General features: G+C 45.8%; 61 protein-coding genes, 3 tRNA genes, 2 other RNA genes and 1 pseudogene (2 of these 67 running past the window's edge). 13 read left to right on the top strand and 54 right to left on the bottom strand.

Translation table 11 applies throughout. The features are described 5' to 3' along the window. From V4210_RS00610 to ssrA, 3 genes are all read right to left on the bottom strand, one after another. Positions 1-294: the 5' portion of a hypothetical protein gene (locus tag V4210_RS00610; protein ID WP_338520928.1), read on the bottom strand. It extends 135 nt beyond the left edge of the window; only the first 294 of its 429 coding nucleotides appear in the window; its start codon is at positions 292-294; the stop codon falls past the left edge of the window. 37 nt (positions 295-331) lie between these two features. Further along, positions 332-703, bottom strand: coding sequence for a hypothetical protein (locus tag V4210_RS00605; RefSeq protein WP_338520927.1), 372 nt, complete (start codon positions 701-703; stop codon positions 332-334). Positions 704-2034: 1331 nt separating this feature from the next. Continuing rightward, positions 2035-2419: a transfer-messenger RNA gene (gene ssrA, locus V4210_RS00600) on the bottom strand. A gap of 65 nt (positions 2420-2484) precedes the next feature. Here ssrA and V4210_RS00595 point away from each other — a divergent pair. The 4 genes from V4210_RS00595 to rplT all read left to right on the top strand — a co-directional run bounded on the left by V4210_RS00595 (position 2485) and on the right by rplT (position 5136). Continuing rightward, positions 2485-4005: a YifB family Mg chelatase-like AAA ATPase gene (locus V4210_RS00595; RefSeq protein WP_338520926.1), complete on the top strand. Its 1521-nt coding sequence runs from the start codon at positions 2485-2487 to the stop codon at positions 4003-4005. 81 nt (positions 4006-4086) lie between these two features. After that, positions 4087-4593: a translation initiation factor IF-3 gene (gene infC / locus V4210_RS00590; protein WP_338521237.1), complete on the top strand. Its 507-nt coding sequence runs from the start codon at positions 4087-4089 to the stop codon at positions 4591-4593. Then, positions 4593-4787, top strand: a complete 195-nt coding sequence (rpmI, locus tag V4210_RS00585) for a 50S ribosomal protein L35 (protein WP_138078474.1) — start codon at positions 4593-4595, stop codon at positions 4785-4787. The genes infC and rpmI overlap by 1 nt, the downstream gene beginning before the upstream one ends. Before the next feature lie 4 nt (positions 4788-4791). After that, entirely contained in the window at positions 4792-5136 is a 345-nt protein-coding gene (rplT, locus tag V4210_RS00580) for a 50S ribosomal protein L20 (protein ID WP_338520925.1), read from the top strand. A gap of 54 nt (positions 5137-5190) precedes the next feature. On the opposite strand, the gene rnpB is transcribed toward rplT, so the two are convergent. Continuing rightward, positions 5191-5521: RNase P RNA component class A (gene rnpB, locus V4210_RS00575), an RNA gene on the bottom strand. Between the two features lie 220 nt (positions 5522-5741). Next, positions 5742-6386, bottom strand: a complete 645-nt coding sequence (locus tag V4210_RS00570; protein WP_338520924.1) for a site-2 protease family protein — start codon at positions 6384-6386, stop codon at positions 5742-5744. 82 nt (positions 6387-6468) lie between these two features. Between V4210_RS00570 and rpmB the strand changes: the two genes are divergently transcribed. After that, a complete protein-coding gene (gene rpmB, locus V4210_RS00565) occupies positions 6469-6681 on the top strand; it encodes a 50S ribosomal protein L28 (RefSeq protein WP_338520923.1) in 213 nt (70 codons plus the stop codon). A 37-nt stretch (positions 6682-6718) separates the two neighbouring features. Here the strand turns inward: rpmB and V4210_RS00560 are convergent, their stop codons facing one another. Genes V4210_RS00560 through thrS form a run of 5 tightly spaced genes read right to left on the bottom strand, consistent with a single transcriptional unit; the run spans position 6719 to position 11014 of the window. Further along, positions 6719-7351 (bottom strand): MBL fold metallo-hydrolase, encoded by a 633-nt coding sequence (locus V4210_RS00560; RefSeq protein WP_338520922.1) that lies wholly within the window; start codon positions 7349-7351, stop codon positions 6719-6721. A gap of 9 nt (positions 7352-7360) precedes the next feature. Continuing rightward, complete coding sequence (locus tag V4210_RS00555; RefSeq protein WP_338520921.1) at positions 7361-7951, bottom strand: hypothetical protein; 591 nt, start codon at positions 7949-7951, stop codon at positions 7361-7363. A 15-nt stretch (positions 7952-7966) separates the two neighbouring features. Next, positions 7967-8860: a tRNA (adenosine(37)-N6)-dimethylallyltransferase MiaA gene (gene miaA / locus V4210_RS00550; RefSeq protein WP_338520920.1), complete on the bottom strand. Its 894-nt coding sequence runs from the start codon at positions 8858-8860 to the stop codon at positions 7967-7969. Beyond that, a complete protein-coding gene (locus tag V4210_RS00545) occupies positions 8842-9147 on the bottom strand; it encodes an MGMT family protein (protein ID WP_338520919.1) in 306 nt (101 codons plus the stop codon). Before V4210_RS00545 ends, miaA begins: the two co-directional genes overlap by 19 nt. 52 nt (positions 9148-9199) lie before the next feature. Continuing rightward, on the bottom strand, positions 9200-11014 hold the full coding sequence (gene thrS, locus V4210_RS00540; protein ID WP_338520918.1) for a threonine--tRNA ligase: 1815 nt from the start codon (positions 11012-11014) through the stop codon (positions 9200-9202). 309 nt (positions 11015-11323) lie between these two features. On the opposite strand from thrS, the gene V4210_RS00535 reads away from it, so the two are divergent. The 3 genes from V4210_RS00535 (at position 11324) to V4210_RS04345 (ending at position 12245) form a co-directional block, all read left to right on the top strand. Continuing rightward, positions 11324-11400 (top strand) — tRNA-Val (locus V4210_RS00535). A 113-nt stretch (positions 11401-11513) separates the two neighbouring features. Next, on the top strand, positions 11514-11663 hold the full coding sequence (locus V4210_RS00530; RefSeq protein WP_338520917.1) for a hypothetical protein: 150 nt from the start codon (positions 11514-11516) through the stop codon (positions 11661-11663). A 117-nt stretch (positions 11664-11780) separates the two neighbouring features. Then, the gene (locus V4210_RS04345; RefSeq protein ID WP_411912121.1) at positions 11781-12245 is read left to right on the top strand and encodes a hypothetical protein; all 465 of its coding nucleotides are present in this window, start codon (positions 11781-11783) and stop codon (positions 12243-12245) included. Here V4210_RS04345 and V4210_RS00525 read toward each other — a convergent pair. The 7 genes from V4210_RS00525 to V4210_RS00495 form a co-directional block, all read right to left on the bottom strand. Next, positions 12181-13860, bottom strand: a complete 1680-nt coding sequence (locus V4210_RS00525) for a glycosyltransferase (protein WP_338520916.1) — start codon at positions 13858-13860, stop codon at positions 12181-12183. The two genes, V4210_RS04345 and V4210_RS00525, sit on opposite strands and share 65 nt — an antisense overlap. 5 nt (positions 13861-13865) lie before the next feature. Next, positions 13866-14243, bottom strand: coding sequence for a hypothetical protein (locus V4210_RS00520; RefSeq protein WP_338520915.1), 378 nt, complete (start codon positions 14241-14243; stop codon positions 13866-13868). Positions 14244-14251: 8 nt separating this feature from the next. Continuing rightward, positions 14252-14327: transfer RNA gene (locus tag V4210_RS00515), tRNA-Thr, on the bottom strand. A 40-nt stretch (positions 14328-14367) separates the two neighbouring features. Next, positions 14368-15369 (bottom strand): SurA N-terminal domain-containing protein, encoded by a 1002-nt coding sequence (locus V4210_RS00510; protein ID WP_338520914.1) that lies wholly within the window; start codon positions 15367-15369, stop codon positions 14368-14370. Continuing rightward, on the bottom strand, positions 15329-15862 hold the full coding sequence (locus V4210_RS00505; RefSeq protein WP_338520913.1) for a PH domain-containing protein: 534 nt from the start codon (positions 15860-15862) through the stop codon (positions 15329-15331). The genes V4210_RS00510 and V4210_RS00505 overlap by 41 nt, the downstream gene beginning before the upstream one ends. A gap of 6 nt (positions 15863-15868) precedes the next feature. Then, a tRNA-Arg gene (locus V4210_RS00500) sits at positions 15869-15945 on the bottom strand. A 42-nt stretch (positions 15946-15987) separates the two neighbouring features. Further along, the gene (locus V4210_RS00495) at positions 15988-16515 is read right to left on the bottom strand and encodes a nucleoside-diphosphate kinase (protein WP_338520912.1); all 528 of its coding nucleotides are present in this window, start codon (positions 16513-16515) and stop codon (positions 15988-15990) included. 84 nt (positions 16516-16599) lie between these two features. On the opposite strand from V4210_RS00495, the gene xerA reads away from it, so the two are divergent. Then, on the top strand, positions 16600-17523 hold the full coding sequence (gene xerA / locus V4210_RS00490) for a site-specific tyrosine recombinase/integron integrase (RefSeq protein ID WP_338520911.1): 924 nt from the start codon (positions 16600-16602) through the stop codon (positions 17521-17523). Positions 17524-17526: 3 nt separating this feature from the next. Here xerA and V4210_RS00485 read toward each other — a convergent pair whose 3' ends face one another. The 15 genes from V4210_RS00485 to V4210_RS00415 all read right to left on the bottom strand — a co-directional run bounded on the left by V4210_RS00485 (position 17527) and on the right by V4210_RS00415 (position 31709). Then, positions 17527-18654: a hypothetical protein gene (locus V4210_RS00485; protein ID WP_338520910.1), complete on the bottom strand. Its 1128-nt coding sequence runs from the start codon at positions 18652-18654 to the stop codon at positions 17527-17529. Next, positions 18647-19357 (bottom strand): PilW family protein, encoded by a 711-nt coding sequence (locus tag V4210_RS00480; protein ID WP_338520909.1) that lies wholly within the window; start codon positions 19355-19357, stop codon positions 18647-18649. The genes V4210_RS00485 and V4210_RS00480 overlap by 8 nt, the downstream gene beginning before the upstream one ends. Further along, a complete protein-coding gene (locus tag V4210_RS00475) occupies positions 19338-19889 on the bottom strand; it encodes a type IV pilus modification PilV family protein (RefSeq protein ID WP_338520908.1) in 552 nt (183 codons plus the stop codon). Before V4210_RS00475 ends, V4210_RS00480 begins: the two co-directional genes overlap by 20 nt. After that, positions 19870-20556 (bottom strand): type II secretion system protein, encoded by a 687-nt coding sequence (locus V4210_RS00470; protein WP_338520907.1) that lies wholly within the window; start codon positions 20554-20556, stop codon positions 19870-19872. Before V4210_RS00470 ends, V4210_RS00475 begins: the two co-directional genes overlap by 20 nt. Positions 20557-20590: 34 nt before the next feature. Next, the gene (locus V4210_RS00465; protein WP_338520906.1) at positions 20591-21472 is read right to left on the bottom strand and encodes a prepilin peptidase; all 882 of its coding nucleotides are present in this window, start codon (positions 21470-21472) and stop codon (positions 20591-20593) included. A 75-nt stretch (positions 21473-21547) separates the two neighbouring features. Then, positions 21548-22003 carry a type II secretion system protein gene (locus V4210_RS00460; protein ID WP_338520905.1) on the bottom strand — a complete coding sequence of 152 codons (456 nt, stop codon included), beginning with the start codon at positions 22001-22003 and terminating at the stop codon, positions 21548-21550. An 81-nt stretch (positions 22004-22084) separates the two neighbouring features. Further along, a complete protein-coding gene (locus V4210_RS00455) occupies positions 22085-23296 on the bottom strand; it encodes a type II secretion system F family protein (RefSeq protein ID WP_338520904.1) in 1212 nt (403 codons plus the stop codon). Between the two features lie 3 nt (positions 23297-23299). Next, the gene (locus tag V4210_RS00450) at positions 23300-24370 is read right to left on the bottom strand and encodes a type IV pilus twitching motility protein PilT (RefSeq protein ID WP_138078429.1); all 1071 of its coding nucleotides are present in this window, start codon (positions 24368-24370) and stop codon (positions 23300-23302) included. A 14-nt stretch (positions 24371-24384) separates the two neighbouring features. Next, positions 24385-26148 carry a GspE/PulE family protein gene (locus V4210_RS00445; RefSeq protein WP_338520903.1) on the bottom strand — a complete coding sequence of 588 codons (1764 nt, stop codon included), beginning with the start codon at positions 26146-26148 and terminating at the stop codon, positions 24385-24387. 12 nt (positions 26149-26160) lie between these two features. Further along, a complete protein-coding gene (locus tag V4210_RS00440) occupies positions 26161-26388 on the bottom strand; it encodes a hypothetical protein (RefSeq protein WP_338520902.1) in 228 nt (75 codons plus the stop codon). Next, positions 26385-27047 carry a hypothetical protein gene (locus V4210_RS00435; protein ID WP_338520901.1) on the bottom strand — a complete coding sequence of 221 codons (663 nt, stop codon included), beginning with the start codon at positions 27045-27047 and terminating at the stop codon, positions 26385-26387. The genes V4210_RS00440 and V4210_RS00435 overlap by 4 nt, the downstream gene beginning before the upstream one ends. Continuing rightward, positions 27047-27775, bottom strand: coding sequence for a PilN domain-containing protein (locus V4210_RS00430; RefSeq protein WP_338520900.1), 729 nt, complete (start codon positions 27773-27775; stop codon positions 27047-27049). Before V4210_RS00430 ends, V4210_RS00435 begins: the two co-directional genes overlap by 1 nt. Then, the gene (pilM, locus tag V4210_RS00425) at positions 27772-28818 is read right to left on the bottom strand and encodes a type IV pilus assembly protein PilM (protein WP_138078420.1); all 1047 of its coding nucleotides are present in this window, start codon (positions 28816-28818) and stop codon (positions 27772-27774) included. The genes V4210_RS00430 and pilM overlap by 4 nt, the downstream gene beginning before the upstream one ends. A 47-nt stretch (positions 28819-28865) precedes the next feature. Further along, positions 28866-31220 carry a hypothetical protein gene (locus V4210_RS00420; protein WP_338520899.1) on the bottom strand — a complete coding sequence of 785 codons (2355 nt, stop codon included), beginning with the start codon at positions 31218-31220 and terminating at the stop codon, positions 28866-28868. Then, positions 31221-31709: a hypothetical protein gene (locus V4210_RS00415; RefSeq protein WP_338520898.1), complete on the bottom strand. Its 489-nt coding sequence runs from the start codon at positions 31707-31709 to the stop codon at positions 31221-31223. Between the two features lie 61 nt (positions 31710-31770). Here V4210_RS00415 and ychF point away from each other — a divergent pair, with 61 nt between their 5' ends. Beyond that, positions 31771-32850, top strand: a complete 1080-nt coding sequence (gene ychF / locus V4210_RS00410) for a redox-regulated ATPase YchF (protein ID WP_338520897.1) — start codon at positions 31771-31773, stop codon at positions 32848-32850. Here the strand turns inward: ychF and V4210_RS00405 are convergent. From V4210_RS00405 to rpsF, 6 genes are all read right to left on the bottom strand, one after another. Continuing rightward, positions 32840-33577, bottom strand: a complete 738-nt coding sequence (locus tag V4210_RS00405; protein WP_338520896.1) for a TlyA family RNA methyltransferase — start codon at positions 33575-33577, stop codon at positions 32840-32842. The two genes, ychF and V4210_RS00405, sit on opposite strands and share 11 nt — an antisense overlap. Further along, positions 33567-35141 (bottom strand): serine hydrolase, encoded by a 1575-nt coding sequence (locus V4210_RS00400; RefSeq protein WP_338520895.1) that lies wholly within the window; start codon positions 35139-35141, stop codon positions 33567-33569. Before V4210_RS00400 ends, V4210_RS00405 begins: the two co-directional genes overlap by 11 nt. A 193-nt stretch (positions 35142-35334) precedes the next feature. After that, a complete protein-coding gene (efp, locus tag V4210_RS00395; RefSeq protein WP_338520894.1) occupies positions 35335-35895 on the bottom strand; it encodes an elongation factor P in 561 nt (186 codons plus the stop codon). A 79-nt stretch (positions 35896-35974) separates the two neighbouring features. Next, positions 35975-36175, bottom strand: coding sequence for a 30S ribosomal protein S18 (gene rpsR / locus V4210_RS00390; protein WP_138078406.1), 201 nt, complete (start codon positions 36173-36175; stop codon positions 35975-35977). Between the two features lie 12 nt (positions 36176-36187). Beyond that, on the bottom strand, positions 36188-36607 hold the full coding sequence (locus tag V4210_RS00385; protein ID WP_338520893.1) for a single-stranded DNA-binding protein: 420 nt from the start codon (positions 36605-36607) through the stop codon (positions 36188-36190). A 49-nt stretch (positions 36608-36656) separates the two neighbouring features. Continuing rightward, entirely contained in the window at positions 36657-37016 is a 360-nt protein-coding gene (gene rpsF, locus V4210_RS00380) for a 30S ribosomal protein S6 (protein WP_338520892.1), read from the bottom strand. Between the two features lie 136 nt (positions 37017-37152). On the opposite strand from rpsF, the gene V4210_RS00375 reads away from it, so the two are divergent. Continuing rightward, positions 37153-37962, top strand: coding sequence for a prephenate dehydratase (locus tag V4210_RS00375; protein WP_338520891.1), 810 nt, complete (start codon positions 37153-37155; stop codon positions 37960-37962). Between the two features lie 15 nt (positions 37963-37977). Here the strand turns inward: V4210_RS00375 and V4210_RS00370 are convergent, their stop codons facing one another. From V4210_RS00370 to pnp, 7 genes are all read right to left on the bottom strand, one after another. Beyond that, positions 37978-40203 carry an FtsK/SpoIIIE family DNA translocase gene (locus V4210_RS00370; RefSeq protein WP_338520890.1) on the bottom strand — a complete coding sequence of 742 codons (2226 nt, stop codon included), beginning with the start codon at positions 40201-40203 and terminating at the stop codon, positions 37978-37980. Between the two features lie 72 nt (positions 40204-40275). Continuing rightward, positions 40276-42417, bottom strand: coding sequence for a ribonuclease J (locus V4210_RS00365; RefSeq protein WP_338520889.1), 2142 nt, complete (start codon positions 42415-42417; stop codon positions 40276-40278). 144 nt (positions 42418-42561) lie between these two features. Then, positions 42562-44148, bottom strand: a complete 1587-nt coding sequence (locus tag V4210_RS00360; RefSeq protein WP_338520888.1) for a YhgE/Pip domain-containing protein — start codon at positions 44146-44148, stop codon at positions 42562-42564. Next, positions 44117-44677: a YhgE/Pip domain-containing protein gene (locus V4210_RS00355; RefSeq protein ID WP_338520887.1), complete on the bottom strand. Its 561-nt coding sequence runs from the start codon at positions 44675-44677 to the stop codon at positions 44117-44119. Before V4210_RS00355 ends, V4210_RS00360 begins: the two co-directional genes overlap by 32 nt. A 137-nt stretch (positions 44678-44814) precedes the next feature. Beyond that, entirely contained in the window at positions 44815-45093 is a 279-nt protein-coding gene (locus tag V4210_RS00350) for an RrF2 family transcriptional regulator (protein WP_338520886.1), read from the bottom strand. Positions 45094-45226: 133 nt separating this feature from the next. Then, a complete protein-coding gene (locus V4210_RS00345; RefSeq protein WP_338520885.1) occupies positions 45227-46126 on the bottom strand; it encodes a hypothetical protein in 900 nt (299 codons plus the stop codon). A gap of 68 nt (positions 46127-46194) precedes the next feature. Then, positions 46195-48306 carry a polyribonucleotide nucleotidyltransferase gene (gene pnp / locus V4210_RS00340; RefSeq protein WP_338520884.1) on the bottom strand — a complete coding sequence of 704 codons (2112 nt, stop codon included), beginning with the start codon at positions 48304-48306 and terminating at the stop codon, positions 46195-46197. Between the two features lie 136 nt (positions 48307-48442). On the opposite strand from pnp, the gene V4210_RS00335 reads away from it, so the two are divergent. Continuing rightward, complete coding sequence (locus V4210_RS00335) at positions 48443-49042, top strand: sortase (protein ID WP_411912120.1); 600 nt, start codon at positions 48443-48445, stop codon at positions 49040-49042. Between the two features lie 57 nt (positions 49043-49099). Here V4210_RS00335 and rpsO read toward each other — a convergent pair whose 3' ends face one another. From rpsO to V4210_RS00315, 4 genes are read right to left on the bottom strand one after another with little or no spacing between them, the layout of a single operon-like run. Beyond that, a complete protein-coding gene (gene rpsO, locus V4210_RS00330) occupies positions 49100-49366 on the bottom strand; it encodes a 30S ribosomal protein S15 (protein WP_338520882.1) in 267 nt (88 codons plus the stop codon). A 47-nt stretch (positions 49367-49413) separates the two neighbouring features. Beyond that, complete coding sequence (locus tag V4210_RS00325; protein ID WP_338520881.1) at positions 49414-49893, bottom strand: type IV pilin protein; 480 nt, start codon at positions 49891-49893, stop codon at positions 49414-49416. 17 nt (positions 49894-49910) lie between these two features. Next, positions 49911-50576: a tRNA pseudouridine(55) synthase TruB gene (truB, locus tag V4210_RS00320; protein WP_338520880.1), complete on the bottom strand. Its 666-nt coding sequence runs from the start codon at positions 50574-50576 to the stop codon at positions 49911-49913. A gap of 1 nt (position 50577) precedes the next feature. Next, a complete protein-coding gene (locus V4210_RS00315; RefSeq protein ID WP_338520879.1) occupies positions 50578-52386 on the bottom strand; it encodes a DHH family phosphoesterase in 1809 nt (602 codons plus the stop codon). A 174-nt stretch (positions 52387-52560) separates the two neighbouring features. Between V4210_RS00315 and rpsT the strand changes: the two are divergent. Beyond that, positions 52561-52791: pseudogene (rpsT, locus tag V4210_RS04340) on the top strand (30S ribosomal protein S20); the annotation flags it as partial. A gap of 205 nt (positions 52792-52996) precedes the next feature. Here the strand turns inward: rpsT and holA are convergent. The 5 genes in view from holA to V4210_RS00285 are tightly spaced (at most 51 nt apart) and all read right to left on the bottom strand, a layout consistent with a single transcriptional unit that may run on beyond the window. Next, positions 52997-53893 carry a DNA polymerase III subunit delta gene (holA, locus tag V4210_RS00305; protein ID WP_338520877.1) on the bottom strand — a complete coding sequence of 299 codons (897 nt, stop codon included), beginning with the start codon at positions 53891-53893 and terminating at the stop codon, positions 52997-52999. Beyond that, positions 53890-54858, bottom strand: coding sequence for a bifunctional DNA-formamidopyrimidine glycosylase/DNA-(apurinic or apyrimidinic site) lyase (mutM, locus tag V4210_RS00300; protein WP_338520876.1), 969 nt, complete (start codon positions 54856-54858; stop codon positions 53890-53892). Before mutM ends, holA begins: the two co-directional genes overlap by 4 nt. A gap of 38 nt (positions 54859-54896) precedes the next feature. Beyond that, complete coding sequence (locus V4210_RS00295) at positions 54897-55541, bottom strand: hypothetical protein (protein WP_138078372.1); 645 nt, start codon at positions 55539-55541, stop codon at positions 54897-54899. A 51-nt stretch (positions 55542-55592) separates the two neighbouring features. Beyond that, on the bottom strand, positions 55593-56003 hold the full coding sequence (locus V4210_RS00290) for an NUDIX hydrolase (protein WP_338520875.1): 411 nt from the start codon (positions 56001-56003) through the stop codon (positions 55593-55595). 1 nt (position 56004) lies between these two features. Next, positions 56005-56568: the end of a DNA polymerase I gene (locus tag V4210_RS00285; RefSeq protein WP_338520874.1), read on the bottom strand. It continues 1971 nt past the right edge of the window; 564 of the gene's 2535 nt are visible here — the last part of the coding sequence; the start codon falls outside the window, past its right edge; its stop codon occupies positions 56005-56007.

Below are 56568 nucleotides of genomic sequence, written 5' to 3'. Positions count from 1 at the left end.
CTCTTTCTCAATCAAATCATCATCCCCTGCTATAGAAGGAACTCCTGCCATAACTGCATCATCATCCGTCTGCGGTGTCTGAACACTAGCAGGATCCTGAGGAGTAGGCTGTGCCAAGTTTGCTATGTCAACAACAGGCAACGCCGGCGTAGCAGGTAATTGCTTCCCCTGCTCAATGGACTGTGCCTCATACTGTTCAAAACTTTTTTCTTGATTATCATATTGACGCTCTACATCAGGAGCTACAGGCGCTGATTCTGTCCTCGGTATTACTGGCGTCGTCTCAGGATTCATACTCAAATTATATCATGGTGTACACGAAAAGACCATGTTAGAACCTCTTATATACGTACAAACAAGCAATCACTTCAAAGATGACAACGAGACAGATATCAAAAAGCTTTATGCCGCCAATAGATTGAATTCCTAGCAATATAACTGGAGCCAAAGCAAGCACGCTGGAGAAATAATACAATTTTATATCCTGTCGATTTTTACTACCATCTCTAGGCTTTGGCACATGTAATATAGAAAATAAAAATCTCAGCAAAATATATAAAGCGCTAGTTAGTGCCACATATAGGGAAAATAAAAACAAAAGAACCCCAAAAGGACCTATGCCAGATGGGGTAGTCATATTTATAATCAATAATACCGTTAGGGTTGCAACGCAGCCAATTGTAATAGCGATCTTCTGCTTCATATCACATATTATACACGAGCGCATAGCCCAAAAGAGCCCGAGCGATAACAGAAGTTGAACTACAAACGCTCCATCCGCCGCTTCAAAACAACTATTAGGGCGCGGGCATTGCGAGTTCGTCGTCATCGCTCAAGGCGACTGACCGCTCCTTATGTAAGGAGCATGTCCTTGCGTGAAGTTCCTTCCACACATCCAGTACTCTCATTACCAATACCTTGCAAAGATAAGGATAAACTGGATGTGTGTGTACTATCCACGCGCGCTCAACACCTATACTATTTGTAACTTGCGAATAATCACAAATAACTTTAGTGGAGCATCGGCGGCACCATGACTAAAATACAATAATCATATATAGACTATGTGCTTTTCAGCTTCATGTTGCAGCCGTTCCCTACACCAAAGTAATATTTAGCGCTAAGTGATATTCTAGAATTAATTATTTTAATGTACTTTTTTGCTTTGTTTGTTTTTCAAAAGCTTATGTACACATATTAGCATCTATTGCGAAATAAATCAAGTATATTTCCAAGAAATTTGTTGTAATAATCACATAAATTAATAATATTTACCATACAATCATCTGTAAAATCAATATTCTAAGGACAGTGACCATACAGTGAATATTACAACAATAATAATTCACCAGGCTTATATCTGCCAAGAAAATTCTTTGTCTATGCCAATTAGATCACAGCTCATACAGTAGCAATGGCTAGTAAATACGCTACGACTTATCTAATAATTTCTTTAGAATTACTTAAACAAAAGCATACTACTCAATATGTTACAAATATATAATTATTGTCCACTGGGTGCAGACATACGCGCATACAATATCAGTCACTATTAACAACATCCTTCATCTTTGTGGTAGATTTTTAAATCATGTTATTGCCACTACCAAAACCTCAGCAGTCCGTCTCTCGTTAAGGAGGGCGGCGTTATTACCTGTATTGCATGGTCTATCGCCCTCCTCCACATACCGTATAAATATAGCAAGCAGAAGGACTACGCGGTTGGTAGCAACCTAGCATCACTAAGGACTGCTTGAGAGTTAAAAATAGCTGTTCTTGCCCTACAATCAGGTGTAGTTTTTTTTACTCATTAAATCTTTAGTAAACATGTTGACATAACCGTTTTCATGGATTATTATAGGGGTAGCTTCTGAATAAAAAAGTTGTACAAACTAATAATGGAAGCCAAAAATAAACAGATCATCAAAAACTCCACTTTTTGAAAACGACCACTACTCGCAGGTGGTTGTTTTCTTATATGAAAGTTTTTCATAACAAAAAATCAGCCTAATGGCTGATGTTAGTTGAGCTGTTTGGTGGAGCTGCCGGGTACTGCCCCCGGGTCCAGTTGGTATCATAAATATTCGTCTACAAACATAGGATCATTTACATTTTTATAACACAGCTTGGATAATAAACGAACCCAAAAACCGAGCTTGTTACGTGGCAAAAGTCCCATGTATTTGCCACTTCCAAATACATAGCGAGCAACATAAATTCTGACACCTCAAATCGTATCATGTTGCCTATACGAAGAGACGGCTATAGATTAAGCTACAGCTGGCGCAAAGGTTGGAGCCTTGAATAGGCTAGCTACTTTGCTTGCAAAGTTTTTTGCATCTAACAATATGCGTATCGTGCATGTTCGGTTTGCAGAATATTTTGATAAAGTCCAACTGTCGAACGCTATTTCAGCCCCACAATCATATACAGTATACCACCCCACCTTTAAAAACCAAATAAATTATGGTTAACTGTACATATATGACGGTAAGTAAGATACTCTCTGCAACACCATGTGGGTTTCAAGGTCAATTAATTGAAATTGAGGGGGATCTATCAAAAGGACTACCGAGTATCCAAATTGTTGGCTTAGGGAATAAGGCGATCGACGAAGCAAAGGACCGAGTCCGAAGTGCTATCAAGAACTCTCTACTTGAGTTTCCAAAGGGCAAAATTGTCATCAACCTGGCGCCAGCTGAACTACCAAAAGATGGTACCCAGTTTGATCTGCCAATTGCATTGTCAATATTACAACTGAATAATCTCCTCTCGCAAGAATCCGTTAGCAACGCGCTCTTTGCTGGAGAGCTAGCTTTGGATGGTTCCATCAGACCCATCCAATCAGCAATTACCATTGCCGAAGCTGCTGAGAGAAACAACATTACGACTATTTACATTCCAGCTGAAAATACAGAACAGGCTCTCCTATTAAAGAACATCACCGTTATCCCTATCAAAAGCCTGCGCCAATTATTCCTACATCTGAAAAAAGAATGCCTGATACCACCTGCTGTTAAAAAAACTACATCTGATGTTACAGAGGTGACAGACACTCCAATAGACACGATCATCGGACAAGAGCAAGCTAAACGAGCCATTAGTATTGCAGTAGCAGGAAGACATAATTTACTATTTTCAGGACCCCCTGGGTCTGGCAAAAGTATGCTAGCAAAGGCTTTAGCGAGTCTATTGCCTCCTTTAAGGGGTCAAGAAATAATAGATGTCACTAAACTACACAGTATAAGCAATCCAGACTTAGCAGACAGCATAGTCTCATCTAGGCCATTCCGCGCACCGCACCATACAGCGAGTAGAGCTTCTATCATAGGAGGAGGCCCTAAAGCCCGACCAGGAGAAATAAGTTTAGCGCACAATGGAGTCCTATTCTTGGACGAAATCTTAGAGTATCCACGATCGGTCTTAGAAGCGTTACGCCAACCCATGGAAGACCATACCATAACCATCAGTCGTGCTAACCAAAAATACAAATACCCTGCCAGTTTTTTACTAGTTGCCACTATGAATCCTTGTCCTTGCGGATATTACGGAGATGCTGAGAAAAATTGTACTTGTACATCTTCTCAAATCCTTAACTACCAAAAACGATTGTCAGGGCCGCTCCTTGATCGCATAGATATGACAGTAACTGTCAATCGCGTGAACCATGAAATACTCCTACAGAATAAGCCGTTTAATAATTCACAACAGTTGAAAATAACAGAGAGCATACAACAGGCATTACATTTTCAGCAACAGCGTTTCAATAGTAGTAAAAAGCACAACGGATCATTAAAAAGCTCTGAGATCGACCGCTATGCTCGCCTATCTCCTGAGGCAAAAAACCTTCTCATTAAAGCAGCGAAAAGCTTGGATCTTAGCACGCGAAGCTACTTTAAAGTTATAAAGGTAGCTCGAACCATCGCCGATTTGGAAGCTTCCGACACAGTTGATACGCCCCACATCGCCGAAAGCTTGCAATACCGGCAAATTCAACATTCATAGATCCTTGAAATACACGCTCTCATCTGTTAGAATTGATTTTGGAATTAATCTAACGATTCACTTTATAAAGGAGAGCTAACGATTAATAAAACAATTCGTACCAACGGAGCTATCCGTGCTCGCGAACTACGCGTTATTGGTTCAGATGGTGAGCAGCTAGGAGTGATGTCACTCCGTGAGGCACTAGCAGCGGCAGAAGAAGCGGGACTAGATCTCGTGGAAATATCACCCAACGCTAATCCACCTGTGGCCAAAATCGTCAACTGGGGCAAATACCAGTACCAGAAGATGAAGGACCAGCAACGTAATCGCAAACTAGCTAAAGCCAGCGACCTGAAACAAATGCGTTTCGGTCTCAAGATAAGCCAAGGCGACTTGGAAGTAAAACTGCGTAAAGTCCGTAAATTCCTAGAGGAAGGACACAAAGTTCGTATCCAGGTGATGTACAAGGGCCGCGAAATGGCGCACAAAGAGATCGGTTACGAATTGATTGAAAAAATCACCACTCTACTTGAAGAAGTCGCAATCGTAGAACAAAAACCTCAGATGGCAGGTCGCAATCTGAGCGTAGTAATAAGGAGTAAGTAATGCCAAAACTAAAGACCCACAAGGGCACTGCTAAGCGCATCAAGCTAACCAGTACCGGCAAACTAACCCGCCAACGTGCATTTGGCGGTCACCTCTTAGCCAAGAAGTCTAAGAGCCGTAAACGTGCCATTAACACAACAGCAACCGTAAAGGGCTCTATGGCCAAGAACGCTCGTCGAGCAATGGGAGTGTAGGAGTATGCGAGTAAAACGAGGTGTTTCAGCACATGCAAAGCATAAAAAGATACTTAAAGCTGCTAAAGGAATGCAGCATAACCGTACGCGCAGTTTTCGTCTAGCAAAACAAGGTGTTATTCGCGCTCTGCAATATGCTTATCGCGATCGTCGCAATAAAAAACGCGATCTACGAGCGCTGTGGATTACACGTATTAATGCAGCTGCTCGCCAAGAAGGTACTACCTACGGCAAGTTGATCGCTGGCATGAAGGCTAATAATATTGAGGTAAACCGCAAAATATTAGCAGAGATAGCGGTAAATGATCCTGTAGCATTCAAAAAAATCGTTCAAGCAGCTACAAAATAGGTCACAACTTACAAATAATATAGTAAAAATCCTCCTATTGATGGAGGATTTTTACTATACAGTCCACCGATAAGCCGGGTTCTGTCGTGGGCAATCATCTATCTAGTTCATTTGTTGCCAAATGAATCAAGCGGTTCTCGATCTACAGGTGGACACCCGAAATGTGGATCTCCTTGCAACCGACAGGGTTTACCTCCTTGCTATGTCACCATAGCAAGCTGTAAGCTCTTACCTTACTCGTTTCACCTTTTCCCATAACTATGGGTAGTTTTGTTTCTGTGGCACTTTCCCTAGGGTCACCCCCGGTCGCCGTTAGCGACTGTCGTGTCCTTTGTTGCCCGGACTTTCCTCTTGACAGAAGTCAAGCGATTGCCTAGTGAACTGCTGCATCTGATTATATATGCTCTGTAATTATTCGTCTACCCACCAAGCCCAATTAAAAATATGCAAACAAAAAGCCCCCGAGCCATGAACGCTTGATATTCCCCGCATAACGCAAGGTGGGTGCTCGCAACATATCACCACGGTGATATATCATATAAAGCTCCCTATCATATGATGTTAGGAAAATCATATGCGCCCATAGACTCAAGGGACTACTTATATTATACACTAAAAATCAAAATAAATACCTGAAGTGTGTGTACAATCAACCAATTCATAAACAAAGATATAAATGACGAACCGACCATGACAAGAGCCATGATGATGACAAGCCCATATTGTTCGACCTGTCTCATAAAACCTCTCACAAAGTCCGGAGCCAATGCATAGAGCACTCTAGATCCGTCAAGCGGTGGTATAGGGATCATATTGAAAGCAAAAAAGCCCAGATTGACAAATACAAAAGTCTGAAGCGTGACGCCGATCAACGATGGCGAAAAACCAAATTTGTCTACAAAGCCTAAACTTACGCCAATACCAAAAAAAGTAAAAGCCAACACTAGGTTAGTTAGGGGTCCGACAATCGCCACCAAAGCGACACCCCATTCCCCAAATCGCACCTTATGTGGATTAAATGGTACTGGTTTGGCTCCACCAAACACCGGAGCACCTAACATCAACAATATTAATGGTAGCAGGATGGTGAGAAGAGGGTCGATATGTCTTATAGGATTGAGCGATAGTCTTCCCTCTGCCTTGGCGGTTTGATCACCCAAGAAATACCCCATAAAAGCATGCATCGCCTCATGAATAGTCATTGATACCAGAATCACTAACAATGTAATTATCACGGCTGTAAAGTTCATATATTTTATTATACCATCTTGACTATTTTGTGATATACCGTTACAATATTAGGGATTGTTTAATAAATGAGAGAGGTTGGAAATGGCATCACGATGCGAACTAACCGGCAAAGGCAAGCAGTACGGCCATAACGTGAGCTTCTCACTGCGACGTACAAAGCGAGTCTTTAAGCCGAATCTACAAAAAAAGACCTTTACGGTCGGTGGCCAAAAAATCACAATGGTACTTAGCACCAAAGCAATTCGTACTCTTCGCAAAAAAGGAATTTTACAGAGTACAGCAAAAGCTAAATAAAAAAATCCTCCATCATGGAGGATTTTCTTTAGCTGAACTAGCTACGATCTATCTTAACCACTGTTAATTGCTCAGGTAGAGCTTCCGTGGACTTAACTTTCCATTTAGTGCCAGCATCTATACCAGAAGCACCTACTTCTTTTAAGAATGTATCTAATACATCCTGTGGTACCTCATACGCTAATTCTGGATCTGAATAATGAACCGGTATAACAACTCGAGGATCAATTTGCTTAACAATTACTGCTGCTGCCGTAGCATCCAGAGTGTATCCTCCGCCACCGACAGGCAGTACAACGATATCAGTAACTCCAATTTGCTCCAATTGTTCCTCACTCAACTTTGGGTCAATGTTCCCCAGGACAGCTATTCTCACCCCGCCTATCAGAAGTTTATAGATCGTACTATTACTCCCTTCTGCATCGATGTGTCGTTGAGCAGGAAAACCAGCCAACCCGACGTCTGCCACCTCATATTCACCAGGGCCATCAAATTGTACGCGAGGATTACCTACTGTTGATGCGAATCGGTCTTCAGTGAGTACCTCGACCACATCCTCAACAGATAAATCCTTCTTGCCGACCAATGACAGTTTTGGATCAAACATAACTTTTACATTTTTTGTTGTAAAAATAACAGCATTAGCACCCTTATACTCTATGTCAAACATATTATCTCCTTATTTTAATATTCTATCTACATCAACTAACACTGAATGCTTACCACTCAAAATATCAGTCACAAACCTATCACGAACGCTCAACCGATAATAGAAGTCATCATATGATAACACGGCATAGTTAAGGCTCTTCTTTTCTAGTTTTTCGGCTTTATCCATCAATTTTTCCAACTGAGATTGTACGATCTCACCCACAACCAATAAATCTACTCTACTAGCAGAACCTCTAACCAACGTTCCTGCTGCTATGGCAAGCCGCAAACCAGAGAGTTGACCCACTTTAGCTAACCAAGTTGTGTCTTTTGCGACGGCTTTTGGCTCTTTTGCTTTAGGTGAGCTGTCAGCAAATATCATAGATAAAGCCTCAAAATATTGATACTGTTGATTGACTGCATAGTACAGCTTATTGTCAGCATTATCAGACACAATAATACCGACATTCATCATATTGGCTAATTCACGCCTCACGGAATTAATCTGCTCATCAATAAGACGCGTAATCTCTCGCACGTAGAATGATTTTCCGGGATTATTTAAGAATAAATGCAACAGCTTTACTCTTGTTTTTGAACCAAATAATGAATCAATCATTGCACAATAATTGTATCACGGATTGCCTAGGTGAGCCAGTATCTGTGATAAATAGTGTTCAGCTGAATATAGGTCACACCACACAATATAGGGGTTGCGTCTCAACCAAGTCATTTGGCGTTTAGCTAATTGCCGATCACTAACAACCATCCTCTGTATCATTTCAGCGTAGTCAATTTTACTACATATATATTGACGTATTATAGGATAGACATTGCCCGTCATCGCCTCACTACACCAGTCATACTTACTGCCCAAGTATGTTGCCTCATCTACAACATTATTGGTCAATAGTTGTTCAACCCTTTGAGCAACCCTGTTAGCCAGTTTATTTTTTTCTGTTGCTATTCCTACAACAATAGTATTCTCTTGTATTGATGCATTTTTTACTACAGTTTGAGCACTTCGTTCGATGGCCCGAACGACATAGCGTTTATTATATTTATTCTCCGGCAAAGACATGTTGTTATCAACACAATACTTATGTAGGTCTTCTATGCTCATATATTCTAGCCTCTGACGATACCTTTCATCGCTCCTATTCGCAAAACTAAAATTAAAAATAACCCCATCTATATATAATCCGGTGCCCCCAACCAGAAATGGTATGTTGCCACGGTCGCGAATTTCTGCAATCTTTTTTGTTGCATACTCCTTAAAATCAGCAGCCGAGAAAAGCTGCCCTGGTTCCACTAAATCAAGCCCCCAATGAGCTACGCCTTGCATCTCCATGGGGGTTGGCTTGGCAGTTCCTATGTCCATGTCGCGGTACACTGTCCTGCTGTCTGCACATATAATCTCGCCGCCAAACTTTTTTGCTAATTTTATAGCCAGGGACGTTTTGCCGCTCGCCGTCGGACCGGTAATAACAATCAGAGGCGCTGTTTGCTCTAGCTTATTGGCTTCCATCGCCGCTCCTCAAAATCAATTATTCGCCACCGTGCATCACAAAAAATCCCATCTTGTTCAAGCAATTGTTTTTGTGCCCCTTGACCACCAGGAAAACCGACAGCTAATCCACCCTTAGCATTAACCAAGCGATGCCATGGTAAATCCAAAACCCCATTATGGGCGATACCTCCAACGATACGCGCTGCATATGGATGCCCAGCCATGGCGGCTAAGTCTCCATAGGTAGTGACTTTGTCATTTGGTAATTGCGCCATCAATTCATAAACTTTATTGCGCAAGCTCATCGCTGATAGTTTGTTCAATATATTACTCCAAGTTACTTGGCTATTTCATTGGTTATTGTATGTTCTGGATATAGCTAGCCAATTGATCAATCGAAATTTGTTCTTCGCCCTTACGAGTACGCACACTAACGGCACGTGCCGCTTTATCTCTTGGGCCAACAATAATCTGTATTGGTATTTTTACAACAGTTGCTTCACGAACCTTCTTGCCAATTGATTCATTTCGAATGTCTGTTGTAAATCTGACTTCATTATATTTTACTGGTTGCATCAAAGTAACCCCTGATAAAATCGTTGTTATTTCATCAACATAGTCCATAACAGTGTCATTGATCGTCAAAATACGCACCTGTTCTGGTGCCGCCCAAAATGGAAACCAACCACCTGTGTGCTCGATAAATACGCTCAAGAATCGTTCGATTGAACCCAGCAATGCGCAGTGAATCATCACAGGTGTTGTAAAATTACCATCACTCTCTGTATACTCCAAGCCAAACCGTTGCGGCTGCACAAAGTCTAATTGTACTGTCGCAACTTGGTGTTCACGACCGATAGCATCGGTTGCCATGAAGTCAATTTTTGGTCCGTAAAAAGCAGCCTCACCTTCCTGTTCAAAATAGTCCAGACCAACTTTTTCAACTGCTGATTTCAACTGGTTTTGTGCAGAAGCCCATAGCTCACGCTCGCCCAAATATGCATCAGAATCATCACGATAACTCAGTCGAACTCGCAGCTTCATATCAATGGTATCGTACAGTTCTCGTGCAGCAGACAATAAATTATTGATCTCTTGCTCAATCTGGTCTGGACGACAAAAGACATGACTGTCATCCTGGGTCAACGAACGCACACGATTCAAACCACCCAGTTCACCAGTTTTTTCGTCACGATAGTCAGTGGTTGTCTCCAAATAGCGTACCGGCATATCACGGTAACTACGCGGCTGTGAAGCAAAAATTTGCGTATGGTGTGGGCAATTCATCGGCTTTAGCGCCATTTCATCACTAGTTTCCTGACTTTTAACCAAAAACAGCTCTTCACCAAATTTGGCCCAATGGCCTGATGTTTCATATAGATCCTTTTTGGTGATATGTGGCGTCCAGACTTTTTCAAAACCAAATCTCTGGCGTAATTGATTTGAATACTGCGCCACGATATCGCGCAGAATAGTTCCACGAGGCGTAAATAACGGCAAACCAACCCCCACGAGCGGCGAGGTGGTGTACAAATCAAGCTCCTTGCCTAACTTGCGGTGATCACGCTGTTTGGCCAGTTCTAATTTCTTCAAATATTCATCCAGCTCTTCCTGCGTAGCAAATGCCACGCCGTATAGTCGCTGCATTTGAGGATTTTTTTCATTACCGCGCCAGTAAGCGCCTGCAACCCGCATTAATTTAAACGCACCAACTTCACTGGTATTTGCAACATGCGGTCCGCGACATAGGTCCCTAAACGATCCGTTTGTATAGAATGAGACCTCATCAAGCGCACTATCGCCTTCGGTAATTGTGCCCATTTCTGCGGCATCCAGATCTTTTGCCACTGTCGTTCCGGCACGTTTCAGGTCGTTAAGAAGCTCTTCTTTGTATGGCTGATGATTATCCTTGGCCCATTGAATCGCTTCGTCAATTGGACATTTTGTGCAAACAAAGTCCTGCTTCTCGGCAATAATTCGGCGCATTACCTTTTCAATTTTATTGAATTGTTGCTCACTAATCTTTGTTTCGCCAAGATCAATATCATAATAAAACCCGTGTTCAACAACCGGACCAACCCCAAACTTAGCATCTGGCCATAACTGCTGCACGGCTGTTGCCATGATGTGTGCTAGACTGTGTCGCATTGCATAGAGTTTATCTTCGCCCATAGAACCTCCTTTAATGTCCTGGATACATTTGGCTTAAATAATAAATAGATATTTATATGCCTCGGGCCAGAAAAACTGGCGGTTCCACCTTGGCGATTCTCTTGCTCCGACTGTTATCGTTCATTCAAAACGCATGCGTCGCAACCGCTTCCATGAGGTTCCGAAGATGGTTAGTCTTCATCACTACCTTGCGGTTATTATACCAGCTAATGACAACTCTCTCAATAAAAGCTATTTTGCTATCCCTAAACACTCTACAATCACTATATCTTGTAGGATTGGAGCATTTCTGATACTATCAGTAAGCGGGGGCGATTAGCTCATTTGGCTAGAGCGCAGCATTGACGTTGCTGAGGTGATAGGTTCGAATCCTATATCGCCCACCATGCTAAGCACCTTTATGGGTGTTTTTTTATTTATTTACATATTCACGCCATGATATATCGATTGTGAAATTGTTCTATTGACTTTTTAAACCGTTTATGCTAATATGTAAGATATGAGTAATCGTGCCACTACTAACGTGATCGCGTCATCAAAAAAACAAGACACGTCACTTCTCAGCAAAATCACTATCCATTTTGAATATGACAAGCAGATCAAGGAAGTTCGTGCTAACTACTGCAGGATGAACGAGAAAGTAAAATAACCATCAGAGACCATTTCACCCCTATCCCCAGTAATAACTCTGGGGATATTTCTTTATCCACTACACACTTATGGTTTTCCACTAGATTTTTTAATAGCGTTATGTCAATATATATACATGATATGTATAAATTGTTTTCACAACAAAACTCGTGTGATAAACTCACGAAAGCATAAAAAGTACCCTCAGCTGTGGCGGCGAAGATCTTGCGACAACTGTCACACTACTTTTACTACGTATGAATATCCCTCAATTGATAACACACCAGTCGTCAAAAAAACAACCGAGGAACCATTCAATATCGGTAGATTGACGCTCAGCATCGCAAAGAGCCTTCAGCACGATGACCATTCAGCGAAATATGATAGCTTTCACTTGGCACAGACTGTTCAGAGAAATCTCCTCATTAAGAATATGGCAACAATACCAGTAGATAGTATCACCAAAGAAGTTCACACTGTACTCACTAGATACGACCCTGTGGCAGCCATACAGTACGCCGCCCAGCACAAATTGCTTATTTCGAAGCGCCGTCCTGGTCGCCCTTCAACCGGTTACGTTCTGCCTTCAATCGATCATTGATATCAACGGTTAGCTTCTCGGTAACATCAAACTTATCTAGATATCGTCCCGTCATTAGCTTCGTTTGAGCAGCATACGCTGCCATGGAGCTATACAGAATGGACGTAACTGGCATCAAGATCCACTGTATCAACATCAAGAAAGTACGTCGCTTCTTATAGCGTGCTGGGCGCGGAGGTAAAATCTTAAATGAAGAAAAAATAGCGATTACCATACCAAGCAGCGCAATAGTTTGCAATAAACTAATCGTACCTGGTAATTGGTGAGCATCTATGTTTCGTACTGCCTCTGGGTTTAATAGAAGCGGTAACCACGCTCCAAAGGCCGTTACAAGCGCTACGTACGCTAATGTGACATGACCGTCCAATAACCTCAAAAAACGCGTCAGACTTGGCCAGAACGGTGCTCGGCGCTTAGAACTGAACACCCGAGACCCTACATATGCAACGTCAGAGGCGCCATATGCCCAACGACGAAGTTGAACAAACTGTGCCTTTAGTGTCTTTTTGTACGTTTCGGACAAAACCGCATCTTGGTAAATTGGTGCATATATTGGCACTACCCCGTATTTACCATCGAAATGGAAATAACTACGCCAATATTGGTGCCCGTCCTCAACGATTGTCCTGACGCTCCAAAAATCCATTTCCACTAGCGCATCCATCGGTTGCGCATGTGATGCAAAATTCCTTAAAGCATATGGGCGCATTGAACTAACAATATTCCAAAATGAGTTGCCCGTTGCGATCACGCGCATAGGTGCTGGCACATCCCATATGTTATTAGTAAACAATGCAATCGGCTGATACGATAAGTTCTTGCGATCTTTATAGACAATGTATTCATAGGTGATGTAATCAAAATAGGTGGGGTGTGGTTTGTTATCACAGTCCATCGTGGTAACCAGCACCTGGGAGAAAGCTATCCCAAGGTCGCCCAGGTAACTTTTTAGCCAACGCCCTGCATGCGTGATATTACCACCCTTACCTATCACCTCGTGCTCTATCCCCTTTGGATGCTCAACGATATGGAACGAATGGAACGCATCGTTATATTTCTTTTGTAGTGTCTCGGCGGTTTTTTTAATTTCAGCACCTCCGCGCTCTTCATAGGCAAACACAACGATGAGGTGCGACAGATCATACGTGGTATCAAGCAGCGACTGAACTGCGGGCTCAATAATTTCGATGCTCTCATTGTATGCCGGCATAATGATTGCATTATAAATTTGTGAGGGCTTAGGATATTCCGACGGTTCATCAATGATACTTTGTAGGTTTTTCAGATGGATAGTATGTTCAAACTTCTCACTTTTTGTAGAGAGTAATCGGGCATGAGCAGCCGCTGGATCTTCAAGGTCATGCAACCTTCGAGACCAGTCCACCCGACAGGCTTTCTCCATGTTTGTACGACCAACCAACATATGATAGCTGATACCAAAAATCTTTATGAGAGCCATGGATATCAAGACCAATAGATACACAGAAGCTAGCAATGGATTAAAGATTGATAGCAAAATTAATAGAATGATGACGCCATAGCTCAACATTCCGGGTAGCATCTCCAAAAAACGGTAGAATGGTTTTCGTTTGCCTACAGGTATTTCTAGATCCATATCATTTATCCAAATGAAGCAATTCGTAATATTGGTAATGCAAACAATAAGAGGATGGCTGAAAAGCCAATAGTTCCCCAGGCTAGAGCTAAGCCAAGATGACGACGCTCCAGCTTCACTAGTTTAACTGCAAGAATACTGTGCCCCAGAATAGCAACAACTTCCAGCAAAGCATAAAACCACAGTGTGTACCAATAGTCTCTATATAGACTTGTAATACCAAAGGCACTATATTGGGTGATAACCTGTGTTTCACGCGGTTTTATGTGAGCCGCCAAAACGATCACGACGATGACGGCAAAAATGATGTTAAAAATTATCAAACCTGCCAACCAGCGGTCGCTCATAATAGTCTTAATACTCGTCGTTATTTCTTGTTTCATACTACTAATGGAGCCGCTGACCGGATTCGAACCGGTGACCTACGCTTTACGAAAGCGCCGCTCTACCAACTGAGCTACAGCGGCAAGACTCCTCCGCATAATTATATCAGATGTGAATTATTTTTCAATCAAGAGAAATGTAGTAGGTAGCCTTCTTTTCAGTCTTGAATGCATCAACTTTAGCCTTAAATGCCGTTAGTGGCACGTGAATATAGCTATACTTCACAGAACTATCAGTTCGCTCATCAACACGAATAAAGTAGTAGCCGTCACCAGAAACCGTCTGCTTGGCTTCTGAAGTGGTTCCTGGTTCAATTTTCAGAGCCTGTTCAGTGATGCCGTCAGCATTATCCTTGCCAACTGACATGTCGGCAACATATTGCACTGATTGACCATGTTCTGTCGCAATATCTGCCAAGCTTTTACCTGATTTTATGGCTCCATCTATAGCAGAAACCAGGTTGGTTGCCTTGTCATCAACAGCAAAGGATACTTTACTAGTGATGAGGCTATCTCGAAGGTTTTCTTTCATCTCAGCGAGAGACAATCCCAATGTCTTACGAACGGCAGCATCATACGAAGCATCAGAAAGTCCGCGCTTATGCCGTTGCAACGCTGCATCAATCTCAGAATCTGATACTGTAATTCCCTTTTCTTGAGCAATTTTCTTTGCGTATGTAATTTTTACAACTAAGTCCATGGACTGTTGTCGTTGAAACTTCACCTTATCATCACCACCCAGACGATTGACTGACTCGAGGGAAGCTAATGTACTGCGGTAGTATCGTAAATAGTCACTATAGCGAACTGTTGCACCTTCGATGGACGCCACAGGCAGTGGTACAGTGCGCGTGATGCGATAAGCGACATCCCCTGTGTCACGCCAAATGTAAAGCTGAACCCACACAAACACCGTCATCAAGATTGCTGTTCCAAGTCCAATGAATATAGCGTTCCACACCAACCGGTGCCTGGTGTATTGAATTGGGTACTTGTGCTTACGACCACCCGCCAGAATCTTCTCACGATGTTCAGCGACCGTATCGTTAGTGATACGCGTCGGTACTTTTTTCGACTTTTCTGACTTACGCTTCAGTGCTTTCTTGATCATGACTATTCCTTTCATTCGCTATTTCTACTGCATCTTGCAACATGTTGTAAATTTTATTTGGGTGTTCCACATTCTTAATCACAAGATCACCGACAAATGTTTGAATAATAATCGTTCCAAACTTGAACATTTCGCCGCTGAACCCTGGGATATTATAACTGATAGTTTGAATTTTTCGTAGTTGCAATTCTACAACATCCTTACCAAAGAACCCACGTTGCGTAACCTGGCGAATTCGCCGATCCGTCACGATGAAGTAGGTAAAAAACCACATGAGAAAATGATAAATAAACAACAATAGCCCAAAGATAAAGCTACCAAAGAATACCCACAGCAGTTCGAGGTTACTTTGCCAAATCAAAAACGGCACTGCACCAAATGTCATCGGTAATAGCAGACAATAGAAACCTTTGCGCATGGCAATAATGTGGCGACGAAAGACAAACAACAACTCCTCGCCATCGCGTTGGCCATCAAAAGCCTTAACTGTTTTAGTCTTCTTTGTCATAGTCTATGGTACCCCGGGCAGGAGTCGAACCTACAACCTTATCCTTAGGACGGATCTGCTCTATCCAGTTGAGCTACCGAGGCATATTACTATTATACCACGGTAACTCTGTGGATATACCAGTGTTATCGAGTAAATTTTTCACTCAGTGTTGTATAATTTACCAATTCTGCCTCTTCAAACCAGTGGGCAATCTCTTGAACGGCCTCTTCAGAGTCGCCAGAGGCATGGATCAGGTTTGGAATGCCCTTACGGCATGAGTCGGCATAACCAAAGCTGACGTGTGAGTAGTCACCACGGATTGTACCCATGTCAGCAGATTTCGGTTCGGTTGGGCCAACAATTTTACGAACCACTGCTACAGCTTCCACACCCTCGAGCACCATGGCAATCACTGGACCATCCATCATCATATCTAGTGTAATATTGAGGGTCTCTTCACCACGACGAGTTGCTAATTTGCCAATGCCCTCATAGTGTTTTTGATAATGTTCCCTGTCTGGAGATACCATCTTGACACCAATAATCTTTAGACCAACTCGCTCAAAGCGTTGTAAAATTTCCCCCACAATTCCCCGCTGGACTGCGTCTGGTTTGAATACAATCAGTGTTCGCTCAACTCCACAGAAAACCTTTCCATCATTACTTGCCATTGTAGCTCCTTTCGTTAGTATTTGTCTTATGATAGCAAAAAGCCATTATTTGATAAACTGCCTAAATACCCGTACAATAGGCTTATGTTTGTATCAGAGGCACTAACTGATTTCCTGGAGCATTTAGAGATAGAGGGCGGTAGAAGCCAAAATACCATCCGAAACTATTCGTTATATCTGGAACGATTCATTGAATTTGCTGGCGACATAGAAGTAGTAAAAATTACATCAGAGATGATTCGGCGCTATCGCCTGTGGTTAAATCGTTATAAAAATGACAACGATGGCAAAGAGTTGTCAATTTTAACACAGAGCTACCACTTGATTGCGCTGCGTGGCTTTCTCACCTATCTGTCGCGGCGTGATATCCCCTCATTATCTGCCGACAAAATCATCTTGCCGAAGACGGTTCGCAAACAGGTGACTTTTTTACAATACGACGAGGTGGTTAATCTGATAGACAATATACCACTAGACAGTGAGCAAGGTTTGCGCGACCGAGCAATCATCGAGCTACTCTTTTCCAGCGGGCTGCGCGTGTCGGAGCTCGTTAATCTCAATCGAGACCACATCAACCTCAAACGACGAGAGTTTATGGTGCGTGGAAAAGGCCAAAAAGACCGACCAGTGTTTGTTTCACAACATGCCGCTGAACACGTCGAAAATTACCTACAAGCTCGTCAAGATAGCCTGCCTGCCCTTTTTCTCAACTACAGTAGGCGATCAACCAAGCCAACCACATCAGGCGATTATCGTCGCTTATCTGCACGCAGTATTCAACGAATGATCTCACACTATGCTCGCCTAGCGGGGATAACTAAACATGTCAGCCCACACACTATGAGACACAGTTTTGCTACGGACTTGTTAATGAACGGCGCTGATTTACGCTCAGTTCAATCACTCTTGGGTCATAGTAGTATATCCACTACTCAGGTGTATACGCACGTCACTGACCAACACTTAAAAGACATACACGAACGCTTTCACAGCGATACTTCTCAGTAGGATTTAGGAGTCGCAAGCTCCGCCTTCTACGATATTGCCAGCAAGTGAGAAATCCTTACACAAGTTATTTAATACTTCCACAGATCCGGCTGGATACCATATATCCTCACCAAGTCGGAGGCGCGCTTCTACACGACGGAACAGATTATTTGCTCGACCTGTCGAGTCAACCGCCGGCTGAGCACCATAGAGCATAACTTGCTCCGTTCCTTTCATGACAGATACACGCACATTAGCGCCCTTGTAGAGGTGATTTATCGCTAGAAAGGCATTTGCGCTGGCTTCCGGGCTCACCTCATCAAGCTCAATAATAGCTCTACATGAATGACCATGAGGATGTGCAAAATCCTTAGAACATAATACCCCTGTTGGTTCGTTGCGAGTCGTTGGCGTATCAGTAGCGCGGCGTAATGAACCCTTGTGCACTACATTCTCTACCGCTGGCACCCCTGAAACGATACCGTTAGGGCGCAAGAAGACCGCCTGCGATGCCGACGAAGAATCTAGGCTATCTATGGTGAAATTATTGCCTGGTGTAATAACCTGAGCACGCAAAACAGCTGGAGCTTGGGCACTCCAAGTAGCCTTTTCTGGTAGACCAATATCGCCATTGTGAACATCCGCTAACGCCACGTTTTTATTGGCATTGTCTTCTTTGTTAAACCACTCGATTATCACTTTATCGAACGCTCCCCGAGCACGCAACGGCACCAATTGCACCTTATTTTCCGCTCCTACATACAAGAAATCTTCAGTATCCATAGAAACCTTCAGACAGGTATACGCCTGATCGAATTTCCTACCGTTTGAACTGTTGGTTTGGACCAAGGTTTCTTGCGCATTGCCAGCACCTCCCAATACCGATGATTGACGAACACTGTTGCAATCTTTCTTTTCCAGGGCATCACATGCCGAAGCATTGCCCTTCTGACACGCACGAATCACGCGTTTTGCGTCTTCCACACCAGCCAGCGCGGCATCATAGGCACTTTGCGACAAGTCGTTATTGATGGCTTGCTGCTGATCTTTGAGCATTAATTTCACAAAGCCAGCTGCTAGAATGGTCAATAACATTGCCGAAAAAATGACTGCAAACAAAGATGCTGCGCCCGATTCTTTTCTCTTATCCATTGGTCCTCACTATCATCTCAAAATTATTAATTGCACAGAAATTGAAATTGGCCTCATTGTCTTCTGGTGGCTTACAGGCCATGTCCTGCAGCTCGGCAACAGCACTTGTCCCCAGTGTGAACGATACTTTGTACAGCGCCTCTGAATTATTAGCTGACGTAACGCGAGACGCCGTAAAATCATGCACGGCAATGGCTACATCAGTGCCATCAATAGGCCGCAGCAAATGCGTAACTCGCTCTGGCTCGATGTCCATCGGATATGAACCTGAGGTCGATTGACACAACGCAGCATCTTCATCCAATATTCGCGCTAGGTTAATAGCCTGACCATTAGAGCGAACAACTCCACTGCCACTCCGGCGAATCACTGGATCATCAATCGCGGAAGCCATGTTCCAAACGTAGGAATATTGACCCAAACATACACGACCGCTTCTAACTGACCCAGATTCACGGACTAAAATAACTGGGTTGGCTGAGTTGACAATCTTAGTGGCGCTACTCTGTAGAAAGTCTCGACGAATGACATCACTAATCGTTCTACCCGACTGATTAACTGTCTTCATGACGGTACCGCGGTTATATATTTTGCCAGCCTGAACAGCGACCATAGCAACAGACAATAGCAATACTGATACAAATGCCATCGCCAACATCAGCTCTACTAAGGTAAATCCTGAATTAGCTCTTCTCTGGTGCATATAACCTCACAATCGTTCCTATCGTCACAGGCCTTGGCTGACTTGGCGCGTACCAACAAGCCTGAATATACGCATCGTAGGCAGATCCACCGGTGACATGCACCAATTGCACAGAAATACCGTATGAAACATCACCCTCTTGTTTGGCATACACTTGAGCTGGCATATACGTCGACACTCGACCAAGCGAATCGCTGCGTGAACGCAATGCAAATTCACCATCACCAAAGTGATCCGGGCAGGTATCAACGCTTAACATCTCATTTGCCGCATCTTTTTTGGGCAGATTATTCCACAGCTCAGCCATGGTCACATCCCCTTTATGAGAGTTGTTGTGCACAAAACGGAGCATCTCTGCCTGTGCATCAATTTGCTGACGGACCAGTGTCGACTCAAGAGATTGCTGGGCTATGGATAGTCCACGGTTCATCACTGTCAGACAACCAACAGCAACTGCACTAAAAACAGCAGTCGCCAACATGACCTCAATCAGGGTATCTCCAGCCTGATGTCTACAGCGCTTTACATGCATCTCCCGCCCCCTTCACTGTCAATGCCTCACTTGATCCAGCACGCGCACCAATAAAGACTGACAAACGCTCTGGAGAGAACCATTTTTCATCATATATACAAACCTCATACGTCACGTCGCCACTACTCGTCAGTAGTTCATTAATTTTATCATCTGGATAGGTGCGTGAATCTGAGCGTATCGCTAATTCTCCAGTAGCAGGGTTGCGAACCATGGCAACCGACAAGCCGGCGCCAGACGGCTCAGCAAGAGCTGTTTTTACACTCCAGTTGGTTTGATATTCGGCGACATTGTTATTTGACGATCGATATGACCAGGTTTTCCCGTCAGCCCCAAGCAATGCATAGATTAGCTTCACACGGAAGCTCCTGCCCTGATCTTCGCCAATGATGTAACGCCCAACAATCACACAGTTCGACTGCCCCCGATAGCCATTGACGCTAGCCCCCGGAATGGGACACGGATCTGTTGGCTGTCGGTCGTTTTCTATACTAATAACCTTTGAGTATTGTTCCGTTAAAAAATTGGCATAAGATTGGACAGCGTCGCGATACTGTTGGCGCTGAATGGCTACGCCGATACCAGCCAACAACGCAATCGCCATAGTGCCGGAGATTGCTAGAAACATTGTTACTTCAATTACAGTAAAGCCACCCTGTCGTCGCATACTTCTAGTATAGCATAAGCGTTTTCTTTAGCCATCATATCAGTGGAAACAATCCACGGATAATTTCCGGACCAATAAACCATGTCAGCAAAAATCCAACTATCAAGAGCGGCCCAAACGGCACCTTAGCCTTACGGTCTAGTGTTCCTCGCACCATCCCAGGCAGGACCATCAGCGTACCGAGGAGATTAGCTGCGAAGAGGCATAAAAACGCCAACTTCCAATCAGCCAAGAATAATGCCAAACCAAGACCGAGCTTGACGTCCCCAAACCCAATCCACTCACCTTTGGAAATGGCATACAGCACAAGATATAAGCCGCTTAAAATAGCTACTGCTCCACTGAGTGTCATAAAGAGACCAAGGCTATCCGAAGAGGTGATGAATTGCGTAGCTACAAAAATACCGCCCAACCCAACGAATGGCCACATGGCAATATCAGGCAAAATGGACCATCTTAGATCGTAAACGAACAATATTGTTAATGGCACCAAAGCTGACAGCCATACAATCGCCCGTAACAGTCCTAGATCAGAAAGCGATTCTGGCCAAAACCATACCGAAAGCGCAAACAAAGCTCCCAGGCCAATTTCTAACAAAATTTCTGTATAGCCAATTTTTGCTTTGCAGTACCGACATTTACCACCAAAACGTAGCCAGCTGAAAACTGGTATCAGATCCTTCCACGCTAAATCATGATGGCACGACAAACACTGTGAACGATCTTTTTTGAGTTTTTTGCCAATGAGCGGCTTGAGCTTTTTCCATTCAGCAGCGTCTATTTTTTCACCAGCAGCCTTGTCTTGTTTCAGTTGCCAGGCACGCAACCGCCACACTTGCGCCCCCGCAAAGCTACCCAAGACCGCCCCTAACAATCCAATCCCTACGGTCATCATGATCATAATACAACTGTCCATACCTCTTATGGTAGCAGAAATAGTAAAAAAAAGCAGCCTCTGTTGATGACGAGGCTGCTATAATTGATCTGATTCTTAAGCACCGCTGTCTTGGCAGAAGTGAGTTGGGCCACCTTCAAGCAGTACCACGACCGCAAACTGCCGTGAAGTACCAGGTTCTAATTCCTGTTTCTCCTTAGAGCTTTCACCACATTTCATGCCAGTAACAACCTGAATTTCGGTGTCGCTAACAGTAACTGAATTCTTTTTACTGTCAACTGACACGTGATCTTTGTTGGTGTATTTTGACAGATCTGTGCCCAAAAATGATCGGAGTTTCTCAGTGCCTGGCCACGCGCCACGGTTAGCATTGGAGTAGTTAGTAACTGCAGTTGAAACAAGGCTCAAGTCGTTTTTACGAGCCGTGTCACGTTGGTTACGGTTTAGTACTGGAACAGCGATGAAGACCATTAGGAATATCAGTGCTGCGATACCCAGAACCAATACCACTTCTATGATCGTAAAGCCTTTTTTATCTTGTGTGTTGATCATAAAGTTTCCACCTTTCTATGATCTATTACTAATGTTAGCGGTAGTGCTTATCCTTATAATACACGGTAACTAGCACGTTGTCTAGATTCCTACGTGGTTAACCAGACTATAGATTGGGAACAAAATGGCTCCCACCATACCAGCTGCTACAATAGCCAAAAACACCATCAATACTGGCTCGATGGCGGTGGATATGGCTTTAATTTCCTCATCAAGCTCATTTTCATAAATCTGAGCTGTTTTGCCCATCATTTCATCAACCTTACCTGATTGCTCTCCAATTTTGATCATATGAGGCACCATTTCCAGCATATATTCCTCATTTTTTAGCGACAGAGATAATGCCTTTCCGCCCTTCACCTTGTCAGCAGCGCGCATAATTTCCTCGCTGACAATAACGTTATTAACACCGTCTGCAGCGATTTTCAGCATATCAAGCATTGGTACACCAGTTGACAATAGCGTCTGTCCAGTTCGGGTAAACCGCGCCATGTAGAGCTTACGGAACATGCCCTTAAACAGCGGCACATTGAGCTTGAATTTGTCCTTCATATGAATGCCCGCCTCTGTTTGCAAGTACTGAGCGAAGAAGTAAATGCCAAATCCCAGTAAAATAGCTAATAGCCACCAGAAATTGATGAAGAAATCAGCGATACTAACCATCACTTGCGTCAAAATTGGCAGTTCTCGTCCAACGTCTTTGTATAGGCCTTTGACCTGTGGTACAACCGAAACCGTCATAAAACCAACCACCATGACGATCACTACTAGGACGATTGATGGGTATGTCAAGGCACCCTTGACCTTACGCATCATTGCCGCATCTTTTTCCTGCTGGTTTGCCACTCGCTTCAAAGCTTCATCCAACGTTCCAGAAGCCTCACCCGCTGAAACTAAGGCGATGAATAGCTTATCAAACACCTCAGGATGTTTGGAGAAGGCATCAGATAGCTGTTTACCACCTTCAATGTCAGCGATCACTTCCTGGACAATACCCTGCATGCGCTTATTGGACGTTTGTTCTAGCACCGTACGCATACTTTGCGACAATGGCAATCCTGCACCAATCAACGTCGACAGCTGACGAGTGAACAATATTTTGTCCTTGGACGTGATACGCCCTAATATTCTATCAATAAAATTTGACTTATCGTCCTCAAGCTCAATTTTTAGTGGCACAAAACCTTGGTCAGTCAGCAAACGTGCAGCCGCATGCTCACTCTCAGCCTGAACCACTGATTTGACTATCTTATTACTGGCGCTATCCCTGGCTTCGTAGGCGTATTTTTTCATATATTATCCTCGCAATAACCTTTCTAATTCCGTCAAATCAACTGCGAATTCACGTGCGCTATCATAGGTAATCGTACCATTCTGTACGAGGTTTGCCAGAGTTCGGTCCATGGTCTGCATACCCTGCTCGGCACCGGTTTGAATAACAGCGTCCAACTGGTGAGACTTACCTTCACGGATGATGTTACGCACCGCTGGGTTGGCGATGAGGATTTCTGCTGCCACCACACGACCACCGCCAATGGCTGGCACCAACCGTTGTGAACAAATAGCCATCAAGATATTACTGAGCTGTGCTCGAATTTGTGGCTGCTGGTGTGGCGGGAACACGTCAATCATACGGTCAATCGACTGGGCAGCTGAGTTGGTGTGAAGGGTTGCAAACACCAAGTGTCCAGTTTCAGCAATGGTAATAGCCGCTGAAATAGTTTCCAAGTCACGCATCTCACCAATCAGCACCACGTCTGGGTCCTGACGCAAGCTGGATCGCAAGGCCGCTGAGAATGAGTAGGTATCGTAGTGAACTTCTCGCTGTACAACGACTGATTGCTTGGATTTGTGAGTAAACTCAATTGGGTCTTCAATGGTAATGATATGGTGTGACTTTTCTGAGTTGATTTTATCAATCAATGAGGCCAAAGTCGTCGACTTACCAGAACCCGTCGGACCCGTCACCAGCACCAAGCCTCGTGGGAAGTCGGCGAAACTATTGACGATTGGCGGCATACCAAGTTCGGTAGCTGATTTGATTTCGTTGGGAATCAGACGCAGCGCAGCTGCCAAATTACCTCTTTCATGGAAGGCATTCACACGGAATCGCCCCAATGTACCAAACGCAAAACTGAAGTCAAACTCTTTGTCTTTCAACAAAATCTGACGCTGATCTTCATCCAAAATTTGGAACACCAAACGTTCGACCGCCGCCTCATCAAGTGGCATAGTACCAGCCACTGGCATCAAACGCCCATCGATACGCAGCATCGGTGGTAAGCCTACTTGAATATGGAGGTCAGATGCGCGCTTCTTAACCACATCCTCCAGTAATAGTTCAATTCTTAGCTCTTGATTATTCATAATTCCCCCTTTTTTTATGCTGTGTCTGCTGCAACACGATTAACTTCTTCTAGTGTCGTAATACCACTCAAGGCCTTCAAATAACCATCCTGACGCATCGTAATCATCCCCTGCTGGACCGCCATGCGCTGAATCTCTGCTGAGGTTGCTTGTTTGACGATCAAGTTTTGGATCTCCTCAGTCACATCCATCACCTCGTACAAACCAGCGCGCCCCAGATATCCTCGCGGTGACTGAGGAGTGTCCCGACCTCTCACTAGCGTGTATGATTGTTGACCAGCCAGCGGCAAGTCTTTATATCCCAAGTCTTGAGCATATGGCACAACTTGTTCTCGTGATTGTGGTAACAAATGTCCAATCGTTGATTGAATAGTTTGCGTCTCCAGAGGTGAAGACTGATAAGCATCGTGTTTCGGGGCAACTCGCCGGACCAGGCGCTGACCGATAATCGTGTTCACAGTACTAGCGATCAGGAATGGTTCAATCCCCATATCCAACAAACGCGGCAACACACCGGCTGCTGAGTTGGTGTGCAGCGTTGAAAACACCAAATGTCCCGTTAGTGCCGCCTGAACCGCCAAGTTAGCCGTTTCCGCGTCACGAATCTCACCCACCATCACCACATCTGGGTCTTGACGCAAGATAGAACGTAACCCCGAAGCGAACGTCAGCCCAACCTCAGTGTTCACCTGAATCTGATTGACACCGTCCATTTTATACTCCACAGGGTCTTCCAGTGTCACAATATTGACTGAGTCGTCTTTAATTTCCTTGATCAAAGCGTACAAACTCGTGGATTTACCAGAACCTGTCGGACCAGATGTCAAAATCATACCGTTTGGCCGCTTAATTCCTTTTCGGATGCTGCGCAGAGCTCGGCCCGCATAACCCATATCTTCCAAATCAAACGAATTTCCCGTCTTATCAAGCAGACGAATCACCACCTGCTCACCCCAAACCACCGGTGATATTGCTATACGCAAGTCGACCGCCTTACCAGCTACATTCACTGCAAACTGACCGTCCTGAGGGATGCGGTGCTCGTCAATTTTCAAGCTGGATAAAATCTTTATACGGCTCACGAGCGCTGGCTCAATACTTTTCGGTAGCTGCATGACCTCCCTGAGCACACCGTCAACACGGCAGCGAATCTTCAGAGCCTTCTCGAGCGGTTCAATATGTACATCAGAGGCATGACTTTTCACTGCATATTCCAAAATAGTGCTTAATGCGCGCGAAATTGGAGAGTCCTGGACGATAGTCTTGATCTCGGTCGCTGATTCAATAGCTGCTTCCTCTTGTGATACCTGAGCTGCGTCACTAACCGTCGACAAATCCGCCTTGTATTGACCTAGGACATGCCTGACGCTGTCCTCAGATGCCATAAATACCTTTAGCGGACGCTGAATACGATTTGCCAAATAATCAACGGCCTGGACGTTATTGGCATCGATCATAGCGACTGCCAGGCGGTTTTGAACTTCAGCCAACGGAACGGCCATGAAACGCTCTGCCACTTCAGCCGGCAGCAGAGATAAGATATTCTGATCGATGAAGCTATTGCTCAAATTGACATATGGTACGCCTGAAACTTGAGCCACCGCGTGCGTCAGAAGCTCATTGTCGATGACACCTTCTTCGGTCAACAGCGAAAAAAGCGGCTTATCTTCTTTTTTTGCCCGCTTTTCTGCGTCATCTAAAATTCTCTTTTCAACAAGACCCTCATCAATCAAAAGCTTGATGAGTTTTTCCTGTATTTCATCTGTTAGCAGCGCCATGTTGCTAACCCCTTATCCGTTTTCGCCACCAACAATCACTTCAACGGTAGGGTTGATCGCTTTATCGTTAAAAATATCTTTGCTTGGTTGCGTTACATCTGATGAAATCTTGCGAATCGTTTGTACTTTTACGCCACTGTCTGGCAACTTCAGAAATGACAAGTTAGACGCCACCACATACGCGACGATCACGCCCAAACTTGCTACTAAAATAATCATTGCTATATCTGTTTTTTTCATGGTTTTACCACCTTATTTTCAAGTGTAATTGCCTGCGCTGGATTGTATGGAACTTTGCCTTGTACGTTGAGAACCACCTTGCCATCACCAGCTTGAATTTCCATGGCGGTGATTTCAATGACACGAATTGATTTCTCAAAACGCTCCATCAATTCTTTCAATTTGTCAGGCGCACCACTAACTGAAAGGTTGAACTTGTGTGCTGACTCTGAGTTAGACTCCCCTTCACTGGCAGAGGCTGCGTCTACCGTTAGACTCTCCAGTGTCAAGCCTGGCACCGCTCCGATAAACTTTTGCTGCAAGGCAGCACCCAAGGCATCGGCATTTGGCTCAGCTGGTAATGCGTCCAAAATAGTCTGTAGTGGACTGCTCTCGTCGCTCGATTTTACTGATTTGAGTGCATCATTTGTCTCTAACACTCTGATGTTATCTTTTAGCTCTTTGGCGTTAGAGATATTGCTGTGTAAGGTACTCACGGTACCATTTTTTGTAGCAATAACTTTAGAATGGAAGATGATCTGTTGTATCAGGAATATCGATACTACCAGGGAAACACCCGCCAAAAAAGCAGCACCCGCCACAAAAAAGAACATTGTCTTTTTTGAAGAATCTATCTGTTGGCGTTTGCGAATTGCCACATCTTGCTCACCTGAAGGCATTATTGATTCTCCTTCTTCTGTTCAGTTGATTCACTACGGCTAAAGAGGCTTTCTGGAACGCCTAAGCGTGAATCTGTCACGTTTGTCTTGCTGGTCGGCGTAATGATTGAAATCGTTTCTTTTGAATGTGCAAACAGGTCATCAGGATAGGTGAAAGTAAAGGCAAAGCGCAACACCTTCTTACCTTCGGCATTCTCGCCAAATGTTGTTTCACCGGCTTTCATATCACTTGCTAGCGGCACACCGTCACCCTCAGTATTGCCCTTTTTCACCTTGGTGCTGGTCAATGTCTTCTTGAGGACTTCCAGCGCCGCAAAACCATTGACGGCTGAACCTTCCAGGGTAATTGTCTTTTCTTCTGGGTTAAGGCGCGCCATTGATATCTGTACATTATTTGGTGCTGGCGGGTTGATGGCGCTTATCAGAGATAACAGCCGTGAATTAATCTTTTTGTTATTATGTAATCGATCGATCTGCCCCAACTGCTGCTGCAACGTTACGGTCTTGTCTAGATCGCTAATTTGTGACAATTCACCATATTTGCTTTTTATATCACTGTCTTGCTTGAGTTCAAACGCTAGTTGACCACCTAAAACAACTGCACAAAACACAACGATAGCAATAGACACGATACCTACCAATATTGACATTGATATGACCGCATTGCGCATCATGCGAATGCGTAGTAATTCGCGCTTAACATCTGGGATCAAGTTGATTTCAATCATCCGAGATTACTCCTTTGCGCTAACCCAACGACTGTTGCAAACTCAGAGGCCACTGGAGCTAATTGCTGCTGATCATTCTGCGACATCGAAACACGTTGCCACGGATTAGCAGTAACAGCGTTGATGCCAGCCTTTGAGGAAATGTATTGATCCATCTGCGGGATAGCTGCGCCAAATCCAGACAATAATATGCCAGAAACCTGCAAGCTCGTGTAACGCGTTTGGAAAAAAGTGATTGATTTGACAATTTCTGAAGCAAAATTGTCCAAAACCATATCAATCGCTCGGAGCACCTGACCATCCAGGCGATCTGGCGCCAAGCCAAACTTCAAAATAAATTGCCGCGCCTGGTCTTCTTGGACGCTCAGATTCTGTACCGCTGACCGCACCAGTGACTGCAGACCTGTTGGCACCGTACGCACTAACCGAGGTGTTGTGCCATATACCACGGCTAAATCAGTAGAGATTTCGCCCATATCGAGGATCAATTTCACGTCTTGATTGTCAGATGGCGTCAATGAGCGAACCATTGCTATCGGGTCTGGCTCCTCAGCGATAACATTAAAACCCAAACCTTCCACAAATTCCAATTTGCTTTCGGCGTATGATTTAGCTGTACTGGTCAATAGCACCTCATACTGGTTTTGTGTTCGCAAACTATCACCAAGCAACGCCCAGTCAACCTTTGCATCGTCAATTGACATTGGAATATATTGTTCCACCTGATATTTCATGGTTGCGCGCAGCTCTTGGTCGGAAACTTTTGGCACATCGATGATAGTGCTGAAGGTTTTACTCGAAGGTAGCCCGATGGCAACATTTGAGGTTTTGATGCCACTTTGCCCAACGGCAGTCATAATCACTTCACCCAAACGGCGCTTCGCCTCTGGTGAATCACTGCTTGATATTTTGCTATCAACTGGTGCATAACCATAATGCATCAAGTTCCAGCCTGAACCACTGCGACCCAATTGAACAACCCGCACCGCGTTTGTACCGATGTCTAGTCCGAAGAAGTCGCCCAACCCTTTTGAGAATTTCATATCACCTTTCATTATACATAAGCTTTTTGTATTTGTAAAACAAAACGTTAAAAACGTGGCGGCAGTTCACGGGAATACATGGTCTGAATGGCACCCGAATCACGTGAACGGCCATAATTTGCTAAATACGCGTCTGGTCGCAAGTTCAAAATCTCTGCCGGTTTACCAAAATCAGTCTGATCAGAACCATGTGTGCGCCGCAGATAGAGCGACCCGGTTACAATTGGTCCGTTAACACGAAGCTGTTGCTTATCGCAAGCCCCACTTGCTAACAGATCTGATTCTGGCCAACCCTTGCCATTCTTGGCTTCAGCACAGGTACTGACAGTCTTGTTGGCCAGCAACCAGGCATCGACACGCTGCACATTTGGCTCTATGATGATATGGTCTGCTCGAATGATGAGTTGTGGAATAGCTCCAACGCTTGATAGCGGGCCATTTGCATAGGTAATATCACCGGTAATTCGCACCGTTCGCCCATATACCGTGATGTATACACCGGTCTTCACGGTGCCGCCAGTAATCTCTACTTGCGCTGCACGGTATTCTGCATTACCAGATAACTGCCCGTCACCGATCTTTATAGAGCCACTGTCCGTTCCTTTGATAGCCGGGTAATTGTATCCTGTGAGGCGACCAAACTGCCCATATGGTGTTTTAGTGTTACGGAATGTCAAGGTATTATATTCACGAGCTAAGCCCCCAGCTGGGCCGCCATCGGACAATCCAGCACCTGAAGCAGAAATGATATTTTGTGGCGACAAAATGCCATACTCTGCCCACGATCCGTACCGTTTATCGTCCAAAATAGTCATGCTGGTTTGCACCAACCCCTTACTTGCCGTCCCGCCAAATGACACACCAGCCCTGACATCGCCACCCCAGAACTGAACTTTTGGTTTTTTACTGACAACCACACACTTCACAGCGTATGATGACGTTTCTTTACCAACCTCTTGTTTATAAGCAGCAACTACCGTTGCATAACAAACCCTATCGCCCGACTGGACCGGCAATCCATTGATATCATCGTCAGACGAATGAATCATGGTTTGATTGACTGGAAAGTCTCGATCCGAGCCATCTTTGTAAAGGTCTTTACAAGCACCAGAAATTGTCACGCCATGTTTTGCGGCAATGTGAGCTGCTAATTCACATGGATTCTCAATAGACATCTTTACATTATCACCAGATTCAGCAATGGTGTTACCTGCCTTTGCCACAAACCGCACTACCGCACTACGAGTTGGCTTAGAGCGTGTCGGTCCGCTATTGTATATCGATCCCTGTACTCCAGAGACCTTCTTTTGTCCTAGCATAATTGTTGTTGAAGCCACATCAATTGATGGCTTCAAAGTGTATTCATATGGCACAACAGCACACGCATAGTTTGAGCCAGCAACACCACCGGTATAACTAGCTGGCGCCCATTCAATTCGTTGACAAATATTTTTTCCCGCGTCACTTGCTTTAATGGTATATCTCATAACATTCCAAGGGTTCTTTGCGCCAGAGTATGGACCATAGTGTTGAATGAAGGTATCTCTTCGTAACGGCGGGCTGGACCAGCCAAAGTCAATCACGCTGGCATCTTCCGAAGCACTAATGTGCGGACTTCGCGGCAAATTATGCCCCCTAATGGTATGGCGAATTTGTTGATTAGCATTTGCGTCACGCATAGCCAGTCGGTGAGTAAAACCAATAGTCTCACCTGGTTTAGCAAATAACGTTGCTTTCTGCCAATCCCGATCAACATTGTTATTCCCTGCTGTTTCACGACGAATATAACTCTCTCCCTCTGCGCGCCATGGGCTAGCCTGGCGGATTATCCTGACTGGTAACGTTTCTGCTCGACATCGACCAATTGAAGTATTCTCTCTAAAATCACCACAACGCCAAAAAGTTAAATATAGCACCTGGCCATTTGGATCACCAGGCGTAGCAACATTCCTAATGTCCAATGTTGCTGGCAATGAATCTCCAATTGATGTCCAGCCACTCGCATCACCACGTCCACGGAGGAGGTTAGTACCATGAATTGTCATCCTTGATGATAGTGATTGAATCTGTGTAGCATAAAATGGTAATCCTGTACATTCACCGCCCATCACCGCCGATCCATGGAGGTATATGGTGATGTATTCTTGATTATGAGCAACAGCCTGCACGCCAGTTGAATAATAGCCCTGCTCCCAGCCGTTCGAGGGGCCATAATTGCCATTTTTATCATTAAACCATAAGGCTCCCTGGCCACAAACTTTATTTTCTAAGTATTTGTTCCAGGCATCTATCTCTGATTTGTTACGTGGCGCACGTGCCGCATAAGCATCGTTTGTGAAACACAACGCCGAAGCCATGGCGCCGACCAGAATCAACGAAGCGAATGCCCACCGCCGATTCATTTAGTCTCCCCGCCTCTGATCACCCTGCTTATCATGTGAGCCCACAATATTCTTTATGGCATCAAGGGTAATAATGTCATTAACTCGATGGTCTACATATACGCCAGAATTGTTCACTGCTTTTTCAAGGGCTTCATAGCCACTTTTTGCCGCAGCTGCATCTCGGGTATAGTAGAACGGATACGCCAAGGCCATGAACGCACAGGTTGGATCCTTGTCATAATCCTTTTTTGCCTTCACATCATCGGCAAACTGTTTCATCTCTTCGCCATGTTTTTTCTTGGCTGCTTCATCAACTGACAAGTCGGTGTCTTGACGAATTTTATTATACCGGTCAATCATATCTTTGCCACATATCACATACGGTGTCTTTACTATTTGCTGCGGTTGTTTAAAACCCAGGTAGAGAAACCCGCTCTTTACGCCGGCGACGATAATAGCCACCACGACCACTACTGATATAATACCCCATATAATCATTTTCTTCATACTGCTTATTCTAATACAGCTACGCTATCCTTGCAACCATCAGTGATGGTATAATAAGCTCATGAGTTTATCTATTGGTATCGTGGGGCTCCCCAATGTTGGCAAGTCAACCACTTTTAATGCATTAACAAACAACGATATTTTAGCGGCAAACTACCCTTTTGCGACGATTGAGCCGAACACGGGAATTGTTCCGGTGCCAGACGAACGGCTGGAGGTTTTAGCAAAATTATACGGCTCAGAGAAAATTCTGCCAGCCACGGTGACATTTGTGGATATCGCCGGGTTAGTAGCAGGCGCCTCTAAAGGTGAGGGTTTGGGCAATAAGTTTTTAGCAAACATCCGGCAATGTGACGCAATTGTGCATGTGGTTCGTGCTTTTGAAAATAACGCCATTTTGCGCCATGATGAAGCACCAGTCAACCCCAAAGCTGACATTGACATCATCAACACTGAGCTAATCTTAGCAGATATTCAAACCATAGAAAATCGATTGCCACGGTTACAGAAAGAGGCCAAAGCCCGTCCAGCAACTCGCGAAGAAGTCGCCTATCTACAAACACTACTAGAACAACTGCAGTCTGGTGTACCGCTATCTTCAATAGCCGACTTGAACACAGAATTGATTCAAGATCTCCACCTACTGACTGCCAAACCAGTTATTTATGCATTCAATGTTGACGAGGCGGGACTAACCGATGCTACGCTGCAATCAGAGCTGACTTCCTTGGTGGCGCCTGCTAAAGCTTTGTTTTTGAGTGCCAAACTGGAAGAAGAGCTGAAGGGACTATCACCCGCAGAAGCTGCCGAGCTGTTGGAAAGTTACGGCGTCACGGAAACCGGACTCATGCAATTGATTCATGCCGCGTATGATACCCTCGGCCTTCAAAGTTACTTAACTGCTGGACCTAAAGAGGTTCGTGCCTGGACTATCCACAAAGGATGGACGGCACCACAGGCTGCTGGCGTTATTCACACCGACTTTGAAAAAGGCTTCATTGCTGCTCAAGTGGTCGACTATCACGACCTCGTCAGTGCTGGTTCTGAAGCTGCCGCCCGCGCTGCTGGCAAAATACGAACTGAGGGTAAAACCTACGTCATGCAACCTGATGATGTCGTTGAGTTTAGATTTAACGTGTAGTTGGTTTGGCTACTTTTAGTGCATAAAATCGCTCACGATTGCCGCGAGCTCCAGCCACGGCGCTATCAGCTTTGTCCACCGTCACGAACAATTTTGCCGACCACGCCTCAAACTCACGCAAAATCTGCCGCCGAATTGTATCATTTTTGATGACACCACTGTTACCCAGTTGCTGACGCGCGGCTTCAAACTGTGGCTTAACCATGGCCACAATCAGCGTCGTATCCTTACAAGTGCTCGCAAGATTCGGTAAAATTTGCCGTAAACTGATGAATGATACGTCGATTAGCACAATATCTGGCGCTTCGTCTGGCACAAAATCCCGAATATCAGTTTTTTCGTGCAACTCTATCCTTGAGTCACGCCGCAGATCTGGATGTAATTGATCCGTTCCAACATCAACCGCATATACTTTTTTGGCGCCATGTTTCAGCGCATAATCAGTAAACCCGCCAGTGCTACTGCCAACATCCAGCACAACACGGTCGGTAAATGTGATACCCAAAGCTGAAGCGACACTCGCTAGTTTTAATCCCGCACGACTGACGTATCGCTCACGTGGCGACAACGTAATCAACGCCTGATCACCCACCATATAACCTGGCTTTTGTACCACCTTTCCATCAACCACAACATCACCGAGGCGAATATAGTTTTCGGCCTGCGACCTGCTAGCAACCAGCCCTCGAGCAACCAGTTCTTTATCAAGCCGCCCCTTAGCCGCCATACATGATATCCTCAAGTTTACGAGTTATCTCGGCTATTTTGCCCCATGACTGACCCTTAGTGATGATTGACATGACATATTTACCCTTTGGATGAGTCACGATAGCCGCATCATTCAGGTAGCCTTCCAAAAAACCAACCTTGTCCTGCACTATGCCGCCACTGCCAGCCGGTATACCCTGACGATACACCTGTCGCTGCATCAAGCCCAACAAGAAGTCGCGGTGGCTACCTCTGACTAAAGTGCCGTCATCAATTCCCTTCAAAATCTTCGCCAAATCATTAGTCGACGTCATCACATACGATCCCCTGAGTGACGTATCCTTAAACCCTTTGCCCTCACGCAAATACGCAGTTATGTCACTGGCCTTATAGCGAGCAATAATCGCTTCTGGACACGCATTATCTGAGTTTACAATCATCTGCGTTATACATTCTTGCACAGATACCCCGCCGATTTTATCATTCATAGTCAACTGATTATTATCAATTTTATCCATCAAAACCATAGCTATATATAATTTGTACGTGCTGGCCGACACACTGGACTCGCTGCCGCGCACCTGAGCACTCCAGTTTTCGCCAGACACTTGGCTAACTGTCAGGCGAATATCATGATCACGCGCCACTGAGTTAACATAAGCCTGCAGCCCCAGTGCCGAATGAGAAAACGTCTCTTTATATACCGGCTGCGGAGGCAACTGTTTAGCCAGCAAGGCAATTTTACTATCTTTTTCCTCTGTACTAAGCAGCACCTCTTGTACTTTTGCCGTCATTTGCGCGACATCAATGCCCCGACCTGGCGCCCCATTCTCACGTTTCGTCTCTGTGCCGTCATGCATATAAATAACGGTTTTACCAGCTGGTTTATTGACTACTTTGCCAAATGAATGTTCCAAAAACTCCGTTAGTTTCGCCTGATTGAGCGCTATTTTAGGGATATTATGTCCATCTTCGATGAAAGACAAAAGTTTTGCGATGGTTGATTTGTCAACTTTGACTGCCTTACCTTCAAATTCCACGGCGATATTTCGCTGCAAAATCTTTTCAACACGAGAGCGTAACTCTTGCAGCTGTTTTTCCGTCACCTTGGCAGACAGACGTTTACCCTTCATCTGCACCTCGGTCTTGTCACCCAAAGAATACTGGGTCGAAGCTATCGCCTGACGCGCCTCAACACTTTGCAGTTCACGACCAACTTTCTCTGCTACAACCACCACCTTGTCATTCTGAATCTCTACTCGTGCATTTTCGGGCGGCAATGTTAAGCTATCACCATATTCAGCCATCTTTGCTTCCAGTGCACTTTCATCAAATTTTACCTCGGCATTAGTAACCTCAACCGAACGCCACCACAAACTAAACGGCACCAAACGCTGCCACCACGGATAATCCAACGCTTTATCAGCCACACAACGACCACACACTGTGCCACCAAAATTGCCTACAGAAGCTTCCTGCTTGCCATTTCTTGTCACAAATTGCAGCTGTGTCTGTGGAGCACTGTCCTTCGCCAACCGTTCAATATCATTGCGTGTCCACCAGCTAACACTCCGTCCCATCATATACGCCCTACTAGTCAAGCGATCCCCAGGAAAGCTCATCTGAATAACCACAGACAACAGACAGATTAAACAAAAACTGGCACCACCATAAAAGACCCATCTCAACGATGAGTCTTGATGACATCTTTTACAAAAACGACGCATTCGAAGACGTATAATCTTCAACTGTAGCGTGAGGTATTTCCTCAGTTCTCTACTTTTTTCTTTCCCTATACTCACCAGTCGTTGTATCGACATTAACAATATCCCCTTGTTTAATAAATGCTGGCACCTTGATGACTAAGCCAGTTTCCAGTGTCGCATCTTTCAATACGCTCGATGTCGTATCACCCTTCACGACATCTTCAGTATATGTCACTTCTAGGTAGAGGTTTTTTGGTAACTCTACGTTGATGACTCGTCCATCAAAGAACTGCAGACTCAATGAATCACCCTCCTTCAAAAAGTCAGCTGCTGAGTCGACGATTGCTGCACCCAATTCAAATTGTTCAAAGCTTTCAGGATCCATAAAGTAAAATGTTTCACCATCACGGTACAAATATTGAACAGTTTTATTGGTCACCTCGGCTGACTCAATCTTCTCTTGCCCCTTGAAGGTTTTCGGGATAACACTGCCGTCAATCAAGTTTTTCAACTTCACATTAACAATCGATCCGCCGCGGCCCATCACCTTCTGTCCATATTCAACCACGCGATATGGCTTACCGTCTATTTGGCAAATCGTTCCTTTTTTTAAATCTGTTGGCTGGTACATCCTTGCTCCTTTATTTCATCTTTAGAACTGTTGGCCGGCGCGCCACCACATACTTTGGTGCGCCGAAAAATGTTCCAAATTAGCCGTGTGTCACGAATGGCAACAATGCCAAGTGGCGAGCGCGTTTGATGGCGACTGCCAGGCTTCGCTGTTGTTTTTCAGTCAAGCCAGTTTTTGCGATTGATTCAATTTGACCATACACGTTGGTGTATCGTTGCAACGTCTTTACATCTCGGTAGTCAAATACACTTGGTGTATCCTTTTTTTGTCGTTTAGCCATTTCTACTCCTTGTTAGAACGGAATTTCTGATAAGTCAATTGGTTTATCGTCAATTTCCGTCACTACTTCTTCTTTCGTTGATATATTTGCCGTTGAGCTGGCAGTATCACCACTTGGCCCATCCAGGAAGGTCACATCAGAAGCAACCACTTCAATTCGTGAACGTCGCTTGCCAGTTTCCTTGTCTTCCCAGCTGTCTTGGCGAAGGCGTCCTTGTACCAATACGCGTCGGCCTTTTGATAGGTACTGCATAACCAACTCACCGAGCTTTTCCCATGCAGTGACATCAAAGAAATCAGCTTGATCATCTTGTGTTTGGCGATCCACCGCGATAGAAAAGCTCACCACCGTCCTACCTGACGTTGTTGTGCGCTGCTCAGGATCACGGGTCAATCTTCCCATCAAGATGACTTGATTGATACTTCGTGCCATAGTGTTACCCTCCTTGTCATAGGTTTATTATCGATATCGTTTGCGATAATTATGCGTCAGCTTCAGTAGCTTCAGCAGCCATCTTCTCAGATCGCTCGCGCTGCTCTGCCAATGCCTGACGGGTCTTTTCATCAGTCTTTACCAACAAGTAGCGCAATACTTCGTCAGTAATGTTCAATGTGCTTGAAATCTTGCGCGGTGCGTCTGATGGCAATGTTGCCTCAAAGTACACATACACTGCGAAATCTTCGCGGCGAATTTGGTAAGCCAGTTTTTTCTTACCCCAGTTGTCTTCTTTGGTGATTTCACCACCATTGTCTTTGATCAACGCTCGAACCTTGTCCAGCGCCGCGTCCAAATTTGCTTCCAAATCTGGATGAATAAGAACGGTCAGTTCGTATTCGTTCATGTTTCCTCCTTCGGAATCCTTCACGGATGGTTATGCTATCTCACATAACCTTAGGTTATTATTCCCTCGTATTATACGGTAATCTGATGTAAAAGTCCAGTGATGTGCCCTGTCGGGCCGTGCTACAATAGAATTCATGCGTATCGCTATTCAAGGACAAGCTGGATCATTTCACGAACAAGCAGCAAAACAATGGTACGGGCCCGAGGCTACCATCGTTCCGTGCGTGACCTTTGGCGATGTTTTTCAAACCTATGCCCGCGGCCAAGCCGACGCTATTGTCGTGGCAGTAGAAAATACCATTTACGGCACCATCAACGAAACCTACCGTCACATCGAATCCTGCAGCGCTCCTATCGTTGGTGAAGTGACACTTACCATTCAACAAACCCTTATTACCAATCCAGGCACAAAGCTTGAAGACATCACTTCTGTCTATTCACATCCTGTTGCCTTGTCACAATGCCAGCATTTTCTCCAAGAATGCCTACCACACGCTGCGCAAATTGAATATTTTGATACCGCTGGCGCTGTTGAGTTCATCAAGCAACACGGTTCACCACACCTAGCAGCCATCGCTGGTGAGGCCGCCGCTCAGCTACACAATATGCCAATTCTCAAGCGGCACATCCAAGATGCCCAGGACAACATCACTCGTTTCCTCGTTCTCGACCAGACAACGACAGTGGCTGATGCCAATCGAGCAACGCTTGTGGTGACCACCGCCCATCAACCAGGCAGTCTCCTCGAGATACTCCGTACGTTCGCCAATCAGTCCATCAACCTTGCCAGCCTCCAATCCCAGCCCATCGTTGGTCAACCGTGGAACTACAAATTCTTCATAACCGTTGATGCTGCCGGTCCGTCATTACGTCGCGCCATCAACAAAATCACCGCAACCGGTCACAAAGTCACGCTACTTGGAGAATACCAAACAGCACGATAACTAGATCATTTCAAATTAGCTATCACCAAGTTCATCAAGGCTTGATACCAACACCTCTCGTGGCTTCGATCCATTAGCCGGACCGATAATCCCCTGGTCTTCCATCTCGGCCATGATACGAGCAGCTCGACCATACCCTATCTTCAACCGCATCTGTAATAAACTAGTGGAGGCTCGACGACTCTCAATGACCAAGCGAACAGCATCCTTAAACATCGCGTCACCGTCATTGCCTTCCAAGTTCACCATTACGCCACCCTTACCATTGAGCTGAACAGGCTGCGCAACCACTTCATCATTGTACTGCGGTGCTGACTGCATCCTGAGATAGTCCGTTATCTTATTGACTTCGTCATCAGTCACCCATGCACCCTGAATACGCTTTGGCTTGCTCATGCTTGGTGTGTACAGCAACATATCACCCTGACCAAGCAGTTTCTCAGCACCAATCTGGTCCAGAATAGTTCGTGAGTCAACCTGAGAAGCTACGGTAAAGCCAATTCGTGCTGGCACATTCGCCTTGATCAAACCAGTGATCACGTCAACACTCGGCCGCTGCGTTGCCAAGACCAGGTGAATACCCACCGCTCGAGCTTTCTGCGCCAAGCGAACGATCAGCGCCTCGACGTCACGCGCCGCCACCATCATCAAATCAGCTAACTCATCAATGACGATGACAATGTATGGCATCGCCCCGTCTTCATGTTGCTGAACATTTCCGTTCTCATCAGCAACCGGGATTTTCGTGCCAGCAGTCTTGATTTTTTTGTTATAGCTCTTAATATCACGAATTTTCTCCGCCGCCAACAACTTATACCGCCGCTCCATCTCATTGACCGCCCACTTCAAGGCCGAGATAGTCTTTTCTGGCTCAGTAATCACTGGCGTCAGCAGATGTGGGATATCTTCGTACGGTGCCATTTCCACCTGCTTTGGGTCAACCAAGATCAATTTCATATCGCTTGGGCTATTGCGGTACAACAAACTAGTCAATAAGGTGTTAATCATCACCGACTTACCAGAACCGGTCTGACCAGCGATCAACATGTGCGGCATCTTATTCAGCTCACCAACCACTGCTTCACCCGAGATATCCTTACCGATAGCAAAGCTCAACGGTTCATGGGCGTGCTTCCATTGTTTCGAATCCAACACACCATATAGTCGCACATCAGCCGCTCGTCGGTTTGGCACCTCAATACCAACGGCTTTTTGCCCAGGAATCGGCGCCTCAATCCGCAAACTCTGCGCCGCCAAATTCAAAGCAATATTCGTCTCCAGTGCTGTGATGCGCGTCAATTTTACACCACTCGGCGGCCGCAAAGTATATTGCGTCACCTTCGGCCCAATATTGGCGTCTTCCATCTCTACATCAATGTTAAATTCCGCCAAGGTGTCGTGAATGATCTGCGCGTTTTGCCGAATATCGCCAGCATCAGCTGGGCTTTGCTTCTTCTCTAGTAGATCCAAGCTTGGTGATTGCCAATTTGGATCATGCACCGAAACCAATGCTGCCTGTTCTTCGGCAGATTTGTCCTGCTTTACGCTACCCCGCAAACTACTTAACGGCGACGATTTTTTGGCTTTAGCTGGTTCTTCTGTATCTACCGTCGGCACGCCAGCGTTCAAATTAATCTCGCTAACCTTTCGTGGCTCAGCTTTTTCCGCTTTGGCGGCCTGCCGCATAATTGCCTTATTCTCATCATCCTCCGAAGAATCACGCCGCATCATTTCCCATATCTTACCGAACAGCTCAACTGGGGTCATGAGCGTGATGAACAACGCGGTGATAAGGATGAGGACGATATATATCAGAGCGACGATTGGCTTTTCCGCCAGGGTCATCATCATATTATTAGCGACATCGCCAATAACACCACCAGCCTCCGGGCGGGCGGCAGTCTTCAGTAGTCCAAACAGCCCACTCAGCCACACCACCTCCAAAACAGCCGCTATCTTCATGGCAATTGGCAATCGATTATTCTCTGCGCGGAAAGTCTCCACTGCAATATACACCAACAACACTGGCAGAGCATACATAGCGTAACCAACGACCTTCAAAGCGGCGTGGTTAGTCCATTCCAACACTGGACCGCCTACATCAAACCATGCCACCACCAAGAGTAATGACAGCACAATCATCAAGACTGCTCCAACCTGCGACCAAAAACCGCTCGGTACGTCATGTTTTGGCGCAGTCGCCACTGATTTCTTTTTCGTAGTCTTTCGTTTTTTAGGCATAACTGTTATCTATTATACCTCGTTTTACGGATTATCGCACTTATTTATTATAACATACTTTGTTAAATATGTCTAATAAGCCGGTGCGTTGTGTCGCTCTCGAGCCTTGGTGTCGTTCGCCTCCGTGTCAGGGATTTGTTTAGCTGGAAATCGTTTTTTGGGTAGCTTTGGAACAACTGGGCTATCAGCTGCTGCTTCTGACTTAGCTGCTCCCTGGACACCCCGAGAAACTTTTCCTGGAGCTTTCAAGCCACCACCGATTTCATTGATAACAGGGATAACAATCGGTGTTCGACGCGTCTGGTCGTACAAGATGTGCGTGACTTCATCCTTGATTTCCTTTTTCACCACATCAAGGTCATACTTGCCGGCAAAACTGCGCGCTGCCTTCTGTTTCAAGTACTGGCGGATCATGTTCATCAATTCTTCGGAATCACGCAAGTAAATGAATCCTCGGGAGATAATATCCGGACTAGTCAACAGCCGTCCCGTACCACGCTGGACTGTCAACACCACCACAAACATACCCTCTTGAGACATATGAATGCGATCTTTCAGTACCACCTCAGAGACGATAGCGCCCGTATCGTCATACATCACGCCACCAGCCTGAATTCGACCAGCCTTCTTAGCTTGGCGTTCGATATCAATTTCAATAATATCACCGGCGTCACACACAAAGATATTCTTCCTCGGAATCCCACACTCTTTCTCTGCCAGCCGCGCGTTGTGCACCAGCATGTGGAATTCACCGTGAATTGGCATGTAGTACGTTGGGTTCAAGGCGTTAATCAGCTTAATGTGATCATCGTAATAGCCATGACCCGACAAGTGCAGCGGACCAACACCCGTCAAGTGTGTTTTGCCATTCTGAATCACATCAGAGCCCTCGCGCATCAAACCATCAACTGTTCGCACCACGTTTTTCTCGTTGCCCGGAATCGGATTGGAGCTAAACACCACCACGTCAGAGCCTTTGATCTTCATGTATTTATGCGCACCAGTCGCCATGCGATTAAGCACAGCATTAAACTCACCCTGTGAACCAGTACAGACCACGGTGACTTGGCTGTCTGGTAACTTGATGATGTCTTCCATCTTCATGACGGTGTCTTTCGGGATCTTGATGGTGCCTGAACGCAGCGCCACTTCCAAGTTCTGAATCATCGAAAATCCAGCAAACGCCACCTTACGCCCGTGCTTATGCGCTTCTTCCAAAATCAATTGCAAACGGTGCACCTGTGATGAGAAACAGCTCAAAATCACCCGGCTGTTACTGAATTTATCCATCACCTGACCGATGGAATATTGAATATCAAACTCGGTGTGGGTGTGCGTACCAGCTGACTCACAGTTGGTCGATTCATTCATGAACATCAACACACCTTCTTTGGACGCCACTTCAGTCATGCGTTTAAGGTCAAACTTCTGACCATCAACCGGACTTTCCTCAAATCGCCAGTCGCCAGAATCAATGATCACACCCAGCGGCGTCCGAATGATCACCGCTGTCGAATCTGGAATAGAGTGATTCACCCGCACTAATTCCACTGAAAAGTGTTTCGACACCTGAACAATTTCATGGCTCAATGGATCCATCACCCGAAAGTCTGGCTGAAAATCAGTATCCGCATCAGCCAGCGACTTATCTAGCATACCGATAGTAAACTTCGACGCGTAGACTGGTGCTGGAATTCGGTGAATAAAATGCCGGAAAGAACCGATGTGATCAAGGTGTCCGTGAGTGAACACATGCGCCTTGATCTTGTGCTTATTTTCCTCCAGCCAGGTAATATCCGGTGTAATGTAATTGATACCTGGATAATCGCTGCCCGGAAACAGAAAGCCCATGTCGACAACGATAATTTCATCGTCGTACTCAATGGCGTTCATATTTTTACCGATTCCCATTTCGCCGACACCGCCGATTGGGATGATTCGTAGTTTTGGCTTGCCACCGCAAGTCCGTTTTGGCTGCATTTTGGCGCTAAATTGTTCGCCGCCATAGCCGTTATAAACTGATTTATTGACTGGGATATTGATCACGTGCTGTGACGCCCTCAGATTAACATTTTCGCTCGTTCGTCGCTGCGCGCGAAAAACCTCACCTTTACGAGTGGTGGTGCTGTTTAATACTGCATTGTTGCTTTTTTTCGACTGAGGACGCTTTTTAGCATCATCCTTCTGCGGTGTTGCCAGTCGCCGCTGACCCATATTGTTATACTCCTTTTTCGTTATAATAATTCAAAAATCAGGTAGAGAGATAAATAGCAAATATTCCCTCGTTAGTGGGTCTATTTTAGCAAACCACAGATATTTTGTCAAAAGCGCGTAATAACAGCACCACTGTTATCTATATCAATCATCGCCGTCCACTGATGTGTAAATAAATTTTCGCTTGCCGCGGTAGGCGAAGAAGCCGAGCATCAACAGGTTAGCTACCAGCAAAAAGCCCGCCAGCACCCACATGCTATCAATGTAAAATGAGTTGCTGAGCCCTCCCGAGATAGCTTGACGCAAGGCCCTGATTGAATAAGTCATCGGTACCAGCGGGTTGACCGCTTGGAAAAAGCCATTTGTCGTTTGGATTGGGAAAGTTCCTTCGCTCGATCCCAGCTGCAACACCAGCAGCACCATTGCTAGGAAGCGCCCCGGATTATCCAAGACAATCACCAACAGTGACACAATCGACATATAGGCAAACGAGGTCAAATATACCGCGCCGATGAAATGCCCCGGATGGTCAGGCGTTAAGCCCAGACAATAAACCATAATTAGCATCAAGATTGTTGCCTGAGCAAAGGCTGCCGTACCAATGACCGAGGCTTTGGCGAGCCACCAGCGAAAGGCATTTTCTTGTTCGGTAAAAGTCTTGCGGATAGGATAAATGATATTGACCGCTAGCGCCCCGACAAACAAGCTCAGCGACAAGACGTATGGTGCCAAGGCATAGCCATAATTTGGCACATCTCCCTGTTTATTAGTTTCCGACGATACCGGGTTGGCGATTTGCTGCTGCGTGGCAGCGCCAGTCGGCTGCAGCTTTATCTGGTTGCCAGCGTCAGCCAATTTGACAGACAGCGTGTCCGCACCAGTTGCCAGCTGTGATGTACCGCTGAGCAAAGTGCCTGAATTAGCATTCAAGACTACCGCGCCGTTGGCTAGTCGCTGGCTGCCGGTTTGCGCTTGTGACAAATTATTCACCAGCGTTGTCGAGCCAGTCAGTAGCTGATTATTAGCCGCTCTCAGGTTATTGTAACCATTGAACGCACTAACCGCATTCGGTGCCAGTTGGTTCGCACTGTTTGCTAGTGTCGCAATGCCAGTTTGCAGTTGGCTTTGTTGCTTGCTCAATTGCACCGTCAGTGTTTGCAAGTCCATTAACAGCTCAGTCGTTTGTTTTGTAATAGTCTGCGTTGCTGTGAGTGCTTTTGATATGATGCCAATTTGCGGCACGGTTATAGTTGTCGATTTGCCAGGAGCAGCTTGCGCTTCAGCACCGAGCGTTTGTAGTGTGCCGCCGGCTGTCGTCAAATCTACCCTTGCCGCCTGCATTGTTACCGCCAAAGTTTGCGCCTCGTTAGCAACCTTTTGTTGCAGCGCTGTCAGTTCTGGCGATGGATTATGCACGCTGGCGTTGAGCTGATTGAGACCAGATTGCAGTTGCTTCATGCCGTTTGATAATTGCACAACTTGGACTTGGCTCGGCAAACCATTCGACATTTGCCCCAGTCCCGCTTGCAGTTGGCGCGACCCATCAGCTAGCTGAGCCAAACCGTTGCTTAGCGCCTGCTGATTGGTCGCCAACTGCTTAACGCCACTGGTGTAAGTTTGCACGCCTGCCTGCAAAGTCGCCAAACCATCATGCAGTTGCACTGCGCCGTCCGCTGCTGTTTCCAGACCGCCGCCAAGCTTATTGATACTTTCTAGCACGCCTTTTGGCATAAGCCTTAGTGACTTGCTCGGCCACCGAAGTCTTGACTTTTTCAGCCGCCTGGCTACTGACCAACGAACCGATATAATTCTTGGCTGGCGTCGTCGTATAGTGAATAACTGCCTGCTCGGGTTTATTTTGCGTAATTGATGCTGCTTTTGCCGAAAAATCTGCCGGAATCGTCACCACTGCATAGAAATGCCCGCTGCTAACGCCGCTATCGGCTTGCTGCTTAGTCACGAATTCCCAGCCCAAATCGTGATTATCTTTTAATTTTTGCTCAACCGACTGCCCGACGTTCAGCGCTTGACCATTCAGCTGCGCGCCTTTGTCCTCGTTGACAAACGCCACCGGCAAGTTTTTGGTTTGCCCGTACGGATCCCAAATCGACCCCAAGAAAAAGCCGCTGTACATAATCGGGATAAACGAAATCACCGCCAGCGAAACCAATAAGATCTTATTTTTGAATAAATGCCGCCACTCGGCGCGCACCATATTATTGCGTTGCCGGCGCGACAACCGCGTTACTTTTTCAACCATGCATTACCTCCTTGGCAATATCTTCTAGGGTTACTGTTTTTAGATAATCGCTCCACTTTTGCTGCGCTTCAGAAAAGACTTTTTCGATCATATTCATGCCAATTTCGACTTGGTGGAGGCGTGTCGCAAAGACCCGCTCAATAATCCCCTGGGGTTGAAAGAACGGTGCTTGCCAAAACGACGTCGTGCAGCGTCACTTGGCTCATTTCCCGCGCCAAAACGAAACCACCGCCAGCACCTTGTACTGAAGTGATGAGCTGTGCCACCACCAATTTGCGACTAATCTTCTTCAGATACGTCGGCGATACCGCCATTTTCTCAGCCAAAGCGTCGTTAGTAATTGGCGCGGTTCGCTTAGGGTCGGCCAAAAGCGCCATAATACAGCAAGCTTGTTCAACAGCTCCCGATAATTTCATAAAATCCTTTCCAAATTAGCTATAGTAGATATCTACTATCCACTATACTACATTCATCCTACATAAACAATTCTCCCGGCCAATTAAAAAGCTCCGCCACACGACGGAGCTTCTCACTTATTCTACCTGAGCTTTAACTTTGGTTTGCCTTCTCGGTCAATACGCGACCCAAAGCATTCAACTGAGAGTTAACCTCTGCCTTCTGGAACGCCTCGTTTAGCTTCTTTGGAGCATCACCAGCCTTGAACTTTGTGAGCTGGCGGTACAACTTACTCGCAGCTGCCGACAGGCCAGACGCATCGCCAGCATCATGAGCTTTTTGCATCTCCTCAACTATGCCTCGTTGTTCATCAAAAGCATCAGCCAGTTTCTTTGCCTCTTCGGACAACAATTGACTCTTTACTTTGGCTAATTTTTTAACAGCAGAAACACAAGAACTAACGGTTTTGTCATAGTTCTCTAGCAACTTACTACGGTCTGAGCTGAATCGAGGAAAGGTAGTAGCGGTTCGACAGTTCTTTGTGGTCTCCAACAATTCATCAGATGCATCAGCCAAATCACCTACCATTGTGGTAAATTCATTGTTTTGTTTGATGAAATCATCATATTTTTGCTTAACATCTTTGTCGCGCAAGGCTTTCATGTCTTTCAAGTCATCAACCGACTTCTTGTATTCTTCTACTGATTCTTTAATCTTATCGGTAGACGCGGTTGATGTCCCATATGAAACCATACGAAAAGCCGAGCCAACCCGTAGATAGGTACCTCGCACTTTCGTAACCTTATCATGCGCTTCCTTGTAATCTTCTTTGCTTGGACCGCTCAATAAAATCACCGCCAAAACAATACCAACAACTAACAAGATGAAGGCAATCGAACCACCAATGATACCCCACAACATACCCTTGCTCATGCCCTTTTTCTTGACTGGTCCCTGAGGAACTGGCTGAGTTGGCGCCGGTTGCATACGTGGTTCCGGAACGGTTGCAGCAGGAGTTGGTGTCGAGTTTGTATTATTACCTTTGTTATCCATGCTTTCTCCTTTTCTTACTCTATTAATTGTACACTATTTACGATTTACTGAATACGGTTATGGCTAGATTATAAACCGATCATCGTCAAATTGATCTTGCCGCGCTCATCAATACCAGTTATCTTTACGCGGACAGTCTGGCCTTCTTTGACGACATCAGTCACCTTATTTACCCGACCTTCGGCCAGTTTCGAAATATGTACCATACCATCGACTCCTGGTAAGATATTCACAAAAGCGCCAAAGTCTTTGATACTAACAACCCGACCCTCATAGATCTTGCCAACCTCTGGCTCTTCTACCAAACTCTTGATCCAATTCATAGCTTTCTCAATTGATGCGCCGTCTGGGCTAGCCACGGTAATTAAGCCATCTTCTTTGATGTCAATTTCAGCACCAGTTTCAGAGGTGATCTTGTTGATCATCTCGCCACCCTTACCGATCACCGCACCAATCTTGTCTGGGTTGATCTTGATCTTCTCAATGCGTGGTGCGTATGGGCTCAATGCCTGGCGTGGTTGTGGTAATACGGACAACATATGCTCCAAGATATGTGCTCGACCAGCTTTTGACTGCTCAATTGCTTGCGCCAAGATGTCAACCGGTAGGCCATGCACCTTCATATCCATCTGTAGCGCCGTGATACCTTGAGCAGTGCCTGTCACCTTAAAGTCCATGTCACCAGCAAAATCTTCAGCATCAGCGATGTCGCTCAGCACATATGGTGTACCCTCGTCCATCATTAAGCCCATGGCGATACCAGAGACCGGCGCTTTGAGTGGCACACCTGCATCCATCAGCGCCAAACAGCTTGAACATGTCGCTGCCATTGAGGTGGAACCATTCTGGCTCATGATTTCGGTCACCGAACGAATAGCATATGGGAACTCTTCTTCACTTGGCAACACTGGCGTCAATGCTCGCTCCGCCAAGTAACCATGCCCAATTTCACGGCGACCTGGACTACCCAAACGGCGCACTTCACCAACAGTATAACCCGGAGCATTGTAGTGATGCATATAACGTCGTTCGTAATCAGTTTGTTCCATGGTGTCTACCAGCTGCGCGTAGCTCAGTGGCGCCAAGGTAACGATGTTCATACCCTGAGTCACGCCGCGGGTAAATAAGCTTGATCCGTGTGCTCGTGGCAAGAAACCAACTTCTGAGCTGAGTGGTCGGATTTCCGTCAATTGACGGCCGTCTGGACGCACCTTATCCTCAACGATACCTCGGCGTACGTCCTTATGGAGTGCCAACGTAAAGGCCTCATCATATTGAGGTCGCAGCTCATCATAATTCTCACCGAGCTTTGTCGTAAATTCGTCATGAAATGCCTGACGAATATCCGCGATCAGTTCGTTACGCTCTGGGTAGGCACGACGAATAGCTGCGCCAAATTTACCAGCAACCCACACGTCAACTTCTGCTTGTATGGTTTCATCTGGTAGAACCAGTTCGTACTGCTGCGCGGCTGGTGCGACTTTTTCTGCCAACTCACGTTGAAGCTGGATGGCTGGCTGCATCATGTGGTGTGCCCACGCCATGGCGTCGATAATTACTTGCTCGCTCACTTCATGAGCACCCGCTTCCACCATGGTAATGCCGTTCTCAATACCAGCAACCACCAAATCCAGGTCACTGGCTGCGCGCTCATCAGGGGTCAAAAAGGCCTTAAATTCACCGTTCACTCGGCCAACACGCAAACCTGCCACTGGTCCATCAAATGGGGTGCCAGTCAGGCTCAGTGCCGCACTAGCGGCTACCATTGCTACCATATCAGGACGGAAACTTGGGTCCATACTGAGGACGCTTGATACGACTTGAACCTCTTGACGATACCCCTTCGGGAACAGTGGACGAATTGGCCGGTCAATCAGTCGCCCGATGAGTATTGCCTCGTCAGATGGACGACCTTCTCGCTTGATAAATCGGCTACCAGAAATCTTGCCGGCAGCATAAAACTTCTCTTCATAATCAATTGACAGCGGGAAATAATCTAGTTCCACTGGTCGCGAGCCGACCATCGCCGTACCTAACACAACCGTGTCGCCGTAACGCGCTACCACACTGGCGGTAGTGCGAAAACCGACCCTATTTACCTCTAATGTCAGTGGTCGACCACACCATTCCGTGGTAACACTAAAAATATCCTTGCCACTTGGATTAATAATGCTCATCATGAGCCTCCTTTCTTATCGCGAAAAGTAACAGGGGTGAAAGCTGATATATCATGAGCTCTCGTCTCTATCACCATTCGCGGTTATTTACCTTTCCATTATATCACACTCTTCAGCCACCACCCGGTGAGCTGGTATAATGATAAGCGTGAAAGTTAAACGCACTAGAACAGCAAAAGATTATATCATATTAGGCATAGCTCTAACCTTGTTGGTGGGTGGTGGATACTTACTCATTACCATCTTTAGTCCTTTTTTCGCAACACAATTCATCGACCCTAAAAATAATGAAACGACTAAGGTTTTACAAAAGACAACTGATGAATTTCATCCAGAAAATCGCATTTACATTCCTGCCATCAATGTCAATATCCCGTACAAAACCGGTGGCGCAGAAGTGTTAGAGCTAACTGCCTGGTGGCGTAAGCCAGAAAATGGTAACCCTAAAGAGGGTGGAAATTTCATCGTTGCTGCTCACCGCTTCCAAATTGGCCCCACACCACAACGCACCATCAACAATTCTCCGTTTTACAACATTAACAAGCTCAAAGTTGGCGATTCCATCACAGTTGATTACAACGGCAAACGCTACGAGTACAGCATATATGATATATATAAAGTTAAGCCTGATGCTGTCGAGATAGAAGAGCGAACCGATCAACCACGCTTGACACTGTATTCATGTTCCCTGGGTGGATCATTTGATAAACGTGAAGTTATCATCGCTGTCCCTAAATAGTTCATACAAAAATCCGCCCCGATATATCGAGGCGGATATATAAACTACTTGGTTTGCTTATTTGCGTAGTCCCAATGTAGCCAGCACTTGCTTATAACTCTCAAAGTCAGTTCGCTCCAAGTATCGCAGTAGGCGCTTGCGCTTACCTACCATCTGGACAAGGCCGCGACGAGCCATGAAGTCGTGTTTGTTGACTTTCAAGTGCTCTGTAACCTCTTTGATACGAGCTGTCAAAATCGAAATCTGTACCTGAGGGCTACCGACATCGTTTTTGCCAACCTGAGTCAAAGCAATCGCTTTTTGCTTGTTCTCTTTACTGATCATAGCCGTTTGATTATATCAGGAGTGACCGATATTTTCAAGCAGTGCCGCTAGAATAGCTGCGCGTAGCTATATATCGTTGAGCCGCTGTCTGGTGCTTGCGTGCTATTGTGATGACAACTTGAACGAATACGATTGAAGGTTGCTACGTCCTCGGTAGATGGATTATTCAACGCGGCATATATCACAAACCCCTTACCACCGTCATGACACTCATAGATTCGAAAGATTGCTTCCTCATTTGCTGCTTTTTTACTAGAAACACCTTGCCGATAATCAGCCTTCAAATAATCCGGAACCAAGGTTTGTACACCATCCGGCGCGTTAAACGGACCAAATCCAGTGATACGCTTTCCTCTAGCCTCCGCCAAAGCAGCAGCATCGCCCGCAGTTTTAACTGCAGATCGAATCTTCGCGTCCAATCCATTCTCACGCACCGACCGATACGAGACAATTGCTATTGATGCCAACACGGCAATCACTGCTATAACAATTAATACTTCAACCAATGTAAAACCCTTATGCTTCATATCCATATAATACCACCCTAATTCTCTATGCCAAAATCCGACAGTTTCGCTGCTTGGTCAATGATAAAGTTGGCAATTTTTGTGCGCCGCAACGATTGACAGTAGGCACCAGTTCCCAGATAGTTACCGATGTCCTCTGCCAGCGTACGAATGTATGTGCCACTAGAGACATGAGTATTGATACATAGTTTTGGATAGTTATATGATGCAATTTCAATGTCATGCACCGTGATCTGCCGTGCAGGCATCGCAACTTCCTGACCTTTTCGCGCGAGGTGATAGGCGCGCTGCCCATTGATTTTGATGGCGCTAAAAGCTGGCGGGGTTTGCTCAATCACCCCAATGAACTTCCGTACAGCCTGTCTTACCTCTTCAATTGTCGGCTGATGCTCAGACACTGGTGTAAGCTCTCCTTCAGGATCTCCCGTCGTGCTAGTCACCCCCAAAATGATTTCTGCCTGATACCATTTGTCTAGCTTGGTAAATGACCCGGCTTCTTTACATTTTTTACCCGTTACTAAAATCATCAAACCTGTAGCAAACGGATCCAAGGTACCGGTATGTCCAACTTTTGCTTTCTTACCTAGCTGTTGACTGAGCACTCTCCTAATTCTAGCGACTACGCCAAAACTACTCATACCAGCTGGTTTATCAATGAGCACGATATCATCATTTGGTATCATGTTAGTTTTGTCCCGGAATCTGGAACTGTGTTGGATTGAATTCAGCATTGGTAGTATTCACGACTGGTGGGGCTGAGGCTGGCGTCGGTGGAGTATTAGGGCTGACTGCTGGAGCTGGCGGAAAAGCCGGTGGCAGTTCTGGCAACGTACTAAAGTCAGGCATTGGTGGTAACCCTGCTATATTTTTGGCAGAAGACTCAATTTCCGCCAAAGTTGGGGTACCAGGAGCACTATTTGCCGCCAATGGATCTGGAACATTAGGCACCGCTGCTAATGCTTCGCTAACTGCCTGATGGGTTGGCTGACCCAATGACTGATTAGTCCCCAATACCTTTGAGGTGTCTTCACTGAGAGCAGCCATGACATCGCCATCATGTCCAGCGATAGCTGAAGCTTCTCCCAGAGGAGAGATAGACCTATTGTTCTGTAAATTGTTGTTCATTTCAGCGAACGGGTCAACTGATTTTGGCTCATCATCATGGCGAGCAACGGTGGCGTTTATCGGTGAATCACTAAACCCCCCTTGACTGCTGCCAGGTTGACCATGATTCAAAATCGTGCGGTTACGACCACTTTCAGCCTCGCGCTTCTTATCTTCTGCAGCCTGTTCAGCTGAAGCATTGAACGTACCGCCTACTGACGGTTCCGGCAACTCGTCTTTCGGAGATTGTGGGCTGCCTAGCGGTTTGATGGCTGGTAAGCTATACTCTGGTTCTGGTGACTTTGCTGGTTCTTCGGATTCTACTGGTGTGGATTTGGCCAATTGTTTTTCCAAGTACGATTCAGCTGCGCGCGCAGCCTCGTCTTGAGCCTCAGCCTGCGTTCGGCGAGCTACCTCGTCTAGATCACCCCTCTTTTGGTGTGATATTTCCAAAGTGCCATCATCTGGTTTTGGTAGCTCCTTATCTGCTTGTTTTGGCTGTTTACGTGATGAACGGCTAATTGACAGCTTGGTGTTGTCTACCTCTGCTTCCTCAGCATCTGATGACTCACTTGAACTATCGGCACCTTCCGGTTCATCATGTTCGTCAGCCGGGGCTTCCAATTCCTCAGCTTCCACCAACTTTGCTGCAATCAACTGCTGGTTAGCTCCTGCAGCCATCAAATCCGCAGCCGCTGTCATGACGCGAGGTGATGTCAGGTTGTTACTAAACCTATTAGTTACAGCAACGATACCGGTCATAAACGCATTTGCCATCTGCTCGTCCAGCGTTGCCTTGACTGTCTTCAGTTCATCAACCAGCTCCAAAAGCATCTCACTCACACCACTGGCGTTACGCTCGTGCCAATCGATCGCACCCAAGCTACTCTTGATATCCCGAGCTGTCACGGTCACCACGTCAGCACTGTGCAAAATTTTGCCATGAGCCGTCAAGGCTTCATCAAGATGATTGCTGTCTTCAACATTCAAAGCCAACACCAGCTCAATGTTGTAATCACCCTGTGAGAATTCCAAGTCCGCTTCAGTAATCGTCGTTCGGTACGGCGTGATGAAAATTTTCACAACTGCATCGTCAACTATTTTGTACCGCAAGTGATCCGCCTTGTCCTTATCAAGCGCTATGATAAAGTCTCTGAGACTGTCCGCCGTGTCCTCAAATGTCTTATCAGGCTCCAGGAAATTTATCGCCGGTGGAATTTTACCAGAAAATACCGCTGTAGCATGCTTTCCAAGCTCATTCAAAAATAGCGTCAACCCCAATGCCGCTGATAACTCATCAACACTTGGATCACGACTAACCGTAACCAATATATTAGTATTTTCTTTGATTTTTTGGATTACCTGCTGCTTGGCGGAAGCGGTGCTCATTGTTTGTTTTCCTGTTTCTTTTTATTGCTATAGCCTTTGGCTGAATTATAGCATAAGCATAGGCGATTAGTCAAGATTATACCCCGTTTCATCCCGCCCCTTTACTTTTCATGTGATTTTCTGTATAATGCATCCTTGATTAGCGATAATAACTTATAGAGGTAAAGGAGTACCATGCCAATCATCAAATCCGCCATCAAGCGCGCTAAACAAGCAGTCAAACGCCGTGAAAAGAACATCGGCATCAAAAAAGATATCAAATCAGCAGTCAAAGCTTTTCACGCAAATCCAACCGCTACTACCTTGGCAGCTGCCCACTCTGAATTAGATACCGCAGTTAAAAAGGGTCTTTTGAAGAAAAATACTGTAGCTCGCCGTAAAAGCGCTCTGAGCAAAGCAGCCAAAGAGGCTGGTGTTAAACTAGAAGCTACCAAAAAGCCGGCAGCCAAGAAACCTGCTGCAAAGAAAACACCAACTACCAAGCCAGCTGCCAAAAAGGCACCTGCAAAGAAGCCAGCGGCAAAAAAGCCTGCTGCCAAAAAAGCTGACAAATAAGACTCGTCAACTTCAAACAACACCTCAGTGATGATGCTGAGGTGTTGTTATATAACTACAAATCTACCAACGCCGTTTCTATCAGTAGCCACGGATTAACTCCGGTCGTTTTCATCTGGAGATCTGCCTGGAACAACGCATCGTTGATCCGCCTGAGATGTTCAATATCAATAGTTCGCGCCGACGAGGACAAGCGCTGCAATACATACGGATTAACCGAAAAATCTGCTGCCACCATGTTATTGTCACCGCCCGACAACACCAATGCTACCAGGTTAGTCGCCTGCGAAGCGAGTAGCCCCATCGTCTGGTAGGCGCCGTCTGTACCACTCTCCGATTCCAAATAACTGATGATGCTATGCACCGTTTCATAATCTTTCGACAAAGCGGCCACGAACAAATCAAACACGTTTTCTGACCTCGCCAACGGCACCAAATCATTGATCAGCGCATCGGTAATCTTCTCCGCGAGCGCCAATTGGTCCAAAAAATTACTGAGTCGCAGCTGATCAAACCCCAACCGGTCAATTAACATCCCTATTTGTTTACGTGTCAGCTTATAACCGCGCTCACGAGCCTGCACTTCACACCAAGATATAAGCTGCGGTTTTTGGCGGTCACTGAGCGGCACAAATTCTTGGGTTTTAGCGGTTTTTTGTAGCCATTTATAGGTTTTTGTTCGCTTATCAAGTTTACTCTCTACTAGGATAATAGTGTTATCGTCATCAAACAATATCTCTGGTAGCCGTGGCCAAATGTCAGGGTTTTCGCTCAATTTCGAGATGACGTACACCGAAGACTGCGTAAACAATGTCTGGCCAATCGTTATCTCCTGTATATCTGCCAGTGTCAACGCTTCACCATCACGCCGCATCACGTCCGCATCACCAACGAGTGCCGCAAGCGCCGCCCGTTTTTCAAACTCATTGTTACCGTGGAGAAGATAAATCATATAACCTCCGCTTGACATACCGGACAGACATGCGTACCGCGGCCGCCGACTTTCAACTTGATAATCTCTTGGTCAGGGTGGCGATGGCAGACTTGACCTTCGCGGCGGAACACATGAGCAAATGTCAGATAATTTCCTTTCCGACCCTCGGCATCAACGTAATTTTTATCGGTTGAGCCACCTTGGTCGATGCTGAGCTGCAAGATGTGCCGCAGCTCATTAAATAATGTATTCAGCTGCTGATCGCTAACGTTTTTTACCCGCGTTTGCGGATGAATCTGTGCTGCCCACAGCGCCTCGTCAGCATAAATATTACCAACACCGGCGATCACCGTCTGGTCAAGAAAAGCCGGCTTGATCATCGAATTCTGGCGGCGGCGAATCCGCTGGATGAAATCCTCGGCGCGCGTCTGAGGATCAAGCGGCTCCGGCCCAACTTTTTGCATGAACGGTAGGTCTTTTACCTCATCAGTCGGCAGCAACTTCACCCAGCCAAACTTGCGCTGATCGTTAAAAAACAGCCGCGACCCGTCCACAAAATCAATCTGCACCCGCGTCGACCGATCCGGCAGCTCACCGATCAAGCTGTCATTTGGATGACCACCAGCGAAGTTAGATGCGTCAGGTATTTGAGTGGTGTCTCTGGTCACAATCTGGGCGTGCTTGTCACCGGGACCCAGATTGTTAGCAGACGACGCCCGAGAATACCATTGGCGAAACACCAGCTGGCCCGTCATCTTCAGATGTATCACTAGCGAGTAGCGAGTATCCAGGTCAATCATCAGCACCTTCGCTCGCCGTCGCACCGCCGTCACGCGTGCGCCATACAAAAATTGTTCAACATCAGCGGGCGCATTCGGAAAGCTTTTTGGCGAGTCAAACACCGCCACTCGTGCTACTACTCGACCCGGTAACAACTCCGCCAAACCGCGGCGAACTGTCTCAACTTCTGGCAGCTCAGGCATCCGATGTAACCTCCATCCCTCGTTATCTATTATGTGTATTAGAATTGGAAGAATGTATCTTCCTGTTGCAAACCAACGCCCGCAGCAATCTTTTTCCCGTCAGGAATTTGATTGAGGAACATCAGCAATATGTCGTTGGCATTGGCAGTTGCTGAGCCTTTTGAACCACCACAGTCCGACGTCCACAGCGTCTTCACTGGATTTCCATGATATAATGTCTCAAACTTGTACACTTTGCCGTTGGCGCAAATACCCCTCAAATCATTTTGTTCTTCTGACAATTGACGCCCTTCCATCATCTTTCTTTTTTCCAGAGCGTACACCAATTCCTCATATGCGCGGCTATTATTATCTAACTTTTTCTCATCAATTTGCTTTTCCAAGTAGCCCTCATAGGTACTCATGCGTCGAATGTCTGGAGTAATCTCAATCTGGTAGGAGCGGAATTTTTCCTGCGCCACGATTGGTCCGCGAACTGTCAAACGCACCGCTCGGTTAGCGTCAGTCGACAGCAATGATTCTTTGGCAATATCTGCCTGAGATTTTGGCTTATTCTCCGGATTATTACCGCCCAGCAAAGACTGACCAATGGCGATCACCGCTGCCACCGCCACCACCATGATGATAATAACCAGTAAAATCGGTATCAGTCGGGAAAAAGAATTTGTTCTTGCGTATCTCATGGGGTGATTATACCATAATATTAGAATTTTTGCACTAGTATAATTAGTATCCTACGAGAGCTGGGCTATCGCTTGACGGAAGGCCTCAGGATATTTGTTTTTCAGATAATCAGCCGCTTGTTCAGGGCTTACCCAATGAAGTATAACGCCAGGCTCACATGAACGAGGAATTTGATCTGCCGGTAGCTGAACACGGTACACAATCAACATCAAACTTGTCATTATATCGTTATACGGTAGCTGTTTGACCGCTTTTGCTACATTCCACAGTTCTCGTTTGGCAATGTAATGAATGCCAATCTCCTCATGTAGCTCACGTAACAGTGCAGCTGCTATATCCTCACCCTGATCCATCCTACCGCCTGGAATATCCCAATAGTCTTGGCTTTTGAGTAGCAAAATGTGGCGTTCATCGTTTTGAATAAGGGCTTTTATGCCGATTTGAAATAACTGCTCTGTCATCTTATGTTTCCTCCCAATTTTTGCCTATTTGTACATCAACCTTCAATCGAATTGGCAACTCCGGACAAACACCTTCCATTTCCGCACGCATGATTTCGCCTACTCGCTCAGCGTCTTCCGGCGCACACTCCACCAAAATCGAGTCATGAACCTGCAGAACCGGTTCGGCCAAACCAGCTAATTTATCCTCCAGTCGAATCATCGCCAGTTTCATCAAATCTGCTTCCGTGCCCTGAATCGGCATATTCATCGCCGCCCGCTCAGCCGCCGAACGCACCATAAAGTTGCTCGATTTAACATCTGGTGTTGGTCGGCGCCGACCAAAATACGTCTCGACAAAACCTTGTTCGCGCGCTTGAACTAAAATTGTGTCCAAATACTGACGAATTGGCTGACGCACTGCAAAATAGTGTTCAATAAACTGTTTCGCCTCAGTGAACGTCATGCCGGTAGCCGCCGCCAAACCATGTGGACTCATGCCATACAGCACCCCAAAGTTAATCACCTTGGCCGCGCGGCGCTGCAATTTTGTCACCTCGGCCATCGGTACGCCGTAGGTCTCGGC

This window comes from Candidatus Nanosynbacter featherlites (assembly GCF_037013405.1).
Taxonomy (GTDB): Bacteria; Patescibacteriota; Saccharimonadia; order Saccharimonadales; family Saccharimonadaceae; genus Nanosynbacter; species Nanosynbacter featherlites_B.
Note: the sequence above shows the minus strand (reverse complement) of the source record. Positions and strands in the feature narration are given on the sequence as shown.

Excerpts from the sequence above, each read along its gene's own strand:
- V4210_RS00480 (WP_338520909.1), bottom strand. The coding sequence starts at position 19,357 with ATGCACCAGAGAAGAGCTAATTCAGGATTTACCTTAGTAGAGCTGATG.
- V4210_RS00505 (WP_338520913.1), bottom strand. The coding sequence starts at position 15,862 with ATGACAAAGAAGACTAAAACAGTTAAGGCTTTTGATGGCCAACGCGAT.
- V4210_RS00405 (WP_338520896.1), bottom strand. The coding sequence starts at position 33,577 with ATGGCGGCTAAGGGGCGGCTTGATAAAGAACTGGTTGCTCGAGGGCTG.
- mutM (WP_338520876.1), bottom strand. The coding sequence starts at position 54,858 with ATGCCTGAGCTGCCAGAAGTTGAGACAGTTCGCCGCGGTTTGGCGGAG.
- V4210_RS00445 (WP_338520903.1), bottom strand. The coding sequence starts at position 26,148 with ATGGCGCTGCTAACAGATGAAATACAGGAAAAACTCATCAAGCTTTTG.
- V4210_RS04345 (WP_411912121.1), top strand. The coding sequence starts at position 11,781 with ATGATATGTATAAATTGTTTTCACAACAAAACTCGTGTGATAAACTCA.
- rpsR (WP_138078406.1), bottom strand. The coding sequence starts at position 36,175 with ATGGCTAAACGACAAAAAAAGGATACACCAAGTGTATTTGACTACCGA.
- V4210_RS00295 (WP_138078372.1), bottom strand. The coding sequence starts at position 55,541 with ATGAGATACGCAAGAACAAATTCTTTTTCCCGACTGATACCGATTTTA.
- xerA (WP_338520911.1), top strand. The coding sequence starts at position 16,600 with ATGTTTGTATCAGAGGCACTAACTGATTTCCTGGAGCATTTAGAGATA.
- holA (WP_338520877.1), bottom strand. The coding sequence starts at position 53,893 with ATGATTTATCTTCTCCACGGTAACAATGAGTTTGAAAAACGGGCGGCG.
- pnp (WP_338520884.1), bottom strand. The coding sequence starts at position 48,306 with ATGATGAGCATTATTAATCCAAGTGGCAAGGATATTTTTAGTGTTACC.
- V4210_RS00355 (WP_338520887.1), bottom strand. The coding sequence starts at position 44,677 with ATGGTTGAAAAAGTAACGCGGTTGTCGCGCCGGCAACGCAATAATATG.
- rplT (WP_338520925.1), top strand. The coding sequence starts at position 4,792 with ATGCGAGTAAAACGAGGTGTTTCAGCACATGCAAAGCATAAAAAGATA.
- V4210_RS00595 (WP_338520926.1), top strand. The coding sequence starts at position 2,485 with ATGACGGTAAGTAAGATACTCTCTGCAACACCATGTGGGTTTCAAGGT.
- V4210_RS00495 (WP_338520912.1), bottom strand. The coding sequence starts at position 16,515 with ATGGCAAGTAATGATGGAAAGGTTTTCTGTGGAGTTGAGCGAACACTG.
- V4210_RS00525 (WP_338520916.1), bottom strand. The coding sequence starts at position 13,860 with ATGGATCTAGAAATACCTGTAGGCAAACGAAAACCATTCTACCGTTTT.
- rpmB (WP_338520923.1), top strand. The coding sequence starts at position 6,469 with ATGGCATCACGATGCGAACTAACCGGCAAAGGCAAGCAGTACGGCCAT.
- V4210_RS00455 (WP_338520904.1), bottom strand. The coding sequence starts at position 23,296 with ATGAAAAAATACGCCTACGAAGCCAGGGATAGCGCCAGTAATAAGATA.
- V4210_RS00460 (WP_338520905.1), bottom strand. The coding sequence starts at position 22,003 with ATGATCAACACACAAGATAAAAAAGGCTTTACGATCATAGAAGTGGTA.
- V4210_RS00430 (WP_338520900.1), bottom strand. The coding sequence starts at position 27,775 with ATGATTGAAATCAACTTGATCCCAGATGTTAAGCGCGAATTACTACGC.
- V4210_RS00435 (WP_338520901.1), bottom strand. The coding sequence starts at position 27,047 with ATGCCTTCAGGTGAGCAAGATGTGGCAATTCGCAAACGCCAACAGATA.
- V4210_RS00475 (WP_338520908.1), bottom strand. The coding sequence starts at position 19,889 with ATGCATGTAAAGCGCTGTAGACATCAGGCTGGAGATACCCTGATTGAG.
- V4210_RS00420 (WP_338520899.1), bottom strand. The coding sequence starts at position 31,220 with ATGAATCGGCGGTGGGCATTCGCTTCGTTGATTCTGGTCGGCGCCATG.
- V4210_RS00385 (WP_338520893.1), bottom strand. The coding sequence starts at position 36,607 with ATGGCACGAAGTATCAATCAAGTCATCTTGATGGGAAGATTGACCCGT.
- efp (WP_338520894.1), bottom strand. The coding sequence starts at position 35,895 with ATGTACCAGCCAACAGATTTAAAAAAAGGAACGATTTGCCAAATAGAC.
- V4210_RS00415 (WP_338520898.1), bottom strand. The coding sequence starts at position 31,709 with ATGAAGAAAATGATTATATGGGGTATTATATCAGTAGTGGTCGTGGTG.
- V4210_RS00485 (WP_338520910.1), bottom strand. The coding sequence starts at position 18,654 with ATGGATAAGAGAAAAGAATCGGGCGCAGCATCTTTGTTTGCAGTCATT.
- V4210_RS00365 (WP_338520889.1), bottom strand. The coding sequence starts at position 42,417 with ATGGGTCAGCGGCGACTGGCAACACCGCAGAAGGATGATGCTAAAAAG.
- V4210_RS00570 (WP_338520924.1), bottom strand. The coding sequence starts at position 6,386 with ATGAACTTTACAGCCGTGATAATTACATTGTTAGTGATTCTGGTATCA.
- V4210_RS00530 (WP_338520917.1), top strand. The coding sequence starts at position 11,514 with ATGAGTAATCGTGCCACTACTAACGTGATCGCGTCATCAAAAAAACAA.
- ychF (WP_338520897.1), top strand. The coding sequence starts at position 31,771 with ATGAGTTTATCTATTGGTATCGTGGGGCTCCCCAATGTTGGCAAGTCA.
- V4210_RS00350 (WP_338520886.1), bottom strand. The coding sequence starts at position 45,093 with ATGAAATTATCGGGAGCTGTTGAACAAGCTTGCTGTATTATGGCGCTT.
- V4210_RS00555 (WP_338520921.1), bottom strand. The coding sequence starts at position 7,951 with ATGATTGATTCATTATTTGGTTCAAAAACAAGAGTAAAGCTGTTGCAT.
- V4210_RS00400 (WP_338520895.1), bottom strand. The coding sequence starts at position 35,141 with ATGATGGGACGGAGTGTTAGCTGGTGGACACGCAATGATATTGAACGG.
- V4210_RS00510 (WP_338520914.1), bottom strand. The coding sequence starts at position 15,369 with ATGAAAGGAATAGTCATGATCAAGAAAGCACTGAAGCGTAAGTCAGAA.
- V4210_RS00520 (WP_338520915.1), bottom strand. The coding sequence starts at position 14,243 with ATGAAACAAGAAATAACGACGAGTATTAAGACTATTATGAGCGACCGC.
- rpsO (WP_338520882.1), bottom strand. The coding sequence starts at position 49,366 with ATGATCAGTAAAGAGAACAAGCAAAAAGCGATTGCTTTGACTCAGGTT.
- V4210_RS00465 (WP_338520906.1), bottom strand. The coding sequence starts at position 21,472 with ATGGACAGTTGTATTATGATCATGATGACCGTAGGGATTGGATTGTTA.
- rpmI (WP_138078474.1), top strand. The coding sequence starts at position 4,593 with ATGCCAAAACTAAAGACCCACAAGGGCACTGCTAAGCGCATCAAGCTA.
- V4210_RS00335 (WP_411912120.1), top strand. The coding sequence starts at position 48,443 with ATGATAAGCGTGAAAGTTAAACGCACTAGAACAGCAAAAGATTATATC.
- V4210_RS00325 (WP_338520881.1), bottom strand. The coding sequence starts at position 49,893 with ATGAAGCATAAGGGTTTTACATTGGTTGAAGTATTAATTGTTATAGCA.
- V4210_RS00450 (WP_138078429.1), bottom strand. The coding sequence starts at position 24,370 with ATGAATAATCAAGAGCTAAGAATTGAACTATTACTGGAGGATGTGGTT.
- miaA (WP_338520920.1), bottom strand. The coding sequence starts at position 8,860 with ATGGAAGCCAATAAGCTAGAGCAAACAGCGCCTCTGATTGTTATTACC.
- V4210_RS00370 (WP_338520890.1), bottom strand. The coding sequence starts at position 40,203 with ATGCCTAAAAAACGAAAGACTACGAAAAAGAAATCAGTGGCGACTGCG.
- V4210_RS00545 (WP_338520919.1), bottom strand. The coding sequence starts at position 9,147 with ATGAGCTTGCGCAATAAAGTTTATGAATTGATGGCGCAATTACCAAAT.
- V4210_RS00345 (WP_338520885.1), bottom strand. The coding sequence starts at position 46,126 with ATGGATAACAAAGGTAATAATACAAACTCGACACCAACTCCTGCTGCA.
- V4210_RS00605 (WP_338520927.1), bottom strand. The coding sequence starts at position 703 with ATGAAGCAGAAGATCGCTATTACAATTGGCTGCGTTGCAACCCTAACG.
- V4210_RS00440 (WP_338520902.1), bottom strand. The coding sequence starts at position 26,388 with ATGAAAAAAACAGATATAGCAATGATTATTTTAGTAGCAAGTTTGGGC.
- V4210_RS00470 (WP_338520907.1), bottom strand. The coding sequence starts at position 20,556 with ATGCGACGACAGGGTGGCTTTACTGTAATTGAAGTAACAATGTTTCTA.
- pilM (WP_138078420.1), bottom strand. The coding sequence starts at position 28,818 with ATGAAATTCTCAAAAGGGTTGGGCGACTTCTTCGGACTAGACATCGGT.
- V4210_RS00560 (WP_338520922.1), bottom strand. The coding sequence starts at position 7,351 with ATGTTTGACATAGAGTATAAGGGTGCTAATGCTGTTATTTTTACAACA.
- thrS (WP_338520918.1), bottom strand. The coding sequence starts at position 11,014 with ATGGGCGAAGATAAACTCTATGCAATGCGACACAGTCTAGCACACATC.
- rpsF (WP_338520892.1), bottom strand. The coding sequence starts at position 37,016 with ATGAACGAATACGAACTGACCGTTCTTATTCATCCAGATTTGGAAGCA.
- V4210_RS00315 (WP_338520879.1), bottom strand. The coding sequence starts at position 52,386 with ATGAGCACCGCTTCCGCCAAGCAGCAGGTAATCCAAAAAATCAAAGAA.
- V4210_RS00375 (WP_338520891.1), top strand. The coding sequence starts at position 37,153 with ATGCGTATCGCTATTCAAGGACAAGCTGGATCATTTCACGAACAAGCA.
- truB (WP_338520880.1), bottom strand. The coding sequence starts at position 50,576 with ATGATACCAAATGATGATATCGTGCTCATTGATAAACCAGCTGGTATG.
- V4210_RS00360 (WP_338520888.1), bottom strand. The coding sequence starts at position 44,148 with ATGCCAAAAGGCGTGCTAGAAAGTATCAATAAGCTTGGCGGCGGTCTG.
- V4210_RS00290 (WP_338520875.1), bottom strand. The coding sequence starts at position 56,003 with ATGACAGAGCAGTTATTTCAAATCGGCATAAAAGCCCTTATTCAAAAC.